The organism is Bacillus safensis (assembly GCF_039619585.1).
Taxonomy (GTDB): domain Bacteria; phylum Bacillota; class Bacilli; order Bacillales; family Bacillaceae; genus Bacillus; species Bacillus safensis.
Genome location: NZ_CP154909.1, coordinates 3046749 through 3104419 on the forward strand (window position 1 = coordinate 3046749; position 57671 = coordinate 3104419).

Genomic DNA, 57671 nt, shown 5'->3' on the forward strand with positions numbered 1-57671 from the left:
TGTCCAAATAAAAAGACACCGGCATCCTCGCCGCATGCAACAAGCTGTGTAGAGAATGTAAAGATCAGCTGGCGAAACCCTTTGAGCATCATATGATCCAGCCAGTTTGGCGACGGCTTCCACGCTGTATTATGTGAATGGCAAATGCGCACCTTCACCCCCGCTAGTTTGGCAGCAAGTGCGGAGAAGCCTGTCTGAAAATCCGTATGTGCATGCACTGCCTGATAGGGCCCTGTTTGCCTAATTGTCTTGGTCAATGTTTTCACAAAAGCAACCGGAGAGGACGCCCCAATACTTGGGACGTAAAAGATGCGTCCCCCAAGCCGGCGAATTTCCTCATCATAATCACAGACGTCCTGCCGGTGGGTAATGAAATCAAATTGAAGGACATTCCTGTCGAGTGCACGATAAATGTTCATAATCATCGTTTCAGCTCCGCCGCGGTTCATCCCGCCCACAATATGAAGCACGCGCTTTGGCTCACTCATCCCGAACCGCCCTCCTCTTCAGCATAGACGACGCCAGCTTCCGGCGATGATAAAGCTTCATGATCTTCGGTGACAAGAAGGCACGGACCACCGGCTTTAGAGCAAATAAATAGTCAAGCGGCGACAGCTTTAATAGCCAGCATGCTTTCAAAACGAGCCAGGCATTATCTATCGAATATCGAAACTTCCGCCGCTGAAAAGCCGCATCATCCTCTCTCACCAGATATAACGGCTCTTGTAAATTAAAGCCTTTTCTCCCAGCAGCAAAAAAGCGGATCCAAAGATCGATATCTTCCATCCGCCTTGTTGTTTTTACAGAACGATATCCATGTAAAGCCTTGTAAGCAGAAGCCCTCATCATAATGGTCCCATGACAAAAAGGAGTCCCTCTTGCCATTATCTTCCGATCAGGCTCTGACACAAGTGCCCGTACACCCTTTGTTCCAGATTCATCAAAAACCGTCATCGCCGTACCGACCACATCATATTCAGGATATGTATCGAGGAAATGAACCTGTTTTTCTAAACGAACAGGCACTGATAGATCGTCGCCATCCTGCCTTGCAATCAACTCTCCCCTCGCTTCAGCCAGGCAGCGATTGAGACTGGCAGCGAGTCTTTGATTTTGTTTATTGCGGATCAGGCGAATTCTTTCAGGATGTCGTTTTGTATAAGACAGCACTTTCTCATAAGTGCCATCTGTTGATGCGTCATCACATATGATGAGCTCCCAGTTTTCATATGTTTGATGAAGAATAGATTCAATGCTTTCTTCTACTGTCTCTTGGCAATTGTAGACGCCCATGATCATAGACACCTTTGGTTTATGCATGCTGTATCACCTTCTCTGCTTGATCCATATAGATTGTATAAATTTCTTCCATTGCACTGACCGTCTGCTCCTGTGCAAATGCATGAGCCATAGAGCGTCCCGCTTTTCCCATGAGGGGCAGCTGATCTTTTTTGTCGTAGAGCTGCTGCAAGTAATCAGCTAAACTATTCACATCTTGCGGTTTAACTAAAAAACCATTGACGCCATGTTTGACAAGCTCACAATGTCCTCTATTCTCCGTTGCGATCACAGGTTTTTCTGCAGACATCGCTTCAAGCAGGTTCATTCCGAGCCCTTCTCTCAAGCTGGTGGAAACACATACATCGCTCATATGCATCCATTCCTCTATTTGTTTGCAGAACCCAGCAAAGTGGATATGCTTTTCAAGATGGAGCTGGCGGGTAAGCTTTTCATAGTTCGGTCTCATTGTCCCTTCCCCCGCAAACACGATCTTTATATTTGGTATTTTCCTAGACAGCTGTGCACATGCTTTGATGAGCATCCCTTGATTTTTATTCGTATTTAATTCGCCAGCACACAGCACGATAAAATCTTCCGAGGAAAAGCCATAGGCTGCGCGAAGACGCTGCTTCTCATTTTCATCGACAGGTGCGAACCGCTTCATATCCACACCCATACCGGGCACATAATATACAGATGCCCGCTCTTTTGATAGACGGTCGGCTCTTTTAAAATCTTCTCCATTAATGGTGATCAGAGCGTCTGTATAGCGGGCTAGAAATCTCTCTATTGGATAATAGAGCAGCCAGTTTTGAAGCGGCGCCCCCTGCCAAAAGTGAAAGCCATGTGCCGTGTAGAGAACCTTCGTTCCTTTTTTGCGCGTACCTTTGGCTGCGAGCCTGCCAATGACACTTCCCATTGGTGTGTGGCAATGGATGAAATCATAGTGCTCTTTTGCTAACAGCTTCTTCAGTTCTACATACGCAAGCCGGTTGCGTACATGAAAAGGAGAGCGCTGAATCGGAATTGAGTGAGCTTGATTCACATAGGGCAGCTTCAGCTGGCCGTTTGCCGCTGTATGCACTTCCCATCCTTGTTCCTGAAACCACCGGAAATACGGAAGATGAAAGGCTTTAAAGTGATAATCAACCGTTGCGCAAAACAAGACTTTTTTCTTCATTGACAAGCGGCTCCTCCTCTCGTTTCATCTGTTCGGACAACATATCATGTGACTCAATGGCAGCAAATAATGCTTGTCTCATTTGCTCTTCGCTCATCATGTCAAATTCATGGATAAAGCGGTTCAGCACATATGGGTCACCATCCAGCGCATGGCCGATATGAATTTTCGGGAAGATTTGCTCCTGTGCTTTTTCATGCTGGTTGAGTAATTCCTCGTACATTTTCTCTCCAGGACGAATGCCTGTGAAAGTGATCGGAATCTGGTCTGTGGTGTAGCCTGAGAGGTGAATGAGGTTTTCTGCGAGGTCCACGATTTTCACTGGCTCCCCCATATCTAAAACAAAAATCTGTCTTCCTTCTGCCAGTGCACCTGCCTGAATCACAAGCCTTGATGCTTCTGGGATGGTCATAAAATATCTTGTCATGGCTGGGTGCGTGACCGTCACCGGCCCGCCTTGCTCGATTTGTTTCTTAAAAATAGGGATGACGCTCCCTCTGCTTCCGAGTACATTTCCAAATCGAACGGCGACAAATTTTGTTTCACTGCTTGCCCCCATTTGCATGATCAGCATTTCAGCAAACCGCTTAGTAGCTCCCATCACATTAGCAGGGTTGACCGCTTTGTCAGATGAGATGAGGACGAATGTTTCAATACCGTGCTCGTATGCGGCTTCTGCGACATTTTTTGTCCCGATAATATTGTTTTTCACGGCTTCTTTCGGACTGATCTCCATGAGCGGAACATGCTTATGTGCCGCAGCATGATAAATCATATCCGGCTGAAATTGACCAACGATTTCACTCATTTTCTGTTTATCTTGAATATCCGCAATTTGTGGATAGAGTCTGATGCTGCCTCCATACAATTCTTTCAGCTCTAGTAAAATAGAATGAATGCTAAATTCTCCATGTCCCACAAGTACAATCGCTTGAGGAGCAAACACACAAATTTGACGGCAGATTTCTGATCCAATCGATCCGCCTGCCCCTGTGACCATGATCGTTTTTCCCTTTAAATGAGCAGATAGACGGCTCGTATCTAATTGAATCGGTTCTCTCCCTAGTAAATCCTCTGGCTGTACATCCCGTAATTGATTCAGCGCATGGGTTCCTTTTAAAATCTGCTCCATTTCCGGCATGATCTGTGTTTTGACCCCGGTCGCGACACATTCCTTATACAGCCCTTTTAAGGTGTGGCTGCTTTTGGACGGAATGGCGATGATGATCTTCTGAATATCCATCATGACGACAGCCGTTTGAATTTGTTCTTTTCCTCCTATGACAGGCAGACCCATAATTTCAAGCCGATGTTTCGTCTTGTCATCATCGATGAAGGCGACTGGCTCAATATGTACATCACTCGATTGCTGAAGCTGACGAACGAGCATGGTCCCCGCTGATCCGGCGCCAATAATTAATGCCCGCTCTTTTTCTGCTTGAAGCCGTTTTGCCCCGTCATGAAATAGCCTAGAGGCCATACGAGATGCACCGATGAATAAGATATGAAAAAGCCACACGATGAATAAAAACCGAAATGGCCATGTCTGCACGAAAAGGTACAGCATCGTCATCGAAAATAAAAAAGAACACACAAAGGTCTTCATTAAAGAAAATAACTCTCTTACTCCTGTATAAGCCCATACTTGCTTGTACACATGAAACATGCAGGCAAATATATGGTGCCCAATGAGCAGACTGAGTGAAGAAATGGCGAGCATTTCAAATGTATAAACGGTTAAAGCCGCCTCTTGGACAAATTGAAAACCAAAAAAGACGGCAACTAAGATGAGATATGAATCTAGTGCTACGATGATTGATAATCTTTGGGCGTAAGTCAACGCTCCTCCCCCTTTTTAAAGCATCACTATTCTTACGTAACATGGGCATCAAACCCGTCCTCACATCCCACTACTGATGACGAGCATCTAAGGCACCGGTTATGCCCACAGCAGGATCGAGTGCCTCCATTGTTAAAGATTAGGAGACATCACCTATCAATCTTTTTAATACATATACAGCCTGCCCTTTTTCTCTTTCTTGCCATTTAGCATAGCTCCAAGCAGTTTACTTGTTGTTCCTTCTAATACTTCTTTTGATTTCTTCACAGCAGCAATCTTTGTTTTGCCGCTTAAGACAACGAGAATGCTCCCATCCGTCCGGTTCGCCAAGATCTTTGCATCTGCAACTGGCAGAAGCGGCGTGGAATCAACAATCACCATGTCATATTGCTGTTCAATCTCATAAAAGAGCTGCTTCATCACAGAAGAGGAGAGCAGCTCAGCTGGATTCGGCGGAATGGTTCCACTCGGAAGCAGCTCTAAATGCTCAATCGGTGTCGGTAAAATGGCTTCTTCCAAGCTGCAATTATTTAATAGCACATTCGTCAAACCGGTATGATGACTCAGGTCAAAATATTCATGGACGGCCGGCTTTCGCAAATCAGCGTCCATGAGCAGCACCCGCTTGTTCTGCTGTGCAAAAACAGCTGCTAAGTTTGCAGCCGTAAATGATTTCCCTTCCTTCGGTAAGGAGGAGGTCACTAATATCGATTTCAGCCTTGTTTGGATCGATGTGAATTCGATGTTTGTTCGGATCGTACGGAATTGTTCCGCAATGACAGAGTGAGGATTTAATACAGAAATACAGGATAAATCTCTCTTTTCTCTTTTCTTCCTCTTAAAGATCAATGTTCTGTCCTCCCGTTATGACGGACTGCTTGTCTTTTTTGGCCCTCCTGTCTGCCTGCATCTGATAGACACTGCCAAGCGACGGCAATCCGATCTCTTCTCTTATTTGATGTGTTCGTTTTACAGTATCATCGAGTAAATTCATTAAGAAAATGAGTGTCATGCCTCCTAATAAAGAGGCGCCTAGTGCCAGAACGATATGAACGAATTTCCTTGAATTCATCAGAATCGTGTTGGACAGCTTGGCTTCAGACAAAACATTAATGCGATCCATATTCATTGTTTTTTTGATTTCTTCTTGCAACACCTCTGTTGCGGTATTCGCAATGGCGACTGCCTTCGCGCGATCCTCATCTTGTACAGAAATATTGATGACCTCAGACTCATTTTCTGTACTTGTGGCAATTTTGTGTTTTAGTCCTTCAGCTGATTCTGTGAGATGGAGTGTTTCTTTTACTTTTTCAATGACGATTGGGCTTTTTAATAAAACTTGAAAGGTACGTGTATATTGAAGGTTCATCTGAATATCGTTTAAATCTGCTTGTGCGTCATTGCTGCGTTTATGAACAAGAATTTGAGTGGTTGCCTGATATACAGGAGTCGAGACATAGAACTGATAATAGGCTGAAATGCCCGTTACGATCAGGACAATCAGGATCAGAAGGGCCATTTTCTCTTTAATGACAGAAAACAGCTGCTTAAAACCTATATTCTCATTCATAGATACCTCCCGATTTCATCATAAAAAGGTTATATATGGTTTCTTTTTGTTAATGATTGGATTATAAAAGATAATACCCGCAAAGAAAAATGTCATAATAGGTCTTATAGTTCTTTTTAAAGAACGAAATCGTTCGTTTTCTTTTGTTTACTTCCTGATTCTTACGTTTTTGAATTTTATAAAGAACAATTTATTTCTTATAATGAACGAAAAGGTCGCAGAACTATTCGCCGGGGAGAAGGGAGATCATTGATCGAATGATAGGCAAGGTGATACGCATTTACCGAAAGAGAAAAGGATACTCGATTCAGCAGCTGGCTGAGGATGCTCATGTCTCTAAGTCATATTTGAGCAAAATTGAGCGTGGTGTCCACAGAAATCCATCTGTCCAGTTCTTAAAAAAGGTATCCTCTTCATTAGAGATCGATTTACAAGAGCTGTTTGATGCAGAGACGATGATGTTTCATTACGCTGAGGGTAGTGAACACGAATGGCGGGAGCATATTGTGAGTGCCGTCCAATCAGGCATGCCTAAAGAAGAGCTCTATCAGCTGCTCCAAACGTACCGAAAGGAGCAGGAAGAAAAGTCGTTACATGTCACCCATAGAAAGCTGACCGATTCAAATATCGCAGAGTGGAAGCGTCTAATGAGTGAAGCGAAGGCAATTGGTTTAAGCATTGAGGAAGTAAAAGCTTTCCTCAACAACATGGGAGAACGCCGGGCGTAAGCCTTTCAGGAAGAATGATTGCGGGGAGAGGCGTTTGACGCTTCGATGAAAAAGAGCCTTTGATTCATGAAAGGCTCTTTTTTCTTTTATTCTTCTTTTTTTGTTCGTGCTTTTTTCGTTATATCATTGTTTTTCCAATAGGCCCATAGTGATGTAATTCCCAGAAAAGCCAGCGTGATAAATTGCTGAACGCCTTCTTCATCAATAGGAATTGGGCTTTTTCCCGCAGCGGTTAGCGCACTGTTAACAAGCGCCAGTAAAAGCAGCACAAGCCTTGCAATTGTACCTGCACTAATTTTTTGAACCTCCAACTGTAACCCCTCCCTTTCCTCTTCTTACGGGCGGTATTGCTTGTTCTCTCTCATATGTATGCAGCCGCCGAATGAATAGAAGAACGAATCAAAAAAAAGAGACATCATTCCTATATGCAGAATGATGCCTGATTTCACTTGCTATTATTTAGAAAACATCTCTTTTGCTTCATCCAATGCCATTTTATTGCCTAGAGCTGAATAATCGAGCCACGGCTGATCAGCAATCGGATAGACTTGGTTTTTCTTCACTGCTTTTAGACCCTTCCAAATCGGAGTCTTTTCTAATTGCTTGAATGCCTGCTGCGCTTTATCATCACGGTTGACAACGACAAAGATCGCATCAGCATCATAATCAGGAAGAACCTCTTGAGAAATCACTTCAAATGGGCGCTTGCTGTCCAGCTTTTTCACACCATCGACAGGTGTCAGGCCTAAATCCTCGTATAAAATAGGACCCATTGGGCGCTTCATGCTAAATACACGAAGCTCCTTTGCTGTCACACGGATCGCCATGACTTTTCCGTTTCCAATCTTTTTCTTGATGAGCGATTTGACTTCTTTTGCTTCTTGATTGTAATTCTTAATATATTGATCCGCTTCTTTTTCTTTATTGACGTGTTTGGCGATTTTTTTCAAATGATCCCGCCATGTGCCATCATTTAAATTAAACACTTCTGTTTTAGCGATCTTTTTATATTTCGATAAGTCTTGTCCGGCTAATTCTTCATCAACATAAATGACATCTGGTTGTAACGCAAGCAGTGATTCCATATCTGGATCAGCTGCAATGCCGAGCTTCTTCGTCTGACTCAGCTGCTTTTTCGCATGTGGAAGGAAATCTTTTAAGTCTCCTCCTACAACAGAGCCCGCCGGCTTGATACCTAGTGCTAATAAGTCATTTGTTAAATGAATAGACAAGGAAGCTATCTTTGGTGTTCCATTGGTCTTTTCATTTGTTGTATTCTTTGTTTCCTGTTGTCCGCCGCAAGCGGCAAGCAGCAAGAAACAGAGCGTTAATCCAAACACTAGTAATTTTTTCATGATGAGTTCCTCTTTCGTGTTTATTTCGTTTTAGTTAATAAATAAAGAAAATATGGGGCACCGATAAAGGCCACGACCACACCCGCCGGTATCGCATTTGGAGCAAAGATGGAACGTCCGATTGTATCGGCACTGACCAAAATCAACAAGCCAAGCAGCGCACTAACTGGTAAAAAATACTGATGCAATGAACCGACAAGCCGTCTAGCCAAATGCGGGGCGACTAGGCCTATAAAGCCAATACCGCCTGTCATTGAAACACTTGCACTCGCGAGGCCTACCGCTAAGGTCAGCAAAAGGAGGCGTTTACGCTGGACACGTACACCTACACTTGAGGCGACAGCATCTCCTAATGTCAATGCATTGAGCGTGTTTGACTGCATCAGCGTAAGCGGCACAAGGCATACAATCCAAGGCAGAAGCGCCAGCACATGAATCCAGTCTCTCCCCCATACATTGCCCACAAGCCATCTTGAAGCAAACGTATATGTATCTTCATCCAGCTTCAATGACAAATATAAGGTGAGTGCACTAAATCCCGCAGCAACCGCAATGCCAACTAAGATCAGCCGGATAGGAACAAGCCCTTCATGCCGGTCATATGCAAGAAGCACGATGACCGCTGCCGCGAGCAGTCCGCCGCCAAACGTAAAGAGCGGAATAAGAAGAGACGGATTGCCTTCAAGTGCGTGAAAATATGTCACAAACACAATTAAGCCAAATGCCGCCCCTGCATTCAGTCCAATTATCCCAGGATCGGCCAGCGGGTTACGGGATAAGCTCTGCAAAATGCCGCCAGCAATGCCAAGACCAATACCAGCTAACATCGTCACCACAATTCGAGGCAGACGATAGTCAAACAGCACCGTTTCACTTTGGAAATCTCCAAAGCCAAATAACGTCTTGACGACCATGACAGGGCTTAGTTTCAGCGTACCGGTATTTAAACTATACAGCACCACAGCCGCACTCAGGCAAAGCAAAACGAGTGTCACGACAAGAGCACGCTGTTTCTCTCTCATGACAGGTTCCTCCCTTCTTTTCTGGCAATGTATAAGAAGAAAGGAACACCAACAAGTGCCACCATCACGCCAATGGCAAGTTCTCTTGGCGGATTGACTGTACGGCTGGCAAGGTCTGCAAAGACAAGCAGCATTGCGCCTAGTATCGCTGACATCGGAATAACGAAACGATAGTCTACACCAACAAGCTTTCGTGCAATATGCGGGATGACGAGACCGACAAACCCAATCGACCCGACTGCTGATACAGAAACCCCTGCTAATAACACAGCAGCGGTCATTCCTAGTATTCGCACTTGTCGTGTTTTCACCCCTAAATTTGCCGCTGTATCTTCACCGAGCGATAGTAAGGAAAGTGACCGGCCTAATAGCATTGCCCATACGATCACAATCAGAATAACCGGGGCGAGAATCGTCAGCTGCGGCCATTTCACACCAGCTACCCCGCCTGCATACCAAAAAGCCAGATCCTGACTCAGGTCAAAATAAATCGCGATCCCAGAGCTGAGCGCATGAAGCAATGCCGCTACAACCGCCCCTGCCACAGTGAGGCGCAGCGGTGTCAATACGCCGCCAGCCGCACCAATCGCAAAGATCAGCAGCGTACTGAGCACAGCACCAATAAAGGAAAAAAACATCAGTGCTGAATAAGGTATTCCTGGAAAAAAAGCAAAACAGAGAGCGACCACAAACATCGCACCTCCATTAATGCCCAAAATCCCCGCATCTGCCAGTGGATTTCTTGTGATGCCCTGCATAAGAGCACCCGCTACGGCAAACGCCGCTCCCACTAGAGCTGCCCCTAAAACACGGGGGAGTCTTAATTCATGGATGATCTGCTGCTCTGTAACATTTGACTGGTAGTCAAATACAGCTGTCCAAACCGTTTGCAGAGACAATGTTTTTGCACCGTATGACACAGCAAAAAACATGGCAGCCGCTAAACCAATAACGGCGAGAAAAAATATCAAAAAGAACAGAATATGTGATGATCGTTTTTGTTGAGGTTTTCGCTTATCCTGCAAAATCGGTGTCATCCTTTTCTTCATTAAAAGTCAGTTTGAAAATGAGAATCATAATCAACAAAATTATAGCCGCCAGCCTCTAAAAAATCAATGTACACCCTATTTTTTAATTAATGAAGGTATGTGCGGAGCAGAGAAAGGAGATTTCTTTTTGACGCTCAGAACGGCCTATCATTTTTTCTCATAGTTTAATAGGAAAATAGTTGACATTTCGCATGAATATCCCCTAAAATTACAAAAGTAAGTCAAATGTTATAAAAATATTACAAACAGATGTCAAACTAATAAAGAATGACCCGTCATGAGAGGAGATTTGAAAGTTGTGTCAGTAAAAGGAAAATGGAGTATCGTCCTATTTGCGCTTGCAGTCGTCATTGGAGCAGTTGCTTTCTTTCAAAATCAACAAGCAAGCGGTACAGAGAAGAAAAATGTAAAGCAGGATACGAACTATAAAAACGTAGAAATTGTCACTCTCGTAAATGACGGGAAATTTATGAGATATGCAGTCAACTATCCTCTTTTTCATCAAAAAGAGCTAGATGATAAGATTCAAAGCTATGCCAATTCGGCATTAGAGCATTTCAAAAAAACATTCAGTGAAGCAAAGGATATCGATGAACATAAACGCTATGAACTGAATATTGATTATGAAATGGTGCATTATGCGAAGCAGTCTGCTGCCATTCGTTTTACGACCTATACGTATACTGGCCAGCAAAATGGAACCACCAATCATCTCACGATTAACTTTGATTTTCAGAAAAAAACCTTTCTTGACACAAAAGATTTATTTCTGCCTAAAACCCATTATTTAAAGAAATTATCCTATATTACATATACAGAGCTTCGGAAGGACAAAACCTTATCTAAGGATCAGCCTCTCCTTCAAAAAGGAACAGCCCCTGATGCTCAAAACTTCAGTCAATTTGCCTTAAAAGACAAATATGTAGAATTTTATTTCCCTGCATCTCAAGTAGCCGCAGAGGATCTTGGTCCGCAAACACTAGCGATCAAAAAGACATTGCTGAAGGACATTTTAAAGCCAGAATATATGGATAAACTGAAAAATAAAAATGAAATGAAAGAACCGAATCCAAAAAGAAAAGCCGTCAAGCTGCCGCAAAAATCAAAGCTTGACCCGAATAAAAAAGCCATCGCACTCACATTTGATGATGGACCGAATCCAGCGACAACCTCAAAAATTTTAGATGCGCTGAAGGCAAATAAAGGACATGCTACCTTTTTCGTATTAGGCAGCAGGGTGCAATATTACCCTGGAATGCTTGCCGATATTTTAAAAGGCGGGAATGAGATCGGAAACCATTCCTACAATCACCCTTTATTAACAAGACTGCCTTTAGATGAAGCGGTGAAACAAGTGAAGGACACCCAGCAGCTGATTGAGAAAGCGAGCGGATATACACCTACGCACTTTAGACCGCCATATGGCGGTACAAATCAAGATATCAATCATGCAATTGGGATGAAGGTCACTTTGTGGGATGTTGATCCAGAGGATTGGAAAATCCGCAACAGCCAGCAAATCACAAACCGCGTTCTCTCACATGCAGCCGATGGCAGAACAGTGTTAATGCACGATATTTATGAAAGCTCAGCCCAAGCAGCAGTAAAGATCATCCATGAACTCACCAAACAAGGCTACCAGCTCGTCACAGTGAGTGAACTTGAACAATTAAAAAAAGAACGACATGAACAAACCCCTGTAGAGTAAACAGGGGTTTTAGATTGTTGACAAAGGGGTAAAATGATCTTTATTTTAGCTCTTTGTCTTCTTTTCAGCGTGATAGAAAACCTTTGAAGTCTAGGAAGGACGAGTACTGGAGCGGAGCGAATTGTACATTCGTGAGCACCGGCACGCAGGACTGACAAAGAATGCGAGGGTTTGTCCGCGCGCTGAAACCCCTGTAGAGTAAACAGGGGTTTTCTTTTACGACTCCAAAGACTTTTTTTGTTTCAATAATGCTTGAAATGTCTCTTCAAGCTCTTGCGACGGCTCAATACTTAAACGGCTGAGCACTTCAGACAGCTGCATATCAATTAACAGAAGCTCCTCTTCTCTATTTGTCACAGCTGGTTTTTCTTCCTTTTGTTTATAGGCTTCATATGTGCCGTCAAATCCTTCAATACGTTCCTCGTGAATATGGAAAATACGAGTGGCAACCTCTTCAATCAGCCTGCGATCGTGGGAAACAAACACAATGGTACCTGGGTAATCCTTCAATAGACCTTCAAGTGCTTCAACTGCCGCCAGATCTAAAAAGTTCGTCGGTTCATCCAGCATGAGAACATTGGCATCACTGACGAGTAAGGATGCAAGCATCGTCTTCACCCGTTCTCCCCCGCTTAAAACCTCAACAGGCTTATGCACATCATCCCCTCTAAATCCTAGTCTCGCCAAAACCGTTCGAACCACTGTCTCATCTTGAACTGCCTCTTTCAGCGCATTTTGTAAAATCGATTCATCTACCTTCAATCCTGACAGATCCTGACGAAAATAGGCTAGCTTGACAGTTTCTGAACGAGTAACGCCGGGGTCTCCATTCACTAACATACGGAGAAATGTCGTTTTGCCGCTCCCGTTTTTTCCGATAATGGCAACCTTGTCTCCGCCCCTCACTTCCACATTCGCCTGCCTCCATAGCACTTTATCTCCCGCCTTGCCATCTACATTTTCCACTCTCAAAATGGTACGGCTTGCTGTTTCCTTCATCGTATGCTGAGTCATTTGAATAGGCTGAATGTCCTTTACCTTCTCCACCTTTTCTAATTTCTCCATCCTTGTTTCAATGGATTTGGCTGTTTTTTGCAGTTTTTTTTGCTTATTTGCATAGTAGGGCTTTGCAATTTTAGGTCCTGAGGATTTCACCTTTTGGGAGGGCTTTGTCGCTTTGTCCGCCTTTTTCTTTTTCTTTTCCAGTGCATGCTCTAACTGTTTTTTCTTTTGTGTATAGGCTTCATACGCTTCCACCTGCTGACGATGTGCCAGCTCTTTTTGCTGTGCAAAATGTGTGTAATTGCCTTTGTAATGATGAAGCTTTCCATGATCCAGCTCCCAAATCTCCGTACATATTGCATCTAAAAAAGCACGATCATGTGAAACAACAATGAGAGCTCCTTGATAATGACGCAGCTTATCTTCCAGCCACTCAATATGCTCCGTATCCAAATGAGTGGTCGGTTCATCTGCTAATAAAAGGGCAGACGGCCGGCTTAATGCTCTTTCAATATAAGTCTGGGTCATTTCACCGCCACTCTGTCTGCCGTCTCCTTGTTTCAATTGAGGAAGCAGCGTACAGACCGCTGTGGCGGCAACCGTGCCGCTGTCTGGTGTTTTCTGTCCTGCCAGCACATGCAATAAAGTCGTTTTTCCGCTGCCATTTGTCCCTACAAGACCAATGCGATCACCTTGATGGATGGCGAGTTCCTCAATATTAAATAACAAGCGATCTTTTCGAAATACCTTTAACTGATTGGCTTTTAATAACATCCAATCCTCTCCTTTCATATCAGGAGACATGAAAAAGCCTCCCATTCTCAGAATAGGAGGCAAAATGGTGTACAAAAATAAGCGGATTGATCCAGTATGGTGTGCCGTTCATACTTGAACACACACATCCCACGTATCAATCACTTCATTTTTTGATTCCCAAGCTGTACCATCCTATTCCGAAGCTAAAAAATGAAAACGCAGCAAACATGGCAAACGGATCGTTTGCTCACTGCCTTCGTTCGTTCATTTTGCTTACAGGTCATAGGATTAGTACTTCATTGCATTGGGTCACCCTTCCGTTGTTTGTTACGTATACGATAAAAGATTGGTTATTTTTTGTCAAGCTGAAATGGCATAAGTGAGTCGATTAATTGGAGTGTAAATGGATGGGACACTTCAAACAGTTCGTCCTTTTTGCATTCTTCCACTAGGCTTCCTTCATGTAAAAATAGAAGGCGGTCACATAGATACACCGCTGCTTCTACATCATGAGTAATGAGAAGCATGGTCATGTCTAGCTCTTGTTTTAATGTCTCAAGCAGCTCCAATATTTGTACTTGAACAGAGACATCCAGTGAGCTCAAGACTTCATCTAGTATAAGAATGGCTGGATGCGTTGATATAGCTCGTGCGATGCACACTCGCTGGAGCTGACCACCGCTTAGCTGATGAGCATATTGATTCAGCACAGACGAGGGCAGCCTGACTTGCTCAAGTAATGACAAAACCTTCTGATCCATATTCTGATTCTGCTTTAACAAACGCATCGGTTCTGCTATGATCTCTTTCACCGTAAAGGAGGGATGAACAGAAGATAGATAATCTTGAAAGACAACACTCATTTTCCCCCGATTCACCCTCCGCCATTTGTCAGCTGTCATACCATCAATCTGTACCTCGCCTCCATCTATTTTTTCTAAACCGAGCAGGATACGTGCCAATGTACTTTTGCCACTGCCGCTCTCACCGACTAATCCGGCACATTGTCCTTTTTCGATTTGAAACGAAACATTTGATATGCGGTCTTTTGGTTTCTTTTGTTTTGAAAAAAGACCTTTCTTCTCACCGTGTTTGACTAGATCGAAAGCTGTGATCAACATGGAAACGCCTCCACTCTCTTCTGCTGTCGCAGTGCTTCAGTAGGGGCAGATAATCGAAGCCTCGTCTCAAGTAAATGCTTTGTTTGGGGATGCTCAGGTGATGTGAACACTTCCTTGGCTGACCCATGCTCAAGCATTACTCCTTGGTGCATAACCATCAATTCATCAGCGATTTCCTGAACGATGCCTAGATCATGCGTTATGACGATTAAGGAAACACCCGTTTCTTCCTTTAGACTGTGTAATTGTCTGATGACTTCACGCCGATTAAAGGCATCAAGTGATGCAGTTGGCTCGTCTGCAATGATCATGTCTGGAGAAAGCATCATCGTGATACCAATCATCACACGCTGAAGCATTCCTCCAGACAGTTCATACGGATATTTTTTCATCAAATCATATGGATTTTTTAAATGGACACGTGTAAGCCCAGCCATAGCATGTGCTTTCCCTTCTTTCCCTCGTAAGCCCAAATGCTCCTGAAATGTTTCCACCATTTGATGACCTATCGTTTCGATAGGGTTGAATGCATTCATGACATCCTGTGAGATGAAACCTATTCGTTTACCCCGCCATTGATGCGCTTCTTGATTTGTTAATGTTTTGCCGTCAAAAATGATCGTTCCTTCCACTTCTAGCGAAGGGGCGACAAGATCAATTAACGCTTTGGCGACAGTTGATTTTCCACTGCCACTTTCTCCAATGACGGCTAAACAGCGTTGTTGATGTAAAGAAAATGTGATATTCGTCACTATATTCTTTTGCTGCTGTGGATCATGTACGGACAGATTTTTTACGTCGATTAAAGGCAAATGGCCTCACCCCTTTCTTTCTGGTATGATGCATGGCAGGATTCGCGGCATGCTGAAGGCTGTCTCCTAAAAAGCTCAACGCCATGACCACAAACAAGATGGCAAGTCCAGGCGCAAGCATATGGGCTGGATGTGTCACCATGACATTCTTCGCCTCATTGAGCATCATGCCCCATTCTGGTGTAGGTGCACTCACCCCTAATCCAAGAAAAGACAGTGCTGATATATTTAAGATCACCCAGCCCGCATCAAGTGTCGCAAAAACAGCCATTTCTCCTGAGATGCGAGGAAATAGATGTCTCCTCAATATGTAAAAGGGTTTGCCGCCAGTCACCTTTGCAAATTGAACAGAAGATTCATTCGCATATTGAAGGACAGACGAACGAATCATTCTTGTATACCAAGCCCATTTCGCTAGGACATTGGCCAAAATAATATTGAGTAGTCCAGGTCCGAGTATTCCCACAACCGCAAGAATCATCACCTCTGCTGGAAAGGACAGCATGACATCACACAGCCTCATCAAAACCCCGTCCGTCTTTCCTCGAAAGAAGCCTGCCATGAGTCCAAGTGCGCTGCCAATGAGCATCGTGATACACATCGTCAGCATAGCTGCAAGCATTGTTGTCCGAATGCCATATAAAAGCCTCGATAATACACATCTCCCTAGATGATCCGTTCCGAGTGGGTAAGTAAGACTGATACCGGCATATTTTTGAAGAATGTTCGTATTTGTTGGGTCATGTGGTGCTAACATTGGAGCAAACAGTCCAGCTAATGCGACAAGCGCTAACAGCCAGATTGAAAGAATCGCCATACGGTCTTTTCTTAATTGATGCCACCCTATCATTGTTGTCATACCTCCTTTCGCAATTGCGGATTCATGGTCATTTGCAGCATATCAGCGATGAGATTGCACATAACAAACAGGAACCCCATCACAAACAAATAGGCTTGAATAATAGGGAAGTCAGCATGGAAAATAGCAGTTATACACAACCGGCCAACCCCTGGCCAAGCAAAAAGGTTCTCAATAATGACAGTTCCCGCAATGAGCTTTGGAATAGACATGCCAAGTGCTGTTACCGCTAATTGCAGGGCATGCCTCATGACTTTCAGTTGAACAGTTCGTTCCTTTAAACCACGTGCTCTTGCATAAAAAACAAAGGGCTCGTGCTGAAATTTTAGAATTTGATTACGTATGAGTCTCACATAGGTCAATAAGTAGCCTAATGATAATGTGACAGCTGGAAGAAGAATCGATTTGAACCCTTCCATTCCACTCGTATTAACCCAATTGAATTTGACAGAAAAAAGCCAAATCAACAAAATCCCCAGCCAAAAACTAGGCATTGAAGCGGCGATAAACACAAAGGCTCTCAATAAACGGTCCACCCAAGTGTGAGCAGCATATGCACAGATCACCCCGAACAATAAACTGAGCACTATGATAAAAAAGAGCGCTGCTCCTGCAAGCTGCAATGTCGCAGGCAGCGCCTCCATGATAAGATCAAAAACGGGCTCCTGAGTGACATAGCTCCTGCCAAAATCACCTGTTAATCCATTTTTAAGCCATGTGGCATAGCGGATGAAAAATGGCTGGTCTAAGCCTAACTCCTGCCGCATCGATTCAATCATTTCTTCTGTTGGAGTGACTTGATTCACCCGCAAAGCGACCTCTGCTGGATCACTTGCCCGCATCGTCAGCAGTACAAAAGCAAAGAAGGTGATGAAGATCATAAGCGGAAAAAGCATCAGTATTCGTTTTAAGAGATAGCGAGTCATGTCTCTACCTCCGTTTTATGACACAAAATACATACGGTCAAATGGGATTTCGTACTGAGACACATGAAAACCTACGCCTTTTAGGCGCTTATTATAAACAGCCTTTGTCACAGAATAAGAGATTGGGAGGTAGACATTTTCATCATGGATATACGTCAATATTTCTTGATACATTTGTTTCCTCTTTTGCTCATCTGGTTCTACTAATACTTCCGTAATCGTCTCGTCCAGCCACTTTTTCTTTTTCAGTCCTAATTGAGCTTGATAATCAGCATGGGATGCTACACGGAATGAAGAGACATAAGTTTGTGGATCATAAGGAAGCCCCCAAGACAGCGAGTACATCAGATCGAACTTTCCTGTTTTTTGGCGATCTAAGAATGCCTGTTTTTCTTCTCCTCTAATATCCAGCTTGATCCCCACCTGCTTGAAATCTTGTTGAATCGATTCACTGATCGTTCTTTCCCCTGCATTATCGGAATTATAGTAAATAGCCACACTCAGCAGTTTGCCATTTTGATAGCGATACCCGTCTTCTTTCATCCTCCAGCCTGCCTCATCCAATATTTCCTCTGCTTTCTTCTTTTGATAAGTTTTCTTTTTCAGTGGAATATCTGCGTATGGGACAGAAGGAGCAAGCAATGTGTGTGCCACCTTTTCCGTTCCATTTAAAATGCCTTCAGTGATCATGTCCTTTTGAATGGCGTATTGAAAAGCTTCTCTTATTTTCGGATCTTTTGTGATTGGCTGGTTTGAATTAATCACAATCGATCTTGAACCAACAGGAGGGCTCACGGTGACACCATATTGCCCTGCTTCTTTTAAAGCCTGGAATGAGTCTCCATCAATCATGTCACCATCTGCTCCAAATAAAAGATCAATCTCTCCTTTTTGAAGCGCAAGTAAGATGGTTTGGTGATCCGGCATGACTTTCCATTTCACAGTTGAAATTTTCGGCTTTTGCCCCCAATAGTGATCATTCATTTCAAAAACGGCATATTGATTTTTCTTATGTTCCTTTAGCACATAAGGACCTGTACCTGCATAGCTTTTAACTCCTTTTGCAGTCGTTCCATCAATGAAGCTTTTTGGAGAAATAAAACGGAAGGGGCGTGTTAAGCCCAGCTCTTCTAACGTAGGATAATAAGGCTCTTTCAACGTGAGAACAAATGTATCGTCATCTACCGCCTTTGTGGATTTGATTTCAGATACGAGATTAAGCCAAGCGTTCTTTTCAATATTTTTGACGACAGCATCAATATTCAATTTCACTGCCTTTGCATTAAAAGGCTCACCATCTGAAAAAGTCACACCTTTTCGAAGATGAAAGGTATAGGTCCTTCCATCCTTTGATATGTCCCAGCTTTTCGCTAAGGCAGGCTGAACGCCCTTCTCTGTATTGACGACAAGCGATTCAAACACCATATTTTGAGCAGCCATCTCTCCACCGTATAGATGAGGATTGATGTCCCTGATATCTTTTGTGCTTGCATACACGAGCTCATCTTCTTCTCTATCATTGCTGGAGGATGCTTTGTTTTCAGAGCATGAGGCCAATAAAAAACAAGCCATCACTGAAAACAGCATCAAGGTGTATGTCACGTAGGGATGCCTTTTCTCATATTTCTTCTTTATGTAAACAGGTTGATCACTCATATGCACTTCCCCCAATTCAACATTATCGTAATCATTACGATTATTAATCGAAATGATTACGAATTGAATATTAGCATACAGAAATGGGAAATACAACGTCTTTTCATAAAAAAACAGACTCATGATTGAGTCTGTTTCGCTTGTATGAATTGGTCGATCACCTTTAATGCTTTTTCTGTTCCACCTGCTGCTTGGAAGCTTTCTTCAATTTTCTCAATCCCCGCACGGTACGTGTCACTGCCTAAAACCTTCTCAACAGATTCTCTTAGCTGCTTTGGTGTCAGCTGATCTTTATCAAGTGTACAGGCAGCAGATAATTCGGTCAGTCTTTGTGCCACCATCGGCTGATCTTTATCGACTGGAATGACGACCATCGGAACGTGGTAATGAATCCCTTCATTGACACTATTCATCCCGCCGTGCGTTACAAACACATCTGTCAGTTCGAGCACTTCAAGCTGCGGCACATAAGGCTCGATCAGAAAATGAGCAGGCGCCTCTTTTAAAAGAGAACGATCTACTTTTTCACCTGTTGCGATAATCACTTTTCCGTCAAAGTCTTCGAAAGCATCTATACACATATTAAAAAATGCTTCTGTATCCCCAAGAACGGTGCCCATGGAAATAAAAACGACTTTTTCTTGCTCAAGTGCTTCCAGCGGGAAATCATGCTGGTCGGCTCTTTTTAGAAAGCTCGGTCCAATGAAAACAAACGAATCGTTTAATGAATCAACAGAAGGCTGGAAATATTCACTTGTATAGACGATATTCAGTTCTCCACGGTTTTTCATAAATTGCATCAAACGCGTTGGCTGAACGCCAAAACGCTCTTGTATTTTTTCTAACAGATGATCGGCTTTCTCATCCTTTCTGTATAGCGGTGTATCAAAATGCGCCTCTTGCAGCACAAAAGATGGGTTGGAACCGATGCTTGGAATGTGCAAATAATCTCGAACAAGCTCCCCTGCCCCAAACATATCAAAGTAGACCAAATCAAATGAATGCTTCTCAGAAAGTGTTTCCACCACCTCTAAAATATCATAGGATGTTTGCAGCATGGCATGAAAGAACGGCTGCATAGAATCTAAATCTCCTTCTTCCACATGTAATGTCCGAATATAGTCTGGATGTATATGTACGTGAGCGCCTAAGCGTTTGATTCGTTCCTCATAATGTACAGTTGTGACCGCATGCACTTCATCGCCTCGATCCGCCCATGCTTTAATCATTCCTAACATAGGGTTCACATGTCCTTCAGCTGGAAACGTAATCAATAAAATCTTCGTCACAAGAAATTCCTCCTCATTGTCAATTCCCTTCCATGTTAATCATATACAGCAAGCCGGCTCAACAAATACGCCTGAAAAGGGAAGAAATGAGTCTTACGTCCAGTATTTCATAATGAAGTGGCATGAAAAAAGACAAAGTCTCCTAATGAGCACTTTGTCTTTTTCACATTATGGTTTGAGCAGCATTTTTTTAAATGCAGCAGACTGTTTTTCAATGGAGATCGGATCTGCATAGATAAATTCCTTGATTGAGTAGTACAAGACATGCCCTTGCTTCACCGCTTGATTTTTCTTCCATACACCGCTGTTCGTTATATCAAGATTTGGCTTTTTTCCATCCTTTGTTGGTACAAGTAAATAGTCCCCTGTATACTCGTTCATCTCTTCTAGTGAAATTCCGAGATAACCTTCCTTGGGAAGTGCCTTTTCTGCCTTTTCAGGCAAGCTGAACCCATAGCCTTGATAGATGACTTCCCCGCCGCGGCCAAAGTCCGTACCAAATAAATACACTTGCTTTGGCTGAACATCCATAATGGAGAATGTCTTGTCATCACCAATTTTCGCTTTCACTTCTTCCCCGTCTTTCTTCAGCTTCTCGTCCATTTCTTGTATTTGTTTTTTCGCTAACGCTTCTTTTCCAAGAATCTTTCCAATTTCAATATGCATCTCTTTGAAGCTGTGTTCACTTGTCGTAAACGTGATCGTTTTGGCAATCTTTTTATATTTTTCAATCTGTTCGTTTTGTGAATAAGCAATGATCAAATCAGGCTTCAGCTTTGCAATTGCCTCCACATTTTCAATCGGTACCCGCTTCACACCTGTTTCATCTAAAAATGATGATTTAGGATAAACATCCGTCATGCCAACAGGTGTCACACCTAACTTTTTAAAGTTCCCAAGCTGCGCTGTTAACACAACAATCCGCTTCGGTTTGGCAGGAATGGTGATCTTTTCACCCGTTTCCGTTGTATATGTACGCGTACTTGCTGCTTGCTCTTTATTCTCTTTCTGCCCGCATGCCACTAACAGCAGTGCCAGCAGACTGACCAGCCAGATCATTTTTTTCACTTACGAAACCACCTTTAATTGAGAATGATTATTAATTATAGCATAAATAATCATTCATAGATGAAAAGTTTTAAAAGTGAATTATACATGAGGCGGAACGAAAAAAATCCTCTCCAAAGGAGAGGATTTCGTGAGACCATTGTCTATCGTTAGCAAGGTCAAGTACGCGCTCGGAGAACGTACAATTTATGTCTATGATTACTGTTGTAACTATATTTTAAGATGATTTGGTGCAAAATTTGTGCAAAGAATATTTCTGTGTCTAATTAAAACAAGACAATATTTATTAAAATTTTTGTAATGATCCTTAAAATTATTTGTTTTGATTTCTTTCTTCTAATCAGAAATTTCATTTTAAAAAGATTTATATTGGCTTCAATTTCCTTGATGTTTTTTTGTAATTAATGCCAGACTGAAATCCTAATTTTTCCCGTTAAGCTTGTTCTCGCACAAGTCATTTTTCGAAATTTTAATTTAAATCTTAATTATGTGCAATTTTACCTTCAAGATATTTAACCCAATGTTATTTTTCAACTGTGTTATTTTTATTATTTCACATCAACAATCTACTCAATTACAAGATGGATAAAGCTGTATGTGAAATTATTGAAAGTGATAATAATAGAACAAATTTGATCCAAAATGATGGATGTTAGTTGAATACTTGTTTCCTAAAGCTTTCTTTTTGCCGTTTAAATTCTAAAAGGTCTATCATTTTCAGAAAATGTAACTGCAATATTTGATTTTTGTAAATCAATATCTTGAATTTTCTCTTTTAGAACTGCTACAATGTATTGACATTCTATAGAGTTCACGATAGTGATAATGGCATTTAGAGCTACCTTGTCGATAGTTTCTATTACATCATGAACTATAAAATTGGGGACTTTTTTCTCCAAATCCTTAGCTAGTTGTTGATAGGCTAAATCAAATGCAACAATAATGGATTTCCTCGTACCTGTACTTAAACCCCTTTTTACGTTATCAATACCAAAAGGGAAGCCTTTTTCTGTTTTATAGAGCATAAAGGATTCTCCATTAGTCTTTTCACTATATTGGGAAAAATATTTATTAAAGATAGACAAAGAATCTTCCTTAATAGTAGCTTCAGCTTCAGTTTCTTCTAATTGTTTAACAAGCTTCGCCACCCGACTCTCTAAAAGATTATAAATTGATCTAATGTTCTTATTACTCCCCAACTCTTCGTTATATTCCGCTAGTTTACTTTGCAATGAAGTATACTCATCAATTTTATTTTCTTCTATTAACATAATTACATTCTTATGTTTTTCAAACAGTTGATTCTTATCTTCTTCAAGAACACTAATTTTTTCTTCTAATTTTTCTAACTGAAAATTAAAATACCTTATTTTATTGTGCATAAGTTCATCATTAAACTTTACTAAATCTTCAAATTCCTTATGTAATTCACCCATTGCTTCCAGAGTTTCATTATATAAATTTCTTAGAACCTCTTTATCAATGGCATTTTTTATTTCCTGCTCAGCATCCTCAAGAATATCTATGATTCTCTTTCTTTTAAATAAAAGTTCATCAATCCGATCACTATAATCAGAATACATAATTTTTATTTCAGATATTTTTTCTTCATTTTCTTTGAATTTCCTTGAATTCACTAATATGTTCATTTGATCATTTAATTCATCAATAGTCGACTTTAGTAGATTTACCTTTTGATTGACACTATCTATAGATTTAAAATTGTTTATAGACATAAAGTTTTTTATTTCTTTATTTTTCTCTGCAATTTCTTTTCTTAAATCTAAAATTTGGTTACTTATTTCCTGATCTTGCATCTCAAAAAGATACGAATAAATATTCTCATAGGTTGCATCATTAGTTCTTTCCAAAAATTTAAGGAACTTATTATTGTCTGCCCGTTGATCTATTCTAACAAACATATTAATTAACTGTCTAAATGTAGGATGATTAGCGAGATTAGAAAAGAAAATCTCATTAAGTTGTGGCCAGTAATCAATTTGATTCACTTCTATACCATTGATATATCTTTTCCCCCGAGGATAAAGATCCACAGAAAGAATATGCACAGTTGAATCTTCCTCGTCGAAAGACTCAACAACCTCCAGTTCAACATTAATTTTGTTGTCAATAATATAGTTTTTTAGTATCTCATTTGTTTGCTTTGTTTCATCATCAAAGTAAATAAATTTCTTGTCTTTTGCACCCAAACATATATCTATCAACTTTAAAATAGTCGTTTTCCCAACACTATTTCCCTTTTCCTGATCTTTTCCAGCATCGACAATAAAATTCATTCCCTTAGCAAAACGAATGTTTCTAATGATTTTTTGAGCAGGTTTTGTTTCTTTAATAATCAAACGCTTTATGAACAATTTAGAAATCCCTCCTTACTAATTGAAATTTTATCAATAAGAAAAAGAAAATCCAATGAAAGTAAATAGATTGTGTATTCAAGAGAGTCATTGTATCGCTTCTTTAAAGTTTCGTATAAGTCCTCAACGTTGTGCTTGTTTAGAGAAATAATTTCTAAAATACATGCTGAGATGTAGTATACGGTATCTTTAGGATTTGAGTCTCTGTCAATTATCATCTTATTCAACATCCTTAGGCACTGGCTTTAAAAGTTTACATTTAGTAAATGCATAAAACATAATCAGATAAATGGCTTCATCGACTTCTTCATCTAATAAGTCAGATTCACTGATTAGTGCACTATAACAAACTTCTTCTTTAATACGATTAAACACTTGGTTAATCACATAATCACCATCAAATTTTTCTTCTTCTCTTACCTTTTCCACTTCTAAATAAACCGTCCGAATTTTTTTGACCATTATTGACTTTTTTAAATAGCCGTTTAAAACCTTAGAAACTTCATCATAACCGTCCGAATAATTATCAAAAATCTCCACATAAACTTTAACTTTATTGTGCTCAAACTTTTCCATCCAATCAGAATTGTTCTGAATAGAATATTCATCATCATAGTCGATATCAAGCTCTGCTATTATTTTACAGACATCAAAGATAGCACTTCGCTTTAATATTTTAGGGGGTTGGCTGCCAATATTAACAGTTGTAAGTTTATTCTCATTACCAACAATTGAAGTTCCATTATCTCCGCTTCTAGCACTATTACTTAACGCCATTACTTCCCTCCACGAATATTATTCCCGTTTCCTATTATGCTGTTCCCATTTTCACCCGAAATAGCCTTTTTACTAGACAATACATCTTTTTTAGATGAATCCAATGTAATATTTAACTCTTGTTTCAAATGTTGTTCAATTTCTTTATTTTTGGCAGATACCTTTTTTGAAAAAACAATTGAACAAATAGATAGGATTGAAGCAATAATTCCTAACACGAGATTTATAGTTACCATCATTACACCTCGTTACAATTTTTTTCTATTTTACCACAATACAGAAACTTATTTCATAAAGAACAATACAAATAAAACGAGATGTATAAATTAAAACTATCTCTTATCAAAGGGCCTGATTTTGTAACGTAAAATCAAGCCCTTTGATAAGAGGACGACAGTGGCGAAAGAAAAAGACTACCGGTTAAAGTAGTCTTTAAAAAATAATCATTTAGATATTGATCTCGCTTGGAAGATTGTTTTACTTCTCGCATTAGTTTCGCTAATGTGGGGTCTTCACTTTCAAAATCTAAAGAACTGAAAAATTCCGCTTCAGTCATTCCGAGACCACCTATGATCTTTTCTAAAGTTGAAAGAGTAATATTAATTTCGCCTCTTTCGACACGACCTAAATCTGTGAACATTGATCTATCAATGTTTCTATTAACGTTAACTGCGGCATACCTGTCTATTACACACAACACCGAACAGCTCTCAAAAGTTCACTCTCAAGCCTATAAAATCATAAAATTTCTTTGCACTTATATGATAAGTCCATTTAGAATTTAATTTAACAGTTGTGCCAAAAGGCAAGACAGAACGTTGCAATCCAATACGTACAAATTGTTCTGACTTCCCCAATAGCTTAGCCGCCTTTTTCAAAGACATTTTCCCACTAAAACCATCCGTACTTATTTTATCAATATGCTCTAAAGGACTCTTCCCCAGAACTTCAAATATCTTAATTTTCCTATTTCGATTAGGTTCATTCTTACCTGATACATATTGACTTATTGATGATTTCCCTATCCCCGTCAACTTTGACAATTCGGCCTGTGACATATTTGTTTCATCCATAGCTTTCCTTAAAATTTCTGCAAAACTCAATCCACCTATCTCCTCTCTGTTATTTGCTTTTTATCCATTCCATGTCCTCTCTTCTGGCAAACCATTCGGAAACGGATCATCTGCATACACTGGCTTCAAAAGAACCTCGTCATATTCCTTCGTTTCCGAATCCATATGAGCATACATATGAGCGTATAGCTCTAATTCCTGTTGCACATCCACCATAACGAGATTCACCCCCATAGGCTGTGATTTCAGTTTCATGCTATACTTCCCCATATAAGACCAAATAGGACTATAAAACTTACGACCTCCATCTACAAGTTCATACGTGATTCTTTTGTCTTTCTTCTCCACCTGTTCATCATTAAATAAGTGACCTGTATGGCGCTCAACGTTTATATGCGGAAGCTCATACGTAATGTCATACACTGATGTTTCACCCTTCATTTCACTGCTATGCTTCGTTTCTTCCATTTCAACTAAAGAACGGTTTCCGCTTTTCTTGTATGTCAAATAACTATCAACCATATTAGTCGGGACTTCAAAATCAAATGCAGGCGCAATCTTTCCTCAGATGTTATTTTTATTTAGATATTATGCTCATGTTATGAAGGAGTTTAGAGAAGAAGAGACTATAAGTACTTTAGATTTGTTCCAAAATGTTAGTACTCGAAAGTTACACAAGTGAAAAATTTGTGCAAAACCAATCGAATTAATAACGTTTACTTACATATTCAATCACATAAAAAACAAAGAAAAACCCTTTATTTAAAAGGGTTTTCTCATTTTTCACTATTTATTAATCGAATCCTATAAGATACTAAGTACGCGCTCGGAGGGATTCGAACCCCCGGCAGACGTGGTACCGGAAACCACCGCTCTATCCAACTGAGCTACGAGCGCACGATATGTTTTTTGAACGTCAGCATATCAAATTATAAGGGAAATGCTGCGAGAAAGCAATGATTAATCATTCGTCATGATGATGTATTTTATTACTTTGTATTCATACACTAATATGATGGTTTGAAGTGGAATGATTTTGGGGAAAATGGATAGGGGTATTTGAATTTAGGTCAGCGTTTTGTTTGACCTTTATTGACCAAAAATGTATCATTGAATTACATACTTACCTAAAAGGTGAAGGAGGAACATTATGAATTTAATACCTACAGTCATTGAGCAAACAAATCGTGGGGAAAGAGCTTACGACATTTATTCTCGTCTTTTAAAAGACCGTATTATCATGCTTGGTTCTGCGATCGATGACAATGTTGCCAACTCCATCGTGTCACAGCTGCTTTTCTTAGAAGCTGAAGATCCAGAAAAAGATATTTCTATCTACATTAACAGCCCTGGCGGTTCAATCACAGCTGGTATGGCCATTTACGATACGATGCAATTTATTAAACCAAAGGTATCAACTATTTGTATTGGTATGGCTGCATCTATGGGTGCGTTCCTGCTTGCTGCTGGTGAAAAAGGTAAGCGTTATGCTCTTCCAAACAGTGAAGTCATGATTCACCAACCACTAGGCGGTGCCCAAGGTCAAGCAACTGAAATTGAAATTGCGGCAAAACGAATCCTTTCTTTACGCGATAAACTGAACCAAGTACTTGCTGAACGTACTGGTCAGCCAATTGAAGTCATTGAGCGCGATACAGATCGTGACAACTTCAAAACAGCGGAAGAAGCACTTCAATACGGACTCATTGACAAAGTCTTGACCCGTAATACAGAAGACCAAAAATAATCATCACAACACAAACCGTCTGTTCCTGAACAGACGGTTTTTTGTTTTCATCATACTTTAAGACAGCTCCGTCCATTTCTGCTGAAGAGACGGTGTTTGATAAGAAGCCATCTGCGTGATTAATTCCTCCGGTTCACTCGAAGCATGTAACAATTGAAGGTGAGATTCATTCGAAAAACCTTCCTGTACACTGAATTTCACCATGTCTATGAGCGGGTTGAAGTAGTCATTCACTTGATACAATCCAATCGGCTTTTGATGGATGCCGATTTGTGCCCAGCACAGCACCTCAAATAATTCTTCATATGTACCAAAGCCGCCTGGCATCGCAATAAACCCATCGGCCAGCTCGCTCATTTTCGCTTTTCGTTCATGCATGCCTGTTACCTCAATTAGCTCTGTCAGCTCTTGATGCACGACTTCTCCTCTAAAAAGCCCCTTAGGCATGACCCCGATCACTTGCCCGCCATGTCTCATGACCTCATCGGCAATCGCGCCCATTAACCCAATACGCGATCCGCCGTAAACAAGACGAATGCCCTGCTTCGCCATATAAGCACCCAGCTCTACAGCCTTTTGTTTGTAGACATCATTTACACCTGGATTCGAACCAGCAAACACACAAATCGTTTTCATCAAAACAGCTCCATCTCTCTCTATGATTTCTTCACCCACTCATTCTACTATAATGATTTGTAAAGAAACAGCCGTTTCTTCTATATATAGTGTAAAATCAAAAGAGTGAACACCATATAAGGAGCTGTATAGAGAGAATGCAAACAACTGAGATGGAGAAGTGGATCAAGGATTTTTATCAAACGAGAAACTGGACAGAATACGGACCGTTTATCCGGTTAGGCTTCTTAATGGAAGAAACGGGTGAACTCGCTCGCGCTGTTAGAGCAATAGAAATCGGACGAGACCGGCCTGATGAGCAGAGACAGGAATCATCTGAGCTTAAGAAAGAACTCATTGAAGAAATGGGAGATGTTTTAGCAAATCTCCTCATTTTAGCGGATCAATATGATGTCACAGTAGAAGAGGTCTTCAGCGCTCATCAACAAAAACTCAACAAACGCTTTTCTGGAGAAAAAGAGCCAGTAAAAAACACGTGACTAAGCTGTCACGTGTTTTTTTACGCCTTAAAGATGCTGTGGTGAGATGTCATCCGTTCGTTCAAAGAAATGCTGTTTTCCGATATGATGGAATAGACCTGTTCGATGCAAAAGCTCCTTAGGCTGTGATTGAAGTCCAACGATCATCAGCTTCCCATTATGATGCTTTAACCGATTGGAGATATTCATTAGAACCGCTTCTGCCGATGTGTCCATGTAATTGACTTTATTCATAAGCAGAATGAGCGTTTTCGGTTTTGTTTGAACATGATCCAATATCGAATTTTCTAATGAATCTGTTGTTCCGAAAAAGAGCGGCCCTTCAATGGAATACATACTGATCCCTTTCTCCTCTGTCTGTTTTTCTAAAGCAGCTGCTGTTTCCATTTGAGGAACAGCGACATTGGTATGAATATTGGTCGTCTGGCTCATTTTTTTGATAAAGGCGATAAACGCTAAAATGAGACCAGCAGTGACGCCAATAATCAAATCACCGATGACCGTGAGCAGGAAGGTCACGACCAGTACAAGCGAATCAGCGTTTTTCACTTTCAAAATATTGATAAACTCTTTTCTCTCACTCATATTCCAAGCAACAAACATTAAAATCGGTGCCATTGCAGCAAGTGGAATCATCGACGCATACGGCGCAAATACCATTAAGATCAGCAAGACGACAACGCCATGTACAACACCAGAAATCGGACTAGCCCCGCCATTTTTTATGTTCGTGGCCGTTCGGGCAATAGCACCTGTCGCTGGAATTCCTCCGAAAAGCGGTGCCGCCATATTGGCAATTCCTTGCCCCACAAGCTCTTTATTGCTGTCATGCTTAGAGCCTTTCATATTATCAGCGACCATTGCGGATAAAATCGATTCCACGCCGCCTAAAAGCGCAATGACAATTGCTGGAGGCAGGAGGTATATCATTTTTTCAATCGTCAATTCAGGAAAAGCGAAGGTTGGCAGCTGACGAGGGATTTCACCATATGCAGAGCCAATCGTTTCAACTTGTCCTTGAAAAAAGAGAACGGCTAGAAACGTAGAAGCCAATAAACCTAATAGAGCACCAGGTATTTTGGGAATGTATTTTTGTGCCGCCAAAATCACGATGAGCCCGATGACGGCTGTGATAATGGCGAGACTGTTTGTGGTACCAAGATGGACCACGATTTCTCTCATATTGAGGAAAAAGCTTTCATGTTTTTCAACACCCTTTAATCCGAGGAAGTTGGCAATCTGTCCTGAAAAAATAATGACAGCAATGCCAGCAGTAAAACCGATGATAACCGGACGAGGAATAAATTTCATGAGCTTTCCTAGTTTGAATATTCCGAATAATACAAGCATACAGCCTGCCATAAAACCGGCAATGAGCAAGTTTTCAATACCGTACTGGCTGACGATCCCGAATAAAATTGGAACAAACGCCCCGGTCGGCCCGCCGATCTGATACTTTGAACCACCAAACAATGAAATCAAAATGCCGGCAACGATGACTGTGTATAATCCATATTCTGGTCCGACACCAGATGCAATGGCAAATGCCATGCCTAAAGGAATTGCCACAACGCCCACGACAAGCCCAGCGATTAAATCGCGTCTAAACTTTGATGAATTGTACCCTTCAAATCTTCCATAAAAACGCATGGTATGTGTTGGCCTCCTTCAAGTATGTGTAGATGATTTAGGTATACTGTGGGTCAATTTGTTTGTCTTTCACTACGACATCCAGCTTTCCTGTCGCTGGGTGAATCACCAGTCCATGAACTGCCACATCACTTGGCATCAGTGGATGCTCTTTCACTAATTTCACACTTTGGGCCACGCTTTCTTCAACTGAATCAAAGCCTGTCAGCCAGCCCTTTAAATCAACTCCTGAGTTTTTCACAATGCTTAAGCATTTCTCTTCGATTCCGCGTGCTTTCGCCTTTTCAATTAAAGGGTCCGCCGCAAGACCTGCCATTCCGCATTCATGATGCCCTACAATGCATACTTCCTCTGCCTTTAGCTCATAGATAGCTAGCAGGATACTCCGCATCACACTGCCGAACGGATGTGTCACGATGGCACCTGCATTCTTAATGATTTTTGCATCCCCGTTGCGCAGACCCATAGATTGCGGCAATAATTCCAAAAGACGGGTATCCATGCACGTTAAAATAACCAGTTTTTTCTCAGGAAATTTCCCCGCTTTGTAAGGCTCATAATGTCTCTCATTCACAAACTCTGAATTGTGCTGAAGAATCTGTTCTAATTTTGACTCCATTTTGCCATCTCCCATCTTTTTTTAAGTAACGTAAGCTCGTGCCTGTCCTCCTTTTCTTTCTTGTGTTCTCAAGAATAGAGAAGAAAAATGATAGAAAAAAAAGAAAAAAATGAGAAAACGATGAGAAGAAATATCATCATTTTCTCTATTTTACGCTGCATCCCAACGGCTTCGCGGGTTTGCTTTCAATTTATTGTTCTCATCACACCAAAAGACAATAAAATGGTTTAGTAGAAAATGATCATCCCGTTTAATACATTTCAAATATAATAAATTTTCTATCAAAAAGTCTCGATCTATTTTCCAGTTTGTCAGATAATCTCTCGTAAATTTTTGCAATTTCACATGTCTCATCTACTATCAGCTTATTTTTATATAGATAAAAAATGCATCAGATGGCATAAGAATCTACTTTTTCACTAAGAAAATGTCTTTCTTTACCGTTATTTCAGTATATTAAATATTGAGCTGCTAACATTCAAACGTGTTCTGCCGAAATGGTTGCTTTATAATAAAAGGAGTAAGATGACCATGTGAAAGGAGCGAATTGACTGTGACACCACACATTTTTGTCGCAAAACCCTTACCTGCCTCTTTTGAGGAAATGCTAAAGAAACATTGTACATACGAGGTTTGGCAATCCAAAGACCCTATTCCAAGAGACATGTTGTTTGAGAAGCTGCAGCACGCTGATGGTCTTTTAACGTCTGGAACAAAAATCGATCAAGAGCTGTTAGATCACGCACCAAAACTCAAGGTGGTGAGCAATAACTCTGTCGGCTATGACAATTTTGATATAGAAGCGATGAGGCAAAGAGGCGTGATTGGTACGCATACTCCTTATACGCTCGATCATACCGTGGCTGACCTTGCCTTTTCGCTCATTCTCTCCTCTGCGCGAAGAATCGCCGAGCTTGATCGTTTTATCCGTGAAGGAAAATGGACGAAATTCGTACAGGAAGAAGAGATCTTTGGCATCGACGTCCATCACCAAACGCTCGGTATTATTGGCATGGGACGTATCGGAGAACAAGTGGCCAAACGGGCAGCACATGGTTTTGATATGAACGTTCTTTATCATAACCGAAGCCGGAATGAAAAGGCTGAATCGGCATATGGCGCTGTCTATTGTGCACTTGATGATCTTTTAAAACAAGCTGATATCATCGTGTTGATTACACCGCTGACCGAGGAAACATATCATATGATTGGGGAACGAGAATTGAAGTTAATGAAGCAAACGGCTTTATTTGTAAACATTTCCCGCGGGAAAACAGTGGATGAAAAAAGCCTCATTCAAGCACTTCAGGAGGGATGGATCAAAGGCGCTGGTCTTGATGTGTATGAGCAGGAACCGCTTCAAGAGGATCATCCTTTCAAAGAGATGAATAATGTCACCTTAGCCCCTCACATCGGTTCCGCTACTGAAACAACAAGGGATCTCATGCTGAAACGAGCCATTCATAATGTGATTCATGGAATAGATGGGAAGGCGCCTGTTGATGTTGTGAAGGAGCTTGCTTCATCTTGAACAGATAAGACGCAGAAACTGCGTCTTTCAGATTGTTGACAAAGGGCTAAAATGATCTTTATTTTAGCTCTTTGTCTTCTTTTCAGCGTGATAGAAAACCTTTGCAGTCTAGGAAGGACGAGCACTGGCGCGGAGCGAATTTGACATTCGTGAGCACCAGCGCGCAGGACTGACAAAGAATGCGAGGGTTTGTCTACACGCTGAAAGACGCAGAAACTGCGTCTTTTTATTTATTTCTTTTAGGAGACATCAGGAGAAAAGACTCATTTTAGCAAATATCCTGATTCTTTACATTTCCTTTATGTTCGGGTGCTATAATATGAGCTAGACAAGCATCAAGAGGACGGCAACCGATTTCCTTAATAGGAGGATGAAGATGAAAAGATTAAGTTCGGTTTTTACTATGTTCGCTCTGATCGCTGCTATTCTGTTTTCTGGATTTGTCCCGCAGCAAGCTCATGCAGAAACACCTCTTACACCAACAGCCACAACTGAAACTGCTTCTATTCAGCTCACGCCGGATGTGCGTACCCTTGCCGTCATTAATACGTTTGATGGTGTAGCAGATTATTTAATTCGCTACAAACGACTGCCTGATAACTACATTACGAAATCACAAGCAAGTGCTCTCGGATGGGTGGCATCTAAGGGAAATCTAGCCGAGGTGGCGCCAGGTAAAAGCATTGGTGGAGATATTTTCTCAAACCGGGAGGGACGTCTTCCTTCAGCAAGCGGCCGAACATGGCGTGAGGCAGACATCAACTACGTTTCAGGCTTCCGCAATGCTGACCGTCTTGTGTATTCAAGCGACTGGCTCATTTACAAAACAACAGACCATTATGCGACTTTCACCCGTATTCGATAATCAAAAAAGACAGCCCTATTTGATCTGGGGCTGTCTTTTCGTATGGTGGTTTACGGTATCAGGTTTTTCACGTAATCCTCAAAAGGAATCGGCAGCGGCTTTTTCGACACTTCTTCATGCTCATGTGTGGTGACATGATCCTCAGTAACGACCACACGTCCTGTTGGCGTGAGCTTTGAGGCAAGCGGTCTTTTGTTAAATGGAGAGGATTCATTTTCATAAATCTCGTGTCTCATTTGGGCCAATACAGCCTCGTCCACCTCGTTCAATGTGAAAGCATAGCCTGTTTCAGCGCCATCTCCCTTATCTAATTGGAGCAGATGTGTCCCTTTTTCGGTTTCCTCAGCTTTGACGCGAAACCGCATTGACCCTCCTTCCACCCAATCTCCTGTAAAAGGCACAGGTTGAAGAGGTAAATTCACACCAAATCCCGCATCAATGAGGAAGCGTTCGTTGTGATGCTTCAACATGATGGCTACATGCGTGCCATCAATTGCCCACGTACCCGCTTCTTTGTTATACACTGTGCCTTGAAGAAGCTGTACAGAGAGCCCTGCCTCTTTTAACACATAGTATAAGAGAGGATTGAGATCGTAACAAAGACCTCCTCTGTTTCCTTCAAGTAGATGCTGCTTCAACCCTTCTTGATTCAAAGCGTAGGATTGTTTGTTCAGAACAGCTCTATTTTCAAACGGAAAGGTAAAGGCCATTTTTTTTAATACTACAGGCAAGTCATCAAAGGTGATGGACTGGCCTTCATATTCGATCTTCTGTAAAAAAGCTGATTGAATCATGACATTCCCTCCTAAAAAAACTGAGCCTTTGAAGAGACTCAGTTTTCTTGATTGATAAAATCCGTTAACGCCTCAATGGCTTCTTGCTCATCCGCACCATCTGCGATCAGTGTGACAGTAACCCCAGAGCTGATCGCAAGACTCATGAGACCCATAATGCTTTTCGCATTGACTTTTTTCCCATCTTTCTCTAGAAAAATATCAGCACCAAAGCGATTGGCTTCTTGTACGAACAAAGCAGCTGGACGTGCCTGCAAGCCTGTTTTCAGCTGGATGGTGACCGTTTTTTCCACCATATGATCTGCCTCCCTTTTTCATTCTCCTATTTGAGTGTAACAGCTTGTCCGTTTCGTAATTGTTCTGCGATTTGATCTAGCTTTCTTAAACGGTGGTTAATCCCTGACTTGCTGATCTTGCCGCTTTCTACCATTTCCCCAAGTTCCTTCAGCGTGACCTCTTGATAGTCGACTCGCAGTTTGGCAATTTCACGAAGCTTTTCCGGCAGGGCATCAAGTCCAATTTTTTCATCAATGAATTGAATGTTCTCGACCTGACGCAGTGATGCACCAATCGTTTTATTCAAGTTTGCTGTTTCACAATTGACGAGCCGGTTGACGGAGTTCCTCATATCTCGGACGATCCGCACATCTTCAAAGCGGAGCAGTGAGTTATGAGCGCCCACAACACTTAAGAATTCCGTGATTTTTTCTGCTTCCTTCATGTACGTAATGTACCCTTTTTTGCGCTCAAGTGTTTTACTATTGAGATGAAATTGATTCATCAGCTCACAAAGGGCATCATTATGTTCTTTATATAGTGAAAAAATTTCAAGGTGATAGGAGGACGTTTCTGGGTTATTCACAGAACCGCCTGCTAAAAAAGCACCTCTCATATAGGAGCGCTTGCAGCATCTTTTCTTCACAAGCTCTTCTGAAATATTGCGCTCAAATACAAATTGCTCACCTAATATTTTTAAATCCTCTAAAATGGTTCTCGCTCGTTCTACCAGTCTGACAATATACACGTTATTCTTTTTCAATCTCATTTTTTTACGGACGAGCAGTTCGACTGTCACATCGTATTTCTTCTTGAGCAGCGTATAAATCCGTCTTGCAATGGCTGCGTTCTCTGTCTGTATATCTAAAATCAATTTTCGATTAGAGAAAGATAATGAACCGTTCATACGGATGAGGGCAGAAAGCTCTGCTTTTGTGCAGCAGTCCTTCACGTCCAGATTAGTCAGCTCTTTTTTTGTTTCGGATGCAAATGACATCCTTGCCACCCCCATTCCTATTTTTTCTGATGCAGCAGGTCGACAAGCAGCGAGGCTACTTTCAGCGTGTCATGACGAATGACATGCTGGTCATATGTAATGATTTCTCCAGGAATCACTTCTAGTCCCATTGCTTTCAGTGCATCTGTGTCGAATTGGACAGGCTGTGCCTGTTCTTCTGCATATTTTGCTTTGATTTCTTCTGGAATTTCTTTATTGTTCACAAAAATCGTATCGATAAATGGACGATCCATATGATCATTTAATGCCTGAACATGATCAGCTGCACTGTAGGAAAGCGTTTCCCCCGGCTGCGTCATGACATTGCAAATATATACTTTTTTCGCCTTAGAGCGAATCACTTCTTCTCCAATATGCGGGACAAGCAAGTTTGGTAAAATACTTGTATACAGGCTGCCGGGCCCAATGACGATCAAATCCGCCTCACGAATGACTTGAATGGATTCTGGCAGCGGTTCAATCGTATCGGGTGTGAGGAACACTCGTTTGATTCGCTCACCATAGGTGGGAATTTTCGATTCTCCTGTCACCATTTGCCCATTTTCTAATTCAGCATGAAGAACAACACTTGAATTTGCTGCTGGCAATACTTTTCCTCTCACATTTAAAACCTTACTCATTTCAGTGACGGCATGAAAAAAATCACCGGTTATATTTGTCATGGCCGCAAGAATGAGGTTGCCGAGTGAGTGGCCTGTTAAGTCATTCCCTTTGTTAAAACGGTGCTGAAATAGATCTTCTACTAGCGGTTCCACATCAGAGAGAGCCGCAAGGACGTTTCGAATATCTCCTGGAGGGGGAATATTCAAATCATGCCGCAGTCTGCCTGAGCTGCCTCCGTCGTCAGCAACCGTTACAATAGCGGTAATGTCCACTGGCTTCGTTTTAAGCCCTCTGAGCAAAACAGATAAGCCAGTGCCCCCGCCAAGAATGACCACCTTTGGTAGTGTCGTCATCTATTTTCTGCTTCTCTTTTCAATGTCCCGGTGAGTGACATGTGTATAGTAATCGTTTTTAAAATACTCCGATAAATAGTTGGCCAGTGTCACAGATCGATGCTGTCCGCCTGTACAGCCGATGGCAATCACAAGCTGGCTTTTTCCTTCCCGTTTATAGGACGGAAGCATAAAGCTGAGGAGATCGATTAATTTCTCTGTGAATTTTTGCGTTTCACTCCATTTCATCACATAGGAGCGCACTTCTTCATCGTTTCCAGTCTGTGGACGCATGCTCTCAATATAGTAAGGATTCGGCAGGAATCTCACGTCAAAGACAAGATCAGCATCAATCGGCAGGCCGTATTTAAAACCAAAGGACATCACATTTACTGTAAACACCTGTCCTTGATTGGTGGCAAAATGCGTGACAATTTTTTCTCGCAGCTGTTTCGGTTTTAAATCCGATGTATCAAAAATCATTTGAGACCGGCCTTTTAACTCCTCTAACAGCTCGCGCTCCATTTCAATTCCTTCGAGCGGCAAACCTGTTGTCGCAAGGGGATGCGAACGTCTCGTTTCTTTGTATCTTGAGACAAGCACCTTATCATTTGCATCTAAAAATAGAATTCTTGGCGTGATCCAGTCAAGATCACTCATTTCATCTAAGGCGGCAATTAAGCTGTCAAAAAATTCGCGTCCGCGCAAATCCATCACAAGAGCGACCTTGCTCATCTTGGAATTCGATTCCTTCATGAGCTCTAAGAACTTCGGTAAAAGTGATGGCGGCAGGTTATCAACACAAAAGTAGCCTAAATCTTCAAAGCTTTGAATGGCGACGGTTTTCCCCGCACCTGACATTCCTGTAATAATCACAAGCTGAATATCTTCTTGTTTGTGTGTATTCATGCCTGCTTCCTCTCCTTCTTTATGAAAACGGTTCATGTATTATTCTCCCTGAGGATCTAACCGATAAGCAATCAGCTCAAAGTCGGGTGTATACGTAAAAGTGCCGTGCAGTAGTCCTTTTCCTTTAAGCATGAAATCAAGAATATGGGAATCTCCTGGGGCCATCGGCAAATCAGGCACATCCTTTACGTCATGCCATTTTAAAACGCCTTCCTCTGACTCTGTTACGTTTTTTCCGGTAAATGAATCTGCCATGAAGGTGAACATCATCCACTCTTGAACGATTTGATCGCCTTCTTTTATGATAAAGGTAAAAACACCTTTCAGCTGCGGATTTAAAATATAAATACCTGTTTCTTCTCTATATTCTCGAACGACTGAATCCTTGACCGATTCTCCGCTTTCCATTTTGCCGCCCGGTGCTACCCACCAGCCCCGCCTTGGCTTTTGCAGCAAGAGAACTTGATCTTCGTGATGCAGCACACAATTGGTTACTCGTTGCATCAGCTGTCACCTACTCTTTTATGTCTTTAACTTATTATACAGGTTCAACCTGACTCCCACAATGAACATGCCCGTTCTTCCCCGAAAACAGACCGGTTTTCGTTTGAATCGTGTAACGGGCAATTTCTCTACTCTTTATTTTACAGCATCTAATGGTTCTCCATGCGTCATTTGTGAACATCTCGTGAATTTCTGATTTCAGGCAAAAAAAAGGACACGGATTCACATCCGTGCCAAACATGTATTCCTTATAAAAGGGGGTCAATTACTAGTTTTATCATAACGGAAAATTATTTCACCCGTGTTACATTCCAGTTAAAAGCCCATGACGCTATATTAAGGATTTACGACAGCCTTTTATTTCGTTGCTTTGAGTTTTTCAGCAAGCTCTTCTACATAATGCTGTGCGCTTTGTGCTGCAATACTTCCGTCACCTGTTGCTGTCACAATTTGACGAAGTGTTTTTTCACGAATGTCACCAGCTGCGAAAATACCTTCCACTCTTGTTTCCATTCTTTCGTTTGTCTCGATGTAGCCTTCTTTATTTGTAATGCCGAGATTTTCAAATGGTTTAGACAGCGGCAGCATTCCGATATAGATGAAGGCACCGTCTGTTTTAAACTCTTCTTCTTCACCAGTCACCGTATCAACCAATGTCACACTGCCGACTTTCCCGTTTTCTTCATTGATCTGTTTGACGGTTTTGTTCCACTTGAAGTCAATTTTTTCATTATCAAAGGCACGCGCTTGTAAAATGCTTTGTGCACGAAGTTTATCGCGTCTATGGATAATCGTTACTTTAGAAGCGAAGCGTGTGAGATACACACCCTCTTCTACCGCAGAATCACCGCCGCCAATGACGACAAGCTCTTTGTTTTTAAAGAAAGCCCCGTCACATACTGCACAATATGATACGCCGCGGCCGCCAAGTTCTTTTTCACCTGGTGCCCCGATTTTTTTGTATTCAGCCCCTGCCGCGATAATGACAGAGCGTCCTTTGTATTCTTTTGAGCCGGCTTTGACGATTTTGTATTCTTCACCGTTCACGATTTCTTTAATATCGCCATATGCATACTCTGCACCGAATTTCTTCGCATGCTCAAACATTTTATTTGAAAGTTCCGGCCCTAAAATACTTTCAAAGCCAGGATAGTTCTCGACATCTTCCGTATTCGCCATTTGTCCGCCTGGAATTCCTCTTTCAATCATTAATGTTGAAAGATTTCCCCGTGATGTATAAACAGCGGCTGTCATTCCGGCAGGACCCGCTCCAATGATGATCGTATCGTAGATTTTTTCTTCTGACACAACTGTCACTCCCTCTTCAATTGCTGCTCGCATTTCTTATTAGAATGCCCTTGGGTGATGCTTCCATTCATGACAGAGAGCATCATTCCCACTCTTAGCTTTTATTCCTTACCCATATCCTATTAAATCTGCGGGGAATAAGCGAATCATTTGCTCATATCTTCAAAAAAAGAAAAAGCTTCCTTAAAATGCTGTTTAAGGAAGCCTGTTTACGGTTATATAAAAAGTAATGATTTATTCAACGACTCTTCTTACAACGCCATTGAAAGCTTTTTTCCAGTATACGTTGTTCATTGAGTCAACTGAAACACCGCGAGAGCTGTTATCGTTCAAGAATGAACCGTTTCCTAAGTAAATACCAACGTGTCCATTTACTTTATACGTATCAAAGAACACAAGGTCTCCGCGTTTCATGTCAGATGCACTTACAGCTCTTCCTTTACCTACAAGCGTATCTGTTGTTGTACCGCCAACTGGTCCAAGGTTGATGCCTGCTGATGCAAATGCCCAGCGAACGAATGAAGAACAGTCAAAACGACGTGCGTCAATATCGGCTTGTGATCTGCCGCCGCCCCATTTATATGGAGATTGTCCAACAATCGTAGAACCTGTGCTGATCGCACCTTCAATTCCGCCTACGTTACTGCTGACAGGTGATCCACCGCCAGAAGATGGCTTCTTGCTTGGTGAACTGCTGTTGCTGTTATTGTTGTCATTAGATGATCCACTGTTACTTGAAGACGGGCTGCTATCGTTATTTGAGCTGTTGTCTTCCGCTTGAACACTAGCTTGACGCTGCTGCTGTTGTCTTTGCGCTTTTTCTTCTTTTGCTTTTTGAGCTGCTTCTCTTGCTTCTTTTTCAGCTTGTTTTTGTGCAGCGATTGTTGCGTCTTTTTCAGATGCAATGCTGTTAGCCTCACTGTTTAACTCGCTGATTTCAGAAAAAGCACTTCCTTTTTGCTTTTTCACTTGCTTGAATAGCTTGTCTTTTTCATCAAGCTGTTTATTCAAGTCTGATTGAAGCGTTTCAAGCTTTGCAAGTGTGTTTTGCACATTTTCAAGCTTTGTGTTTAATTCGTTTTCAGACTTTTGAAGTTCTGCTTTGTCTTTTTCCTGCTCTTTAATGATTTCACTGTCTGCGTTGATCAGTGTAGATACTGCACCTGCACGGCTGATGAAATCGCTAAAGCTTTTTGCTCCTAGTAATACATCTATGTATTTCGTAGAACCGCCGCTCTCTTGAAGAGCACGTACACGCTTTTTCAAGAACTCGTTTCTTTCTTCAATACGTTTTTCTGTATCAGCAATTTCTTTTTTCAGTGCTTTGATTTCTTTTTTTGTTTTTTCATTTTCTTTTTGTTTTTCTTCGATTTGATCACTTGTTTTTAAAGCTTTCTCATCAATATCCTTAAGCTTTTGTGCAAGTGCCTCTTGTTTTGCTTCAAGCTTTGAAAGCTCTTCTTTTTTCTTTTGAAGATTCTTGTTTACCTCAGACTGCTTGCTGTCTAGTTCTTGTTTCTTTTGTTCAAAGTTCTGTGCGTTTGCTTCATGCGTAAATGGAATAAATAAACCGCTCGCTCCGATCACCGAAGCTAAACCGAAAGTAATAAACTTTTTCACGAATAGTTCCTCCTTTGACAATTTCCCAAGCGACATTAGAAAGCAGCAAATTCTCTGCGACCAATCTGTGCTCTCTATGTCTTTCTTCCTGATTGTTCAGTCAGATGTTGACCAGATTGTTTCTATCACTAGGTGTTTCATTATGTATAGTAAAATATTTAAATATCTATCTTTGTTTTAATCCACGATTTTCATTATACATGAGACATCGACAAAATGAGCTAATATTTTTATTACATTTATGTTTCAAAAACATGTCGTGATTGTCATACTTCGCCAATTCCTTGCAAATCACACCTTTTTATCCAAGAAAAAAGCATGACCTTTTCGGCCATGCTGGGATGTTCTGAATCTATTTACCTATTTAATCGATTAACGTACAGATCTCTCGTTCGTATTTAGACAGTGTTTGAACACTGATCTGAAAAGCGGACGCAACGTCTTTTTTGCTGACAGCTGCTTCTTCTTGTTCATTCATCCATAGATAATAAGATGCTGCTGCCCAGGCAGGCGCATTTTTCTTATCAATACCAGAAGCACGTGCCTGCTGAATAATATGGAATAACCAAAAATAAGGCATATGGCTGTCAGGCTGAACCGCTTCCTCCAGACTGGATGCCGCCTGTTTTGCAAAAACAGCATCTTCTGAAAAAGACTTTTCTTTCATTTCATCTTCATACAAAAGCAGTTCTATAAATTGCTGTTCAAAGGCCGTTTTCGCTGCGCGTGCATCAAGGACAGACTGCAGAACGTCACGTTCCCCTTTTTGTTTACTGACATAGTACGCAGTCAGCCGTTCCTCAATCGAGACCATTGGCTCAGTCTCCTCAGGTTTATCCTGCCACGGCTTGATTTCATCTGCGTCGATATCTTCTTCAACCATCTTATCCCAAACCGTTTGGGCGAGCGTTTTATGGCCTGTATGATAGGCTGCGCTTGCAAGCCAGTATAAAAATGTACTATCTCCCTGAAAACCTGTTTTGTACAAAGAATAAAGCCATTTAAAGGCCCATTCAAATTCTCCCACAAGGGCAAATGTTGCGCCAAGCTTATAACGCTGTTCACTTAGTATTGGATACACGTGCGTTAATTGCTTCGCTAACATGTTGACCTTCTCTTCTTCTTTCTCATAATGGTAGAAGACAAGCTGATTGCAAAGGGCATGCAGATTACCGGGATTTTCAAGAAGGACCCGGTTCAACATTTCTTTCGCCTGATGGATTCGGCCAGAATAAAAATAGGCCAAAGCAAGATTATTATACGCTGACCAAAATTCTGGATACTCAACAATCATCTGTTCCAGCATCTCAATGGCTTCATCGAGTCTGCCGCTTTCTAGCAAATGGTTTGCTTGATCCTGCTTCACAATCAGGTCATCCTGATCATAAGGAAAATCTTCGTCCTCTTCGTCGCTCATATCGAGCAGGTCAAGAAGGTCTTCATTTTCATCCGCAAATTCCCCGTTCTCTTCCAGCGCGGCATAAGCAGTAGCTGATTTATATGCCTCTTGAAACAGTCCGAGATTCGCATAATTATTGGCTTTAAAATAGTGGCACTCAGACATGTTTTCATCGATGTGTTCAAGGATAAAATCAAGCAGTTCGTTTGATTGCTGGTAATGACCCATTTCAGTATAGATAATGGCAAGCTGTGACAGCATTTCTACATTTTCAGGCTCAAGTACGATGGCCCGCTGTATCAGCTTACTTGCTCTGGACAGATTTCTTTCTCTATATGCTTTAAGACCTTTATGAAAAAAGTAATGCCCATCTTGAAATAGCTGGACGACTTGTGTGTGATTATTTTGAGAAGTGTATTTACTCACCGATACCCTCCATTTCGAACAGTGTACCGTGTGTAGTATAACATACTTCACCAGTCGTCACATAGAACAAAAAGAAAGGAAGGATTTGTTTTTCATTTAAAATAAAAAAGCCAGGGATATCCCCCGGCTTTTCATTCACCTTGATGACGTTTTTTTAATACCTTTAATACATCATCAAGCGGCAATTGCTGTTCACGTAATAATACAAGAAGATGATAGAGGAGGTCAGCAGTTTCCCATTTCAATTCTTCTTGATCCCGGTTTTTCGCTGCAATGATCACCTCGGATGCTTCTTCCCCTACCTTTTTCAGGATTTTATCAACCCCTTTTTCAAATAGATAGGTTGTATAAGCCCCTTCTGGCATTTCCGCCTGACGCTTTGCAATGACCTGTTCAAGTTCATTTAATATCGCAAAACGATCCTGCTCTTCGCTTTGGCGCTTCACGCCTTCTTCCGAAAAACAGCTATAGCTGCCAGTATGGCAGGCTGGGCCGCTTGGCGCGACAAGGACAAGCAGAGCGTCCTTGTCACAGTCATATCGAATAGAAATCACTTGCTGGGTATGTCCCGAGGTGGCGCCTTTGTGCCAAAGCTCGTTTCTCGACCGGCTATAAAACCATGTTTCACCTGTCTCCAGCGTTTTTTCATAGGATTCTTGATTCATATACGCAAGCGTCAATACTTCCTTACTTTGAGCATCCTGTACAATCGCAGGAATCAGGCCTGCCTCATTAAAGGTTAATTCATTTGCCTGTTTCATCTGACCTTCACCCCGTGTTCTCTCAAATATGTCTTCACCTCATGAATGGAGGTTTCTTTATAATGGAAAATAGATGCTGCTAATGCTGCATCAGCTTCTCCTTTTGTAAAGGCCTCGAGCATATGCTGGGCATTGCCAGCGCCGCCAGAAGCAATAACTGGCACATTGACTGCCTCTGATACAAGCTTTGTCAATCGATGATCAAAGCCTGTCTTTTCACCATCGGCATCCATACTTGTCAGCAAAATCTCTCCTGCCCCTCTTTGCACAGCTTCCTTCGCCCAGTCGCTGACCTCTAAATCTGTTTGACGGCGTCCTCCGTGTGTATAGACCATGTATGCTTTTTTCTCTTCATCGTATTTTGCATCAATTGCAACAACGATACACTGGGAGCCAAAAAAGTCAGCACCTTCTGAAATCAGTTCCGGCCTTAACACAGCTGCTGTGTTGACAGATACTTTGTCTGCACCCGCTCTTAATATACGCTTCATGTCATCAAGATGGTTAATCCCGCCTCCCACCGTAAATGGTATCGCAAGAGTGGACGCGACTTGTTTGACCACATCCACCATCGTTTTCCGGCCTTCATGAGAAGCGGAAATATCAAGGAAGACAAGTTCATCCGCCCCTTCCTCATCATAGATCTGCGCTAATTCGACCGGATCACCAGCATCCTTTAAGCCTAGGAATTGCACCCCTTTGACAACACGCCCTTCCTTCACATCAAGACATGGGATGATTCGTTTTGTCATCATATGCGGTCAAGCCCTTCAAATGCTTCTGCTAAAGTAAACTGCTTTGTGTAAAGTGCTTTTCCAACGATCGCACCAGACACACCAGACTGTTTTTGCGCTGACAGCTTTTGAAGATCAGCTACTGCGCTGACACCACCTGAAGCAATCACTTGTTTGCCGGTTGCTTCTGCTAAGCGAACCGTGCTTTCTACATTGGGACCAGACAGCATGCCATCCATTTGAATATCGGTGAAAATAAAGACCTCTGCGCCTTCCTTTGCCAATTCCCTGCCGAGTTCCTCTGCCTTCACTTTAGACGTTTCAAGCCATCCTTCAGTTGATACAAAGCCATTTCGCGCATCAATCCCAATTGCGATTTTCTCTCCATATTGCGCCAGCATTTTTTTCACAAAGACTGGGTTCGAAACAGCTGAGCTGCCGAGAATCACTCTATCTACGCCGCTCTTTAAATAAAAGGCAACGTCTTCTTCCGTCCGAATACCGCCGCCGATTTGTACCTTCACATCTAAGGAGGAAGCAATCGCCAGCACATGCTCATGATTGACACGTTTCCCTGCTTTTGCACCATCTAGATCGACAAGATGAATCCATTTAGCTCCTTCTTTTACAAATTGCGCGGCCATGTCGAGCGGTGAATCTCCATAAATGGTTTCTTGATCATAATCTCCTTGCACAAGACGTACACATTTGCCATTTCTCATATCAATCGCTGGATATAATGTAAACTCACTCATTTGTTCACCTTCTGTTCGTTTGCTAATTGAATAAATTGTTTGAGCAGCGCCATTCCCGTTGTACTGCTTTTTTCAGGGTGAAACTGTGCTCCAAGCACATTTCCCTTGCCAACAACAGCTGGTACTTGAACACCATAGTCCGCGCTTGCTAATTGCTCATCTGGATTCATAACACTCACATAATAAGAGTGAACAAAGTACGCAAATCCTTCTGGCACACCGTCAAACAATGGGGAGGGCTGATGAAACGTGAGCTCATTCCACCCCATATGAGGTACCTTCAGCCTTTGCCCGTCCTGATCACGAACCTTTAAAAGAACGACACGCCCTTTTAACAGACCCAATCCTTTTGTGTGTCCTGCCTCTTCGCTTTCTTCAAATAACAGCTGCATGCCAAGGCAAATGCCGAATAACAGCTTTCCTTCCTCTACGACTTGATGGATAAACGCCTCAAGTCCAGTCTCTTTTAACAGCTGCATTGCATCATGAAACGAACCGACCCCAGGCAAAATATAAGCATCTGCTTTTTTCAGCTCCTCTACATCAGAGGAGACGATATAGCGGGCACCCGCTCGTTCCAGTGCTTTTGATACGCTGAACAAATTTCCCATTCCGTAATCAATGACTCCGATCATTAGAGCATCCCCTTTGTTGAAGGAATTCCTTTCACACGTGGATCAATGGTTGTTGCTTCATCTAAGGCACGTGCCATCGCTTTAAAAATGGCTTCAATTATATGATGTGTATTGGTTCCGTAGTGAACAATGACATGAAGGTTGATCCGGGCTTCAAGTGCAAATTTCCACAGAAACTCATGCACTAGCTCTGTATCAAAGGTACCAACCTTTTGACTTGGAAAGGCCGCTCTCATTTCCAAATGAGGACGATTGCTTAAGTCGACCACGACCTGGGCAAGTGTTTCATCCATCGGAACAAAGCTTGATCCATACCGCTTAATTCCCTTTTTATCGCCTAACGCTTCCTTAAACATTTGCCCAAGTACAATGCCGATATCTTCTGTTGTGTGGTGATCATCAACATCCGTATCTCCTTTCGCATCGACGGTCAAATTAAAGTGTCCATGCTTCGTAAATAAATCGAGCATGTGCGTCATAAAAGGGACATCTGTTTGAATATCCGCTTTTCCTTCTCCATCAATTTCTAGCGCTAATGAAATGTTTGTTTCATTTGTTTTTCTCGATGTTTCCGCCTGTCTCATTACGATTCCTCCCGCTTTCTCGCTTCAATCGACCTTGCATGTGCTTCAAGCCCTTCTAATCTGGCAAAAGCCGCAATGCTTTCCCGGTGTGTTTCAAAGGCTTCTTGACTATATGAAATAATGCTCGTTTTCTTTTGAAAATCAGTCACACCAAGCGGACTGGAGAATCGAGCTGTTCCGTTTGTTGGCAGCACATGATTCGGCCCTGCAAAATAATCGCCCACCGGCTCTGGACTATATCGTCCCAAGAAAATTGCGCCAGCATGCTTGATTTGACCAAGAAGTGCTTCTGGGTATGCTGTCAGCACCTCTAAGTGCTCTGGTGCTAATTGATTGATGACGTCTACTGCACGATCGATTGATTCTGTCACGTAAATACGGCCATGATCTTGTATAGATTTTGCTGCGATTGATTTTCTCGGTAAACTATCAAGCTGCTTTCTTACTTCAGCCTGCACGCTTTCAGCAAGTGTCTTAGACGGTGTCACCAAAATACTAGATGCCAGCGCATCATGCTCTGCCTGCGAAAGTAAATCCGCCGCTACCTCATGCGCGACTGCTGTTTCGTCTGCTAGGACTGCAATTTCACTTGGCCCTGCAATCATATCAATGTCTACCTGACCAAATACTTCCCGCTTTGCCAGCGCGACATAAATGTTGCCTGGACCTGTGATTTTATCAACAGGTTTGATGCTTTCCGTTCCATAGGCAAGTGCCGCAACCGCCTGTGCACCGCCCATTTTATACATCTCAGAAATACCAAGCTCCTTCGCCGCAGCCAAGACAGCGTCAGAGAGACAGCCATCTTTCCCAGGGGGTGTCACAAGAACGATTCGTTCAACACCTGCGACTAGCGCAGGGATCACATTCATTAATACTGATGATGGATAGGCAGCTGTTCCACCGGGGACATACACACCTACCGCATCAAGCGGTGTTACTTTTTGACCAAGCATTGAGCCGTCCTTTTGGTGATAAAACCAAGAGGACGTCAGCTGGCGCTCGTGGTATGTGCGAATATGCTTGATAGCCGTTTGGATAATCTGAATCATCTCTTTGTCCAAGCGGTCACAGGCTTTTGCCATTTCCTCCTCTGTAACAAGTGGATCTTCAATCAACACCCCGTCAAATTGCTTTGTAAAAGACCGTACAGCTTCATCACCATTTGTTCTTACTTCTTGTATAATGCGCTGAACAGCCTGACGCTGCTCTTCTGTTCCAGTATCTAAAGACCGTTTGAGTGAGAGAGTATCTGTCTCACCTTCTTGTATGCAGGTGATGTTCATGATGATTCCTCCCCTTCTCCTTCAATGATTCTTGCAAGACGCTGCGCCATTTCATCGATCACCTTATCCTTCATCCTATAGCTCACAGGATTGACAATAAAACGTGACGTGATATCACAAATATGCTCCGTTTCCACAAGGCCATTTTCCTTTAGTGTTTGACCTGTGGAGACAATGTCCACAATGCGATCGGCAAGCCCAATGAGCGGTGCTAATTCAATGGAACCATTCAGCTTAATGATCTCCACCTGCTCCCCTTGCTCTCTAAAATAGGACGATGCAACATTTGGGTACTTTGTCGCCACACGCGGTGCGACACCACCCCAGCTCGCTCCTGGCAAGCCAGCAACAGCTAAATGACATTTACTGATGTTTAAATCGAGCACTTCGTACACATCACGAGCTTCTTCAAGCATGACATCCTTCCCTGCAATGCCAACATCCGCCACGCCGTGCTCTACGTAGGTGGTCACATCCATTGGCTTGGCTAAAATAAAGCGTAGGTTTTCTTCTGGTACATCAATGATTAATTTTCTTGAATCCTCGAATTCCTCTGGCAGCTGGTACCCCGCCTGTCTTAACAGCCCTGCTGCTTCTTCAAATATCCGGCCCTTTGGCATCGCCATCGTCAACACTTTACCCATTTTGCTCTTCCTTTCTAGCACCGATAAAATAAGTCACCTGCTCAAATGCCTTGGTCATCGCGTCAATATTTTCAATCCCCGCTAAGTCTTGCAGGACGATCTTTTTCCCTTTTGACCGCTCCTTTTCTGCAAAAGCAAAAGCTTCCAGTCTTTGTTCTTTGCTAAAAATCACAGCCTCCTGCGGCTCAACAATTTCTTTTGCATCGAGCGCTTCAAGAAGACGGTCTAGTCGAAGTCCGAACCCTGTAGCTGGTGCAGGTGCATCAAAATGAGCAAGCAATTGATCATATCTCCCGCCGCTTCCGATGACCGACCCAACATGATCTGCAAATACTTCAAACAAAATACCCGTATAATAGCTCATATGACTCACCATGCTTAAATCTAAACGGATATATTCTGTACAGCCGTAATCTTCAAGTGTCTCCCAAAGCGACTTTAACTGTGCGAGCACTTCTTTTCCTTCTTGTGAAACGACGATTTCCTCTGCCCGCCCTATAACCTCTTGGCCGCCTCTTAACTCTAAAAGCTGTAACAGCCTCGTTTTATCGATGGAGGAGAGCGGTAATTGTTTTACATGCTGACGGTATCCCACATAATTCTTTTCATATAAGAAGCGGCGAAGGACATTTGCACGCTCTGTATTTCCGAGTACATCGACAAATAACGTCTCTGCTAAAGCGACATGCCCGATCGCGATTTTGAAGGACCTTAGCCCGGCATTTTTTAAGGCAAATACGGCAAGCGCGATGACTTCAGCATCTGCACTAATCGAACCATCACCAATCAATTCAATTCCGACCTGCTCAAATTCTGACGGCCTTCCGCCTTCTCTTTCCTGGGCGCGGAACACATTGGCTGCATACCCAACACGAAGCGGATACGCCTGTTCATGAAGCTTAGAAGCCGCCACCCTTGCAATCGGACCTGTCATATCAGGTCTCAGTACAAGAGTTTGCCCGTTTTGATCAAGAAGCTTAAAAAGCTGTGTATCAGTAATCGCCGATTGAACACCGACTGTATCGTAAAATTCAAGCGTTGGTGTCTCCATCAAACGGAAACCCCAACCAGTCATGACCTCTGTTAAGGAATGCCTCACTTTTTTTTTCGCCTCATACAATTCAGGTAATGAATCCCGCATTCCATATGGTTTCTCAAACATAAACATGTTTCTTCCGCACCTCCAACACATTAAAACAAAAAATTCCGAATCCTTTAGTTCGCTAATATGATAATATGCTAACAAAATAAAGTGATTAAATCAATCATTTTTATTTCTCCCTATTTTCATCAACATATTCTTTTCATCAACATATTCTGGAATTATTACATTCAAGTGACACCTGTGCCTTTTCTGTATGTTCGATGAAGGAACGTGCTATAATACTTAAAAATATTGAATAACACAGGAGATTAACAGTGAAGTTCATCCAGACATTCATCTTAACTTTGTTGTGCGCATGTCTTGTTTATTTCGGCTTTATATACGTTTCACAAATCGATCAAGTCAAGAAAACAGCTTCGCCGCAAAAAGCAGCAAAAGAAAACGATACAGCACTTGCGGCTGAAGAAACTCGTTCAACGAAAAAAGCAGAAACCACACATCATTCATTAAAAGGAAGCAAAAAAGCCATGGACGTCATTCTCTACAATCAAATGGATGCGCCAAGGCTTTATAACGGATGCGAAGTCACGAGCTTAGCGATGCTGCTTCATTACAGCGGCTATGAGCAAGTAACGAAAAACACATTGGCAAATGAAATCAAACGCGTTCCGCTCAATTATGAAAATGGCTTAAAAGGAAACCCTCATGACGGGTTTGTAGGCGATATGGAGAATGGACCGGGTCTTGGGGTTTACCACGAACCGATTTATCAGCTTGCGAAAAAATACGCGGGCGATCAAGTAGTCGACTTAACCGGAAAGCCTGTTAAAAAGGCCATCTATCAATCCCTTGAAAAAGGCTATCCTGTCTGGGTGATTACGACATCCACCTTTGACAAAACAGATAACATCGAAACATGGAATACACCAAATGGCAAAATAGATGTAAGCTTTAATATGCATAGCGTGGTCATCACAGGCTATGACAGGGAGCATGTCTACTTAAATAACCCATACGGAGAAAAGAATCAAAAAGTCGACCGTGATCAGTTTGAAGATTCTTGGGAACAGATGGGTAGTCAAGCGATTATCATTAAAGCGTAAAAAAACAACCTCTATTCACGTAGAGGTTGTTTTTATTGCTTCATTTTCCTAGTAATTCCTTCAGGCGGTCTTCAAGCTTTTCAGCTGTCATCGCACCTCCGCCCAGGCTGAAGTATTCATCCCCTCTTTTTAATAAAAGTGTAGGATAGCCGTTCACATGAAGTTGATGAACCTTGGCAAAGTCGGCATACGCATCATTCATCGCTTCTTTTGTTTTCATGCGTTCTATGACTGCGTCAGGATCAAGATGATGCGCCAAAGCGATCTCCCGATACGTTTCTTCATCACTCAGGCTTTTTCCGTCTTGATAAAAAGCCTTTTGCATCGATGAAGCCAAGTACAATGCGTGCTCAGGTGCGATGGATCTTAATGCAGAAAAACCAATGGCCGCAGCCTCAGAGTCTAAAAGAAACGTTCCGTTTGCTAACAGCTTCTGATAACGTTCACCAAACTCGGCACCAGTCAGCTGACTAATACGCTGATTTGCTTCTGGAATGTGTGGATAATCCTTTATTGGAAGACTTCTTTCTCCTACAAATAAACCACCCGACACAAGTGTTAATGATATCTCCGGATGATTTTCATGCAAAGTGCGGATACTGTTTGAAAATCCATAACACCAGCCACAATACGCATCCCATACATAGATGAAAGACAATTCTTGCTCATTCATACGTTAGACTCCCTATTTATCATTTTTAGGCGGCCATGAAACTGCTTATTCAGCTTCAGATACAACGGTAAAACGTTCTCCAACATGGGCTGCCTGCTCCACCTCATCAACAAGCGCAATGGCGTAGTCAGCATAGCTCACATAGCTGTCACCTTTAGAATTGACAATCAGATGGTCTTTCCCTTTCACGTAAGAACCTGTACGTTTGCCAGCTGGATTAAAGAATGCAGCTGGGCTGAGGAAGGTCCATTTTAATCCCTCTGTCTGTTGAAGATCTTTTAGGTTTTCTCCTTGCTGTGAAGCCGTAGCAACAAATTCTTTAGGAAACTCTGGTGTGTCCACTAGTCTTGTTGTTTTCGCCTCATCTACAAATAGACTTCCTGCTCCGCCCACAACGATCAAACGAGTCTCAGGTGCCTCTTTTAAAATATCGATCAGCTTTTTCCCAGCTTCTACGTGAAGGTGCTCTTTTCCAGCAGGTGCGCCAAATGCATTTACAATCACATCAAAGCCTTTGATGTCTTCTGCTTGCAAGTGAAACACATCCTTCTCAAGAACAGCTAGTGATGAATCTGTCACCTTTTGTGCATCTCGGACGATCGCCGTTACTTCATGTCCTCTTGATTGAGCCTCTTTCACAATTTCTTGTCCTGCTTTACCTGTTGCGCCAATAATTCCAATTTTCATGTTAACTCCTCCTGCAATATGGTTTTATGTTGATAAAGAAAGGTGTAACTAATACGGTTACAACAGAGGTAAAAAAAATTGAATAGATCATCCAATTTTTTTGATTAGCACATGCGTTAGTTCACTTAATTTGATCTCAGCAAGTACTTGCTCCATCGCACTTTGAGCGCGGCATAAAATTAATTCAAGCACCGCTTGAATATTTGCACCGATCGGACAGTCAGGATTTGGGCTTTCATGAATTTGAAACAATTCTCCCTCATCCACGACTTCAACCGCTTTATACACATCGAGCAGTGTGATGTCGTCTTCACTGCGGTTCAGCTGAGAACCGCCTTTGCCAAGACTCGTTGAGATTAGGCCTGCTTTTTTTAATTTACTCATAATGCGGCGGATGACCACTGGGTTTGTATTCACACTTCCTGCGATATCCTCCGATGTCTGTAATGATCCTTTTTCAAGTGATAGCAAGGCCAGAATATGGACAGCGACAGTAAATCTGCTGCTGATTTTCATGTTTTCTCACCTCTGTTGTAATCATTATAGTTACACCATGTCACATTGTCAACAAAAAAGTCTGCCGAGCTACTCAGCAGACGTAGATTGACGTGCTTCCATTTCTTCTTTCGTATAAATCATGCGCATTGGATTTCCTCCAACAAATGAGCCTGCTGGCACATCCTTATGAACAAGTGTACCAGCCGATACGATCGCACCATCCCCAATGGTCACACCAGGTAAAATAGTTGAATTAGCTCCAATTAAAACGTCATCACCAATATAGACTTCCCCAAGTCTGTACTCTTTAATCAAATACTCATGGGACAAGATGGTCGTATTATAGCCGATCACACTATTTCGACCGACAGTGATTTTCTCAGGAAACATCAGATCAACCATCACCATTAAGGCGAACGCCGTATCCTCGCCGACCTTCATACGAAGAAAGGTTCGGTATATCCAATTTTTCATTCCCATAAAAGGCGTGTACCTTGCCATTTGAATAAAAATGAAGTTTTTCACCACTTTGAAAAAGGGAACTGTCCGATAGACTTGCCGCAGTGAATTGACCCCTTTTACAGGATAACGATCTGTTTTTCTCAACTTAATCAGCTCCAACAATCGCCAGGAGATCACTCATTTTCTTCAGCATGAAATCAGGGCGATGCTTTAAAAGCGCCTCTTCTCCCTTAATAGACCAAGCAACACCTGCCGTTTTTGTCCCTGCCGCTTGACCAGACAAAATATCGTGATAATTATCACCGACCATCACCGCTTCATGCGGATCACTGCCAAGCTTTGATAATGCCAGCTGAACAGGCTCCGGATGCGGCTTCTCATTTTGCACATCATCGAGCGTCACAATGACCTCAAAAAACGGCTCTAAACCGGTCAGCTTCAATCCCATTAAAACCGTATCCCGTATCTTCGTTGTGACAATACCGAGCTTAAATCCTCGATCCTGCAGGACTTTCAATGTGTCGATAACGGTCTCATATTCAGTCACAAGCAGATCATGCTGCTTATGATTAAACGTGCGGTACATCTGAATCATATCATCCGTCAAATCAGGGTCCATCGCAGAGAATGTATCAAACAAGGACGGACCAATGAAATGAAGAATATCCTCACGGCTGTACTGACCAGGGTAATAATGATCCAGCGTATGCTGAAATGAAGCAATAATTAATTCATTTGTATTGATTAATGTGCCATCTAAATCAAATAGCACTGTGTTGATCGTCGATTCGTTCATATGGCTTCCTTTCTAACAGCTGCAAGTTCCCGCTTCCGCCAAATATAGCTAATAGCAGCTGTCAATAAAATTGCAGAAATCAGGCGGATGACAAGAAGCGGCCATACTGGAATACCAAGTGGTATAAAAATCAGCGTATCTTCGACCACCGCATGGCAGGCAACGAGGAAAATAAAGGCAAGAGTTAAGTCCTTTTTACTCACACCGTCCTCTTCCACTGCCTTCATCATCACGCCGGCTCCGTACGCCAGACCAATCGTTAATCCAGCCACCATCGTCATAGATGTATTTTCTTTCATTCCAAGCATTCTAGTAAAAGGTGACAGCCACTTAGACAGTGTATGAAGCCACCCTAAATCTCTCATGAATTGAATGATGACCATGAGAGGGATGACGATACAGGCGAGCTGGAGCACACCGAGTACAGCTTTTTGTAAAGCAAGCAGGACGATCATGTACCAGCTGGAAGCCACATCAGCCGCCTGAGCTGCCGTCAGTAGTCCATATTGCGCCGGCTCCTCGCCTCCCTGCCAAACGAGATGAATGACAATAGCCGAAATAACAGCAAGACTGATTCTGACCAACAAAATCACAGACACTCTCAGTCCAACCTTTGCTGCCACTGTCGATTCGATGATCAGGTTATGGCAAAAGGACAGCATCACTGCCAAAATAAACACTTCCTTCACAGGAAGCTCTAATGTCAAAATGGCTGCAATCCCCGCATACAAGTTCAGCATATTTCCTAATACAAGCGGAATAGCCGCTTCTCCCGAAAGACCAAACACCCCCATAAATGGCCGAATGAATTGTATGATCCAACCCATTACAGGCGTATGCTGCAAGATACTGACGAGAATGGTAACTGGAAAGATGACTTTGCCAAGTGTCCAAGTTGTCGATAGCCCTGCCTTCAAGCCGTTTTTCCATGTCTCTCCCATCTCTTATGATCCCCCCTGCTTAATTCGTTGAGTTGTTCTCTTTATACGGAATCGATGCGTATCCTTTCATTCTTCTAAAGAAAATCAGTAGAACAGCCACTACGAATATCGCAATCGAAATCATCTGTGCGATTCGAAGATGCTCTGTCAGCATTAAACTGTCTGTTCTCATCCCTTCTATGAAGAAACGGCCGATTGAATACCAAATTAAATAAGACAAGAAGATTTCGCCTCTTCTCAGCGATGTTCTGCGTAGTAAAATCAATATGACAACACCGGCAAGATTCCATAATGATTCGTATAAGAACGTCGGGTGATAATAGGTCCCATCAATATACATTTGATTAATGATAAACTCAGGCAGATGCAAATTTTCTAAAAAGGTTCTTGAAACCGCCTCACCGTGCGCTTCTTGGTTAATAAAGTTCCCCCAGCGCCCAATTGCCTGCGCTAGTAAAATACTAGGTGCTGCGACGTCAGCTATTTTCCAAAAGGATACCTTTCTCACTTTTGTAAAAACGATGGCTGTCAGCACGGCACCGATCAGCCCGCCGTGAATCGCAATTCCACCATTCCAAATTTTAATGATTTCGTTTGGGTGCTGCTGATAGTAATCCCATTCGAAAGATACATAATAAATTCGTGCACAAATAATGGCTATTGGAATGGCAAATAAGATTAAGTCAATAAACATATCTTTATTGATTCCTCTTTTTTCACATTCTCTCAGTGCGAGCCAGAGTCCAAGCAAGGCCCCGATCCCAATAATCACACCATACCAATGAACCGAAATAGGTCCAAGCTGAAAAGCGATCGGATCAATTGGCTGAATTGCTTCGTTCATATAGTCAACTCCTATTCATCCTGGCCATTGTCTTCAATGACATCGGCAAGTTTACTTGTAAATTGTTCTGCTGCATTATGTCCCATACGTTTCAGCCTGAAGTTCATCGCAGCCACCTCAATGATGACAGCTAAGTTTCGACCTGGCCGTACAGGGATCGTCAGCTTCGGCACATCTGTATCGATGATGCGCATTTTCTCTTCTTCAAGTCCTAAACGATCATACTGTTTGCCTTGTTCCCAAAGCTCCAGGTTCATTACAATCGTAATTCTCTTATAGCTTCTAACAGCGCCTGCTCCAAATAAGGTCATCACATTAATAATACCTAACCCGCGGATTTCTAAAAGATGTTCAATCAGCTCTGGTGCGCTCCCGACTAATGTATCCTGATCCTCTTGACGGATTTCCACGCAATCGTCTGCGACAAGCCGATGTCCTCTCTTCACTAATTCTAAGGCTGTTTCACTTTTTCCTACTCCGCTTTTCCCAATTAATAATACACCTACACCATATACATCTACGAGCACACCATGAATAGCAGTCGTTGGTGCAAGCTTACTTTCTAAAAAGTTGGTCAATCGACTCGAAAGTCTTGTCGTTTTTAGGCTAGATCGTAAAACGGGCACGCCATTTTCATTTGACGCTTCGATTAATTCCTTCGGGACATCACGATCTCGTGACAAAATAATGGCAGGGGTAATATCTGTACAAAGAGAGATCATTCTCTGCTTTCGTTCGCGTTCTGGGAGCTGTTCAAAAAAAGAAAGCTCTGTTTTCCCTAAAAGTTGAACTCTTTCTTTTGGGTAATATGTAAAATAACCAGCCATTTCAATACCTGGTCTGGAAAGATCACTAATTGTAATGGGACGATTAATCCCTTCTTCCCCACTTACCAGTTCAAGATGAAATTGTTCCATTATGTCCTTCGTACGAACTTTCGGCACGCTTCTTCCTCCTTTTATCACAGGCGATTCAGAAATACAGCTCTATTTTATCACTTTCAATGATGAACCCAAAACAGTATTTTATCCTGTTCCTGTTTGACCGCCCTAACTGGTATAGACAACTATACTTAAAAAGAGTAAACTTAAAGTAAAGATAACGAATAAGGGGGCTCAAACATGAGCGGTTCTTTATTGCTCTCCAATATTCATATTGTGACAAAGACAAAGATCATTGAAAACGGTTTTGTCGGTTTACGCGATGGCAAGATTGACTATATTTCAACATCTCCACCGACAGGAAATTATGAAAAAGTATATATTTCCCGGGAAAACTTTTATTTACTCCCTGGAATGATTGATATTCACATCCATGGCGGATATGGTGCAGACATGATGGATGCGACAGCAGAAGCAATGAATACACTCGCTGACAACCTTCCGTCCGAAGGAACGACAAGTTTTTTAGCGACAACCATCACACAAAACCATCATGAGATTGAGCAGGCACTTAAAAATGTCGCTCAGTGGAAACAAAGTAATGAAGCACAAGCAGGAAGTCAAGCACAATGTATAGGAATCCACCTAGAAGGTCCATTTATTTCTAAAGATAAGGCAGGGGCACAGCCTGTTCAATGGATTAAACAGCCCGATATTCCGCTTTTTAAAAAATGGCTGGATGATTCTGAACAGCTCATTCGAATTGTCACGTTTGCGCCTGAGGAAGACACAGATTTTGCTTTCCTTTCCATGTTACAGGAAATGAACATGATCCCTTCTATTGGACATACGAATGCCCATCATGACATGATGAATTTAGCAGCTAAGCATGGTGCACGCCATGTAACACACCTTTATAATGCACTGAGTTCGTTTCAGCATCGTGAACCGAATGCTGTAGGTGCTGCTCTTACGAATGAGAACCTTTATACCGAGCTAATCACAGATGGAATTCACTCCCACCCTCTTTCCATCAAGCTTGCGTATTTGGCAAAAGGAAGTGATCGTTTGATCATGATCACAGACTCAATGCGTGCAAAAGGTCTTGGGGATGGAACATACGAATTTGGCGGTCAGACGGTCACAGTCAGCGGCGAAAAAGCATTGCTGGACGATGGTACACTTGCAGGATCAATTTTGCGAATGAAAGATGGCGTCAAACGGATGAAACAGCTCACAAATTGTGAATGGACAGAGATTGCGAAGATGACCTCAACTAATGCAGCCGCTCAACTGGGTCTTGACCAACAGCTCGGTTCCATCGAAATTGGAAAAATAGCAGATTTGGTGATTTGGGATGAATCTGGTGAACTGATGATGACGATCTGCCGTGGACAAATCGTCTTTGAAAAAAAGGAGGCCAACCACTCATGAACATCATCGAATTTGAAAGCAAAGATCAATTAGGAAAAGAAGCAGCTGCCATTATTGCAAGAACAATAGCTGCTAAACCCGATGCCGTACTCGGCCTAGCAACGGGCGGTACACCTATTGAAACTTACAAAGAGTTAATTCAACTTCATCAAGCGAATCAACTGTCTTTCAAGCAAACAAAAACAATCAATTTAGATGAATATGCAGGACTCAATCCAGAACACGAAAATAGTTATATGACCTACATGAAACGTCATTTATTTGACCATATTGATCTCCCTCAGGATCAGTATTTTCTTCCAAATGGCAAAGCAGCTCATTTAGAAAAGGAATGCTTAAGATATGACCAGCTCATTGAGGATGTAGGCGGCATCGATCTTCAGCTCCTTGGAATCGGTCAAAATGGGCATATCGGTTTTAACGAACCAGGTACCCCTTTCAACTCAAAAACTCATGTCGTGCAGTTAGATGAAAACACGAGACAGGCTAACGCAAGATACTTTTCTTCTATTGATGAGGTACCTACACATGCCATCACAATGGGAATCGCGAGCATTCTTTCAAGTAAAAAGATTCTCCTTCTTGCTTCGGGAAAATCAAAAGCGAAAGTGATACAATATTTAGAACGGGCAGAGATTCATCCGGACTTCCCAGCGTCTGCACTGAAACTTCATGAAGATGTAAC

Annotated in this window: 62 protein-coding genes and 1 tRNA gene (2 of these 63 cut by a window edge); 9 read left to right on the forward strand and 54 right to left on the reverse strand. The window is 42.1% G+C overall.

Going from position 1 to position 57671, the window contains the following annotated elements; all coding sequences use genetic code 11:
- The 6 genes from AAYR28_RS15735 to AAYR28_RS15760 form a co-directional block, all read right to left on the reverse strand.
- On the reverse strand, window positions 1–488 hold the 5' portion of the coding sequence (locus AAYR28_RS15735) for a glycosyltransferase family 1 protein (protein WP_120207726.1). 643 nt of this gene lie to the left of the window's left edge; only the first 488 of its 1131 coding nucleotides appear in the window; the start codon lies at window positions 486–488; its stop codon lies beyond the left edge, outside the window.
- The gene (locus tag AAYR28_RS15740) at window positions 481–1320 is read right to left on the reverse strand and encodes a glycosyltransferase family 2 protein (RefSeq protein ID WP_120207728.1); all 840 of its coding nucleotides are present in this window, start codon (window positions 1318–1320) and stop codon (window positions 481–483) included. The genes AAYR28_RS15735 and AAYR28_RS15740 overlap by 8 nt, the downstream gene beginning before the upstream one ends.
- Entirely contained in the window at window positions 1313–2461 is a 1149-nt protein-coding gene (locus AAYR28_RS15745) for a glycosyltransferase family 4 protein (RefSeq protein ID WP_120207730.1), read from the reverse strand. The genes AAYR28_RS15740 and AAYR28_RS15745 overlap by 8 nt, the downstream gene beginning before the upstream one ends.
- Window positions 2427–4301, reverse strand: a complete 1875-nt coding sequence (locus tag AAYR28_RS15750; protein ID WP_120207732.1) for a polysaccharide biosynthesis protein — start codon at window positions 4299–4301, stop codon at window positions 2427–2429. Before AAYR28_RS15750 ends, AAYR28_RS15745 begins: the two co-directional genes overlap by 35 nt.
- Before the next feature lie 165 nt (window positions 4302–4466).
- On the reverse strand, window positions 4467–5150 hold the full coding sequence (locus AAYR28_RS15755) for a CpsD/CapB family tyrosine-protein kinase (RefSeq protein ID WP_024423527.1): 684 nt from the start codon (window positions 5148–5150) through the stop codon (window positions 4467–4469).
- A complete protein-coding gene (locus tag AAYR28_RS15760; protein WP_024423528.1) occupies window positions 5140–5871 on the reverse strand; it encodes a YveK family protein in 732 nt (243 codons plus the stop codon). The genes AAYR28_RS15755 and AAYR28_RS15760 overlap by 11 nt, the downstream gene beginning before the upstream one ends.
- Before the next feature lie 257 nt (window positions 5872–6128).
- On the opposite strand from AAYR28_RS15760, the gene slrR reads away from it, so the two are divergent.
- Complete coding sequence (slrR, locus tag AAYR28_RS15765; RefSeq protein ID WP_034280998.1) at window positions 6129–6599, forward strand: HTH-type transcriptional regulator SlrR; 471 nt, start codon at window positions 6129–6131, stop codon at window positions 6597–6599.
- Between the two features lie 86 nt (window positions 6600–6685).
- On the opposite strand, the gene AAYR28_RS15770 is transcribed toward slrR, so the two are convergent.
- The 4 genes from AAYR28_RS15770 to AAYR28_RS15785 form a co-directional block, all read right to left on the reverse strand.
- Window positions 6686–6910 carry a phage holin gene (locus AAYR28_RS15770; RefSeq protein ID WP_024423530.1) on the reverse strand — a complete coding sequence of 75 codons (225 nt, stop codon included), beginning with the start codon at window positions 6908–6910 and terminating at the stop codon, window positions 6686–6688.
- A gap of 144 nt (window positions 6911–7054) precedes the next feature.
- On the reverse strand, window positions 7055–7957 hold the full coding sequence (locus AAYR28_RS15775; protein ID WP_034281000.1) for an iron-hydroxamate ABC transporter substrate-binding protein: 903 nt from the start codon (window positions 7955–7957) through the stop codon (window positions 7055–7057).
- Between the two features lie 17 nt (window positions 7958–7974).
- The gene (locus tag AAYR28_RS15780; protein WP_034624490.1) at window positions 7975–8976 is read right to left on the reverse strand and encodes a FecCD family ABC transporter permease; all 1002 of its coding nucleotides are present in this window, start codon (window positions 8974–8976) and stop codon (window positions 7975–7977) included.
- Window positions 8973–10001: a FecCD family ABC transporter permease gene (locus AAYR28_RS15785; RefSeq protein ID WP_081372098.1), complete on the reverse strand. Its 1029-nt coding sequence runs from the start codon at window positions 9999–10001 to the stop codon at window positions 8973–8975. The genes AAYR28_RS15780 and AAYR28_RS15785 overlap by 4 nt, the downstream gene beginning before the upstream one ends.
- A gap of 322 nt (window positions 10002–10323) precedes the next feature.
- Here AAYR28_RS15785 and AAYR28_RS15790 point away from each other — a divergent pair, with 322 nt between their 5' ends.
- Window positions 10324–11733, forward strand: coding sequence for a polysaccharide deacetylase family protein (locus tag AAYR28_RS15790; RefSeq protein WP_025094017.1), 1410 nt, complete (start codon window positions 10324–10326; stop codon window positions 11731–11733).
- 216 nt (window positions 11734–11949) lie between these two features.
- On the opposite strand, the gene abc-f is transcribed toward AAYR28_RS15790, so the two are convergent.
- From abc-f to AAYR28_RS15865, 16 genes are all read right to left on the reverse strand, one after another.
- Window positions 11950–13509: a ribosomal protection-like ABC-F family protein gene (gene abc-f / locus AAYR28_RS15795; protein ID WP_220726137.1), complete on the reverse strand. Its 1560-nt coding sequence runs from the start codon at window positions 13507–13509 to the stop codon at window positions 11950–11952.
- A 332-nt stretch (window positions 13510–13841) separates the two neighbouring features.
- Complete coding sequence (locus tag AAYR28_RS15800) at window positions 13842–14612, reverse strand: ABC transporter ATP-binding protein (RefSeq protein WP_044333957.1); 771 nt, start codon at window positions 14610–14612, stop codon at window positions 13842–13844.
- Entirely contained in the window at window positions 14606–15424 is an 819-nt protein-coding gene (locus AAYR28_RS15805) for an ABC transporter ATP-binding protein (RefSeq protein WP_024426103.1), read from the reverse strand. The genes AAYR28_RS15800 and AAYR28_RS15805 overlap by 7 nt, the downstream gene beginning before the upstream one ends.
- On the reverse strand, window positions 15387–16274 hold the full coding sequence (opp1C, locus tag AAYR28_RS15810) for a nickel/cobalt ABC transporter permease (protein ID WP_345808880.1): 888 nt from the start codon (window positions 16272–16274) through the stop codon (window positions 15387–15389). The genes AAYR28_RS15805 and opp1C overlap by 38 nt, the downstream gene beginning before the upstream one ends.
- Window positions 16275–16279: 5 nt before the next feature.
- Window positions 16280–17209, reverse strand: coding sequence for a nickel/cobalt ABC transporter permease (opp1B, locus tag AAYR28_RS15815; RefSeq protein WP_024426105.1), 930 nt, complete (start codon window positions 17207–17209; stop codon window positions 16280–16282).
- 15 nt (window positions 17210–17224) lie between these two features.
- Complete coding sequence (nikA, locus tag AAYR28_RS15820) at window positions 17225–18865, reverse strand: nickel ABC transporter substrate-binding protein (protein WP_120207739.1); 1641 nt, start codon at window positions 18863–18865, stop codon at window positions 17225–17227.
- 119 nt (window positions 18866–18984) lie between these two features.
- A complete protein-coding gene (locus AAYR28_RS15825) occupies window positions 18985–20154 on the reverse strand; it encodes a macrolide family glycosyltransferase (protein ID WP_345808881.1) in 1170 nt (389 codons plus the stop codon).
- A 168-nt stretch (window positions 20155–20322) separates the two neighbouring features.
- Window positions 20323–21213: an ABC transporter substrate-binding protein gene (locus AAYR28_RS15830; RefSeq protein WP_251027186.1), complete on the reverse strand. Its 891-nt coding sequence runs from the start codon at window positions 21211–21213 to the stop codon at window positions 20323–20325.
- A gap of 701 nt (window positions 21214–21914) precedes the next feature.
- A complete protein-coding gene (locus tag AAYR28_RS15835; protein WP_120207745.1) occupies window positions 21915–23597 on the reverse strand; it encodes a DUF2326 domain-containing protein in 1683 nt (560 codons plus the stop codon).
- Window positions 23588–23827: an ABC-three component system middle component 6 gene (locus AAYR28_RS19115; RefSeq protein ID WP_120207747.1), complete on the reverse strand. Its 240-nt coding sequence runs from the start codon at window positions 23825–23827 to the stop codon at window positions 23588–23590. The genes AAYR28_RS15835 and AAYR28_RS19115 overlap by 10 nt, the downstream gene beginning before the upstream one ends.
- Window positions 23817–24374, reverse strand: coding sequence for a hypothetical protein (locus AAYR28_RS15840; RefSeq protein WP_120207749.1), 558 nt, complete (start codon window positions 24372–24374; stop codon window positions 23817–23819). Before AAYR28_RS15840 ends, AAYR28_RS19115 begins: the two co-directional genes overlap by 11 nt.
- Window positions 24374–24610 (reverse strand): hypothetical protein, encoded by a 237-nt coding sequence (locus tag AAYR28_RS15845; protein WP_120207751.1) that lies wholly within the window; start codon window positions 24608–24610, stop codon window positions 24374–24376. Before AAYR28_RS15845 ends, AAYR28_RS15840 begins: the two co-directional genes overlap by 1 nt.
- A gap of 134 nt (window positions 24611–24744) precedes the next feature.
- Complete coding sequence (locus AAYR28_RS15850; protein WP_183002023.1) at window positions 24745–24930, reverse strand: hypothetical protein; 186 nt, start codon at window positions 24928–24930, stop codon at window positions 24745–24747.
- Window positions 24931–25084: 154 nt separating this feature from the next.
- The gene (locus AAYR28_RS15855; RefSeq protein WP_214755370.1) at window positions 25085–25477 is read right to left on the reverse strand and encodes a helix-turn-helix domain-containing protein; all 393 of its coding nucleotides are present in this window, start codon (window positions 25475–25477) and stop codon (window positions 25085–25087) included.
- Between the two features lie 30 nt (window positions 25478–25507).
- Window positions 25508–25954: a hypothetical protein gene (locus AAYR28_RS15860; protein WP_345808882.1), complete on the reverse strand. Its 447-nt coding sequence runs from the start codon at window positions 25952–25954 to the stop codon at window positions 25508–25510.
- Between the two features lie 314 nt (window positions 25955–26268).
- A tRNA-Arg gene (locus AAYR28_RS15865) sits at window positions 26269–26344 on the reverse strand.
- 253 nt (window positions 26345–26597) lie between these two features.
- On the opposite strand from AAYR28_RS15865, the gene clpP reads away from it, so the two are divergent.
- Window positions 26598–27194 carry an ATP-dependent Clp endopeptidase proteolytic subunit ClpP gene (gene clpP, locus AAYR28_RS15870; RefSeq protein WP_024427684.1) on the forward strand — a complete coding sequence of 199 codons (597 nt, stop codon included), beginning with the start codon at window positions 26598–26600 and terminating at the stop codon, window positions 27192–27194.
- A gap of 57 nt (window positions 27195–27251) precedes the next feature.
- Here clpP and AAYR28_RS15875 read toward each other — a convergent pair whose 3' ends face one another.
- Window positions 27252–27830, reverse strand: a complete 579-nt coding sequence (locus AAYR28_RS15875; RefSeq protein ID WP_041107909.1) for a TIGR00730 family Rossman fold protein — start codon at window positions 27828–27830, stop codon at window positions 27252–27254.
- A gap of 137 nt (window positions 27831–27967) precedes the next feature.
- Here AAYR28_RS15875 and AAYR28_RS15880 point away from each other — a divergent pair, with 137 nt between their 5' ends.
- Entirely contained in the window at window positions 27968–28309 is a 342-nt protein-coding gene (locus tag AAYR28_RS15880; protein WP_034281021.1) for a MazG nucleotide pyrophosphohydrolase domain-containing protein, read from the forward strand.
- Window positions 28310–28336: 27 nt separating this feature from the next.
- Here AAYR28_RS15880 and AAYR28_RS15885 read toward each other — a convergent pair whose 3' ends face one another.
- Both AAYR28_RS15885 and AAYR28_RS15890 read right to left on the reverse strand, forming a co-directional pair.
- Window positions 28337–29959, reverse strand: coding sequence for a SulP family inorganic anion transporter (locus AAYR28_RS15885; protein ID WP_024423544.1), 1623 nt, complete (start codon window positions 29957–29959; stop codon window positions 28337–28339).
- Between the two features lie 37 nt (window positions 29960–29996).
- Complete coding sequence (locus AAYR28_RS15890; protein ID WP_120208040.1) at window positions 29997–30578, reverse strand: beta-class carbonic anhydrase; 582 nt, start codon at window positions 30576–30578, stop codon at window positions 29997–29999.
- Window positions 30579–31131: 553 nt separating this feature from the next.
- Here AAYR28_RS15890 and AAYR28_RS15895 point away from each other — a divergent pair.
- Window positions 31132–32109, forward strand: a complete 978-nt coding sequence (locus AAYR28_RS15895) for a 2-hydroxyacid dehydrogenase (protein ID WP_224426650.1) — start codon at window positions 31132–31134, stop codon at window positions 32107–32109.
- Window positions 32110–32485: 376 nt separating this feature from the next.
- The gene (locus AAYR28_RS15900) at window positions 32486–32974 is read left to right on the forward strand and encodes a ribonuclease (protein WP_024423547.1); all 489 of its coding nucleotides are present in this window, start codon (window positions 32486–32488) and stop codon (window positions 32972–32974) included.
- Between the two features lie 50 nt (window positions 32975–33024).
- Here the strand turns inward: AAYR28_RS15900 and AAYR28_RS15905 are convergent, their stop codons facing one another.
- The 17 genes from AAYR28_RS15905 to AAYR28_RS15985 all read right to left on the reverse strand — a co-directional run bounded on the left by AAYR28_RS15905 (window position 33025) and on the right by AAYR28_RS15985 (window position 48730).
- On the reverse strand, window positions 33025–33768 hold the full coding sequence (locus AAYR28_RS15905) for an arylamine N-acetyltransferase family protein (protein ID WP_034281024.1): 744 nt from the start codon (window positions 33766–33768) through the stop codon (window positions 33025–33027).
- A gap of 38 nt (window positions 33769–33806) precedes the next feature.
- The gene (locus AAYR28_RS15910; RefSeq protein WP_024423549.1) at window positions 33807–34064 is read right to left on the reverse strand and encodes an HPr family phosphocarrier protein; all 258 of its coding nucleotides are present in this window, start codon (window positions 34062–34064) and stop codon (window positions 33807–33809) included.
- A gap of 26 nt (window positions 34065–34090) precedes the next feature.
- Complete coding sequence (whiA, locus tag AAYR28_RS15915) at window positions 34091–35041, reverse strand: DNA-binding protein WhiA (protein ID WP_034281025.1); 951 nt, start codon at window positions 35039–35041, stop codon at window positions 34091–34093.
- 17 nt (window positions 35042–35058) lie between these two features.
- Window positions 35059–36018 carry a gluconeogenesis factor YvcK family protein gene (locus AAYR28_RS15920; protein WP_034281026.1) on the reverse strand — a complete coding sequence of 320 codons (960 nt, stop codon included), beginning with the start codon at window positions 36016–36018 and terminating at the stop codon, window positions 35059–35061.
- Window positions 36019–36906: an RNase adapter RapZ gene (gene rapZ / locus AAYR28_RS15925; RefSeq protein WP_034281443.1), complete on the reverse strand. Its 888-nt coding sequence runs from the start codon at window positions 36904–36906 to the stop codon at window positions 36019–36021.
- 39 nt (window positions 36907–36945) lie between these two features.
- Window positions 36946–37410, reverse strand: coding sequence for an 8-oxo-dGTP diphosphatase (locus AAYR28_RS15930; RefSeq protein ID WP_034281027.1), 465 nt, complete (start codon window positions 37408–37410; stop codon window positions 36946–36948).
- A gap of 357 nt (window positions 37411–37767) precedes the next feature.
- Window positions 37768–38718: a thioredoxin-disulfide reductase gene (trxB, locus tag AAYR28_RS15935; protein ID WP_087976242.1), complete on the reverse strand. Its 951-nt coding sequence runs from the start codon at window positions 38716–38718 to the stop codon at window positions 37768–37770.
- Window positions 38719–38952: 234 nt separating this feature from the next.
- Entirely contained in the window at window positions 38953–40338 is a 1386-nt protein-coding gene (locus tag AAYR28_RS15940; protein WP_034281030.1) for a PcsB-like coiled-coil domain-containing protein, read from the reverse strand.
- Window positions 40339–40702: 364 nt separating this feature from the next.
- Window positions 40703–42163 carry a tetratricopeptide repeat protein gene (locus tag AAYR28_RS15945; protein ID WP_061110121.1) on the reverse strand — a complete coding sequence of 487 codons (1461 nt, stop codon included), beginning with the start codon at window positions 42161–42163 and terminating at the stop codon, window positions 40703–40705.
- A 131-nt stretch (window positions 42164–42294) separates the two neighbouring features.
- Complete coding sequence (gene hisIE / locus AAYR28_RS15950) at window positions 42295–42924, reverse strand: bifunctional phosphoribosyl-AMP cyclohydrolase/phosphoribosyl-ATP diphosphatase HisIE (protein ID WP_041115607.1); 630 nt, start codon at window positions 42922–42924, stop codon at window positions 42295–42297.
- On the reverse strand, window positions 42921–43679 hold the full coding sequence (gene hisF / locus AAYR28_RS15955; protein WP_034281034.1) for an imidazole glycerol phosphate synthase subunit HisF: 759 nt from the start codon (window positions 43677–43679) through the stop codon (window positions 42921–42923). Before hisF ends, hisIE begins: the two co-directional genes overlap by 4 nt.
- Complete coding sequence (gene hisA, locus AAYR28_RS15960) at window positions 43676–44413, reverse strand: 1-(5-phosphoribosyl)-5-[(5-phosphoribosylamino)methylideneamino]imidazole-4-carboxamide isomerase (RefSeq protein ID WP_061110122.1); 738 nt, start codon at window positions 44411–44413, stop codon at window positions 43676–43678. Before hisA ends, hisF begins: the two co-directional genes overlap by 4 nt.
- Complete coding sequence (gene hisH / locus AAYR28_RS15965) at window positions 44410–45048, reverse strand: imidazole glycerol phosphate synthase subunit HisH (protein WP_345808883.1); 639 nt, start codon at window positions 45046–45048, stop codon at window positions 44410–44412. The genes hisA and hisH overlap by 4 nt, the downstream gene beginning before the upstream one ends.
- A complete protein-coding gene (gene hisB, locus AAYR28_RS15970) occupies window positions 45048–45632 on the reverse strand; it encodes an imidazoleglycerol-phosphate dehydratase HisB (RefSeq protein ID WP_034281037.1) in 585 nt (194 codons plus the stop codon). The genes hisH and hisB overlap by 1 nt, the downstream gene beginning before the upstream one ends.
- Entirely contained in the window at window positions 45632–46918 is a 1287-nt protein-coding gene (hisD, locus tag AAYR28_RS15975) for a histidinol dehydrogenase (RefSeq protein ID WP_342495783.1), read from the reverse strand. The genes hisB and hisD overlap by 1 nt, the downstream gene beginning before the upstream one ends.
- The gene (hisG, locus tag AAYR28_RS15980) at window positions 46915–47562 is read right to left on the reverse strand and encodes an ATP phosphoribosyltransferase (RefSeq protein ID WP_034281039.1); all 648 of its coding nucleotides are present in this window, start codon (window positions 47560–47562) and stop codon (window positions 46915–46917) included. The genes hisD and hisG overlap by 4 nt, the downstream gene beginning before the upstream one ends.
- Entirely contained in the window at window positions 47555–48730 is a 1176-nt protein-coding gene (locus AAYR28_RS15985) for an ATP phosphoribosyltransferase regulatory subunit (RefSeq protein ID WP_345808884.1), read from the reverse strand. The genes hisG and AAYR28_RS15985 overlap by 8 nt, the downstream gene beginning before the upstream one ends.
- 251 nt (window positions 48731–48981) lie before the next feature.
- Here AAYR28_RS15985 and AAYR28_RS15990 point away from each other — a divergent pair, with 251 nt between their 5' ends.
- The gene (locus AAYR28_RS15990; protein ID WP_120207767.1) at window positions 48982–49770 is read left to right on the forward strand and encodes a C39 family peptidase; all 789 of its coding nucleotides are present in this window, start codon (window positions 48982–48984) and stop codon (window positions 49768–49770) included.
- A gap of 40 nt (window positions 49771–49810) precedes the next feature.
- Here AAYR28_RS15990 and AAYR28_RS15995 read toward each other — a convergent pair whose 3' ends face one another.
- The 8 genes from AAYR28_RS15995 to hprK form a co-directional block, all read right to left on the reverse strand.
- Window positions 49811–50443: a DsbA family protein gene (locus AAYR28_RS15995; RefSeq protein WP_044334247.1), complete on the reverse strand. Its 633-nt coding sequence runs from the start codon at window positions 50441–50443 to the stop codon at window positions 49811–49813.
- 45 nt (window positions 50444–50488) lie between these two features.
- Window positions 50489–51130, reverse strand: coding sequence for an NAD(P)-dependent oxidoreductase (locus tag AAYR28_RS16000; protein ID WP_024423566.1), 642 nt, complete (start codon window positions 51128–51130; stop codon window positions 50489–50491).
- 87 nt (window positions 51131–51217) lie between these two features.
- Window positions 51218–51646 (reverse strand): Rrf2 family transcriptional regulator, encoded by a 429-nt coding sequence (locus tag AAYR28_RS16005; RefSeq protein WP_024423567.1) that lies wholly within the window; start codon window positions 51644–51646, stop codon window positions 51218–51220.
- A 69-nt stretch (window positions 51647–51715) separates the two neighbouring features.
- On the reverse strand, window positions 51716–52234 hold the full coding sequence (locus AAYR28_RS16010; RefSeq protein ID WP_120207769.1) for an acyltransferase: 519 nt from the start codon (window positions 52232–52234) through the stop codon (window positions 51716–51718).
- A 1-nt stretch (window position 52235) separates the two neighbouring features.
- Window positions 52236–52886 (reverse strand): pyrophosphatase PpaX, encoded by a 651-nt coding sequence (ppaX, locus tag AAYR28_RS16015; RefSeq protein WP_024423569.1) that lies wholly within the window; start codon window positions 52884–52886, stop codon window positions 52236–52238.
- Window positions 52883–53827, reverse strand: coding sequence for a nucleoside recognition domain-containing protein (locus AAYR28_RS16020; protein WP_061110128.1), 945 nt, complete (start codon window positions 53825–53827; stop codon window positions 52883–52885). The genes ppaX and AAYR28_RS16020 overlap by 4 nt, the downstream gene beginning before the upstream one ends.
- A 19-nt stretch (window positions 53828–53846) precedes the next feature.
- Window positions 53847–54671, reverse strand: a complete 825-nt coding sequence (gene lgt, locus AAYR28_RS16025; protein WP_120207771.1) for a prolipoprotein diacylglyceryl transferase — start codon at window positions 54669–54671, stop codon at window positions 53847–53849.
- Window positions 54672–54682: 11 nt separating this feature from the next.
- Window positions 54683–55615 carry an HPr(Ser) kinase/phosphatase gene (gene hprK, locus AAYR28_RS16030; RefSeq protein WP_120207772.1) on the reverse strand — a complete coding sequence of 311 codons (933 nt, stop codon included), beginning with the start codon at window positions 55613–55615 and terminating at the stop codon, window positions 54683–54685.
- Window positions 55616–55792: 177 nt separating this feature from the next.
- Between hprK and nagA the strand changes: the two genes are divergently transcribed.
- On the forward strand, window positions 55793–56986 hold the full coding sequence (gene nagA / locus AAYR28_RS16035; RefSeq protein ID WP_120207773.1) for an N-acetylglucosamine-6-phosphate deacetylase: 1194 nt from the start codon (window positions 55793–55795) through the stop codon (window positions 56984–56986).
- Window positions 56983–57671 carry the 5' portion of a glucosamine-6-phosphate deaminase gene (gene nagB / locus AAYR28_RS16040; protein ID WP_034281053.1) on the forward strand. Its footprint extends 37 nt past the window's final position, so 689 of the gene's 726 nt are visible here — the first part of the coding sequence; its start codon is at window positions 56983–56985; the stop codon falls past the right edge of the window. The genes nagA and nagB overlap by 4 nt, the downstream gene beginning before the upstream one ends.

Bases quoted from the DNA above. Each gene is read 5' to 3' on its own strand.
- AAYR28_RS15885 (WP_024423544.1), bottom strand. From the start codon at position 29,959: ATGCGTTTTTATGGAAGATTTGAAGGGTACAATTCATCAAAGTTTAGA.
- rapZ (WP_034281443.1), bottom strand. From the start codon at position 36,906: ATGAATACACACAAACAAGAAGATATTCAGCTTGTGATTATTACAGGA.
- AAYR28_RS15880 (WP_034281021.1), top strand. From the start codon at position 27,968: ATGCAAACAACTGAGATGGAGAAGTGGATCAAGGATTTTTATCAAACG.
- AAYR28_RS15995 (WP_044334247.1), bottom strand. From the start codon at position 50,443: ATGAATGAGCAAGAATTGTCTTTCATCTATGTATGGGATGCGTATTGT.
- AAYR28_RS15910 (WP_024423549.1), bottom strand. From the start codon at position 34,064: ATGGTGGAAAAAACGGTCACCATCCAGCTGAAAACAGGCTTGCAGGCA.
- AAYR28_RS16005 (WP_024423567.1), bottom strand. From the start codon at position 51,646: ATGAAAATCAGCAGCAGATTTACTGTCGCTGTCCATATTCTGGCCTTG.
- opp1B (WP_024426105.1), bottom strand. From the start codon at position 17,209: ATGACTCGCTATCTCTTAAAACGAATACTGATGCTTTTTCCGCTTATG.
- AAYR28_RS15830 (WP_251027186.1), bottom strand. From the start codon at position 21,213: ATGATCTGGCTGGTCAGTCTGCTGGCACTGCTGTTAGTGGCATGCGGG.
- AAYR28_RS15985 (WP_345808884.1), bottom strand. From the start codon at position 48,730: ATGTTTATGTTTGAGAAACCATATGGAATGCGGGATTCATTACCTGAA.
- AAYR28_RS15760 (WP_024423528.1), bottom strand. From the start codon at position 5,871: ATGAATGAGAATATAGGTTTTAAGCAGCTGTTTTCTGTCATTAAAGAG.
- AAYR28_RS15850 (WP_183002023.1), bottom strand. From the start codon at position 24,930: ATGACTGAAGCGGAATTTTTCAGTTCTTTAGATTTTGAAAGTGAAGAC.
- AAYR28_RS15840 (WP_120207749.1), bottom strand. From the start codon at position 24,374: ATGGCGTTAAGTAATAGTGCTAGAAGCGGAGATAATGGAACTTCAATT.
- nagA (WP_120207773.1), top strand. From the start codon at position 55,793: ATGAGCGGTTCTTTATTGCTCTCCAATATTCATATTGTGACAAAGACA.
- AAYR28_RS16020 (WP_061110128.1), bottom strand. From the start codon at position 53,827: ATGGGAGAGACATGGAAAAACGGCTTGAAGGCAGGGCTATCGACAACT.
- AAYR28_RS15845 (WP_120207751.1), bottom strand. From the start codon at position 24,610: ATGGTAACTATAAATCTCGTGTTAGGAATTATTGCTTCAATCCTATCT.
- hisD (WP_342495783.1), bottom strand. From the start codon at position 46,918: ATGAACATCACCTGCATACAAGAAGGTGAGACAGATACTCTCTCACTC.
- AAYR28_RS15875 (WP_041107909.1), bottom strand. From the start codon at position 27,830: ATGAAAACGATTTGTGTGTTTGCTGGTTCGAATCCAGGTGTAAATGAT.
- AAYR28_RS15930 (WP_034281027.1), bottom strand. From the start codon at position 37,410: ATGCAACGAGTAACCAATTGTGTGCTGCATCACGAAGATCAAGTTCTC.
- AAYR28_RS15905 (WP_034281024.1), bottom strand. From the start codon at position 33,768: ATGATTCAATCAGCTTTTTTACAGAAGATCGAATATGAAGGCCAGTCC.
- slrR (WP_034280998.1), top strand. From the start codon at position 6,129: ATGATAGGCAAGGTGATACGCATTTACCGAAAGAGAAAAGGATACTCG.
- AAYR28_RS15745 (WP_120207730.1), bottom strand. From the start codon at position 2,461: ATGAAGAAAAAAGTCTTGTTTTGCGCAACGGTTGATTATCACTTTAAA.
- hisB (WP_034281037.1), bottom strand. From the start codon at position 45,632: ATGAGACAGGCGGAAACATCGAGAAAAACAAATGAAACAAACATTTCA.
- AAYR28_RS15920 (WP_034281026.1), bottom strand. From the start codon at position 36,018: ATGACGACACTACCAAAGGTGGTCATTCTTGGCGGGGGCACTGGCTTA.
- AAYR28_RS16000 (WP_024423566.1), bottom strand. From the start codon at position 51,130: ATGAAAATTGGAATTATTGGCGCAACAGGTAAAGCAGGACAAGAAATT.
- nikA (WP_120207739.1), bottom strand. From the start codon at position 18,865: ATGAGTGATCAACCTGTTTACATAAAGAAGAAATATGAGAAAAGGCAT.
- hisH (WP_345808883.1), bottom strand. From the start codon at position 45,048: ATGATCGGAGTCATTGATTACGGAATGGGAAATTTGTTCAGCGTATCA.
- hisIE (WP_041115607.1), bottom strand. From the start codon at position 42,924: ATGAAACAGGCAAATGAATTAACCTTTAATGAGGCAGGCCTGATTCCT.
- AAYR28_RS15890 (WP_120208040.1), bottom strand. From the start codon at position 30,578: ATGGAGTCAAAATTAGAACAGATTCTTCAGCACAATTCAGAGTTTGTG.
- AAYR28_RS15900 (WP_024423547.1), top strand. From the start codon at position 32,486: ATGAAAAGATTAAGTTCGGTTTTTACTATGTTCGCTCTGATCGCTGCT.
- hisA (WP_061110122.1), bottom strand. From the start codon at position 44,413: ATGAGTGAGTTTACATTATATCCAGCGATTGATATGAGAAATGGCAAA.
- AAYR28_RS15740 (WP_120207728.1), bottom strand. From the start codon at position 1,320: ATGCATAAACCAAAGGTGTCTATGATCATGGGCGTCTACAATTGCCAA.
- whiA (WP_034281025.1), bottom strand. From the start codon at position 35,041: ATGTCATTTGCATCCGAAACAAAAAAAGAGCTGACTAATCTGGACGTG.
- clpP (WP_024427684.1), top strand. From the start codon at position 26,598: ATGAATTTAATACCTACAGTCATTGAGCAAACAAATCGTGGGGAAAGA.
- AAYR28_RS15780 (WP_034624490.1), bottom strand. From the start codon at position 8,976: ATGAGAGAGAAACAGCGTGCTCTTGTCGTGACACTCGTTTTGCTTTGC.
- abc-f (WP_220726137.1), bottom strand. From the start codon at position 13,509: ATGTTATTAAAAGCCAATCAGTTAAAGGTATTTCGAAAAGATCGCTTG.
- AAYR28_RS19115 (WP_120207747.1), bottom strand. From the start codon at position 23,827: ATGTTGAATAAGATGATAATTGACAGAGACTCAAATCCTAAAGATACC.
- opp1C (WP_345808880.1), bottom strand. From the start codon at position 16,274: ATGATAGGGTGGCATCAATTAAGAAAAGACCGTATGGCGATTCTTTCA.
- lgt (WP_120207771.1), bottom strand. From the start codon at position 54,671: ATGAACGAAGCAATTCAGCCAATTGATCCGATCGCTTTTCAGCTTGGA.
- hisG (WP_034281039.1), bottom strand. From the start codon at position 47,562: ATGGGTAAAGTGTTGACGATGGCGATGCCAAAGGGCCGGATATTTGAA.
- ppaX (WP_024423569.1), bottom strand. From the start codon at position 52,886: ATGAACGAATCGACGATCAACACAGTGCTATTTGATTTAGATGGCACA.
- AAYR28_RS15800 (WP_044333957.1), bottom strand. From the start codon at position 14,612: ATGTTGATCACAGCTTTCGATCTAGTCAAACACGGTGAGAAGAAAGGT.
- hisF (WP_034281034.1), bottom strand. From the start codon at position 43,679: ATGATGACAAAACGAATCATCCCATGTCTTGATGTGAAGGAAGGGCGT.